Source organism: Lysinibacillus sp. RS11 (assembly GCF_042019215.1).
GTDB classification, from domain to species: domain Bacteria; phylum Bacillota; class Bacilli; order Bacillales_A; family Planococcaceae; genus Lysinibacillus; species Lysinibacillus xylanilyticus_A.
Map to the genome: position 1 here is coordinate 807401 of NZ_CP168124.1, position 57671 is coordinate 865071.

Genomic DNA, 57671 nt, shown 5'->3' on the forward strand with positions numbered 1-57671 from the left:
CTTCACAAGTTGACTATATTAATGCACATGGAACAAGTACGCCATATAATGATCTTTTTGAAACACAAGCTGTAAAAACTGCCTTTGGTGAACATGCTTATAAACTTGCAATGAGTTCTACAAAATCAATGACAGGTCATTTATTAGGTGCAGCTGGTGGGGTTGAAGCTATTTTCACAGCGCTAGCACTGAAAGAAGGCATTTTACCACCAACAATGAATTTAACAGATCCAGATCCAGAATGTGATTTAGATTATGTACCAAATGAAGCTCGTGAGGCAGATATTAAATATGCTATGAGTAACTCACTTGGTTTTGGTGGACACAACGCTAGTCTTCTATTCAAAAAAATCGAGGAATAAATAAAGTAACACTTTAAACAGTGGGGGATCTTCATCTTCCACTGTTTATTTGTCTACACCAATTGGGACAGAAGTGACTTATAGCAGTCAAGCGATTGTACATCTTTTGTTACCGCCGCTATGTTTTCGCATATATAAAGGCATTTTGCTACTGGGCGGTTGATTGGAGTGGAGACTGGGCGACTCCTTGGGGATTAGCGATAGAGGAACAAAGGCTAAAAACATCACATCCTGTGATAACGCCTTCGTGACCAACATCGTGACAAAGCGCCCAGTCGGAACGGAAATCAACCCCTCTTTTTGCAGAAGAGACTTCCTTTATTTAATAGGATGACACTTTAATTAACTGGTAAAATTTATTTCGCATTAACGGACAGTAATTTTATTGACTTAGTTTTTCAACATCAAAAAAACGTCAGCCAATTTACATGGCTGACGTCTTTTTTTATAGTTTTGTGAATAGATGATAAGTAAGAAGAAATAGAAAGGATGCCCTTATCATGTTCCGACTCTTTTTATTTTTAATATGCTATGGCCTATTGATTCTCTCATTAGGGAATCTCATATTGTATTTGAATTATCGGACACTCGGATATTCCTGGATAGTTGTTTTTAAATTCATGGTGCATACAACAGAGTTTTATATGGCTATTGGATCAGCCATCGTGTTATGCGCTGTTGTGCTTGATCTTGGTTTTGATAAAACGTTAAACGTAAAAGATAAAACGTGACTCTAAGCATACACTCTTTTTGGTCAAGCTCTTGCGATAAATCCCACCAATACTACTGTATTTGGGAGAGAATCAATTCCGTTATCTTTTAGCGACGTGCACGCCCAAGGCCCATTGCTTCTTCCATGCGTTTTAATGTAGCACTAGCAATAGCGTTTGCCTTTTCAGCACCTTCATCTAAAATGGTATCTAATTCTGAGGATTCTACTAAATTGTAGAACTTCTCTTGAATTGGTGTAAGGTGATCAATAACTACTGCTGCAACACCTTGCTTGAAACCACCGTAGCCAACGCCTTCATATTTTTTTACAAGATCATCAATAGATACGCCTGAAATGGCAGACTCGATTGTTAGTAAATTAGAAACACCAGGTTTATTTTCCACATCAAATGCCACAATACCATCAGAGTCAGTAACCGCTGATTTAATTTTTTTCTCAATATCTTTCGCTGAATCTAAAAACTTAATTGTAGCTTTTGTATTTGGATCTGATTTACTCATTTTCTTTGTTGGTTCTTGAAGTGATTTAATACGAGCTCCTGCTTTCGGCAATTGAATTTCAGGAATCGTTAAAACATCACCAAAACGTTTGTTAAAGCGCTCTGCAAGATCACGAGTAAGCTCAATATGCTGTTTCTGGTCATCACCAACCGGAACGATGTTTGTGTTATACAAAAGGATATCTGCTGCCATTAGTGGTGGATATGTTAAAAGAGCTGCAGAAACACTTTCCTTACCATGAGATTTATCCTTGAATTGTGTCATACGTTCAAGTTCACCAATCGATGAGACACATTGTAGTATCCAGCCTGCCTGTGCGTGAGCTGGCACTTCAGATTGAATAAATAGTGTAGATTTTTTAGGATCGATACCAGTAGCGATATACGTAGCTGCTAAGTTGCGAATATTTTGGCGTAATTCTTTTGGATCCTGTGCCACTGTTATAGCATGCTGATCAACGATACAATAAATAGCGTTCCCCTCGTCTTGTAATGCAGGGAATTGCTTAAATGCACCTAAATAGTTCCCTAAAGTTACAATCCCTGTTGGCTGTACGCCTGAAAAAATAGTTGTCATGTCATTTCCTCCTTGTAATTTGTCGCCTCAGTGGCAGTCATTTGTCTGTTACATAAGTACCCATCCGAGGCATATTTGATATCCAAAATAAAAAACATCATGCGTCCTCATTAGTTTTTCTAATGAAGGGACGAATGATGTTAGAATCCGCGGTACCACCCAGCTTGCCTAAAACGGCCACTTTGCTTCGTAACGTGAAGGGACGAGCTTTGCTAATAGACGCAAGTAAGGATACTTAGTCGTTCACAAAGCTAACTCAGAAGTCCATTCCATATGCTTACACGATCTGTTTGCAGCAACCACAGACTCTCTAAACGTGCAAATTGCATATGTACTACTCTTCGTCAGCGTTTTTATTTAATACAATAACTGTCTAGATAGCAAAGTGAATTCGCCAAAGACATTATTGATTTGTTGCAAAAAATTATATTATAAAGGCTCGGTGGATTGCAAGTGTGTAAAGTCAGACTTTTGGCGGTGTTTTTTTTCGAAAAAAGCTTATATGCTATTTTTACTGTTCTTTTGTGTTAGAAAAGCAACCAATTTTAGTAAATATACGTCTAGATTTGTACACACTGAATTGACATTATTCTCGTTTAATATTTTTAAATGAGAACAAGAGCCATTCATTAAAGGGTGTTTAAAATGCTCTGAGAATGGGAATATTAGTAGTAACACATTAGCCATGCAATGAAGGAACTACTTTGTATGATGTGTAAATATAGACAGAATATTTAGTGATAAAGTTATTCTTTTTTTTATTGGAACTATATTCAAATACAATAGAGTACTGTATAATGGGTATGTAGATTTACATTACATTAATTCTAATTTAACACACTGGTCTATAGATAATGATTAAATGGAAAGGATGTGTCAGTATGATAGTAACTTTATTTACATCACCAAGTTGTACGTCTTGCCGAAAAGCGAAAGCATGGTTAGAGGAACATGAAATCCCATATACAGAACGTAATATATTTTCCGAACCGTTAAGCATTCGTGAAATAAAAGAAATTTTACGTATGACAGAGGATGGTACGGATGAAATTATTTCAACTCGCTCGAAGATTTTCCAAAAATTAAATGTTGATGTTGAAAGTTTACCATTACAACGCTTATATGAATTAATTCAAGAGTATCCAGGTTTATTACGTCGTCCAATTATTTTAGATGAGAAACGACTACAGGTTGGTTACAACGAGGATGAAATTCGTCGTTTCCTACCTCGTAAGGTTCGGGCTTATCAATTACAAGAAGCACAGCGCATGGTGAACTAATAACTCCGTATTCTGCATAATATAAGTAATAGGTGTTACAAATGCAACAAGCATATTGTGACATCTATTTTTTTATGTTTTACTTATGTAAAACCATCTATATAAAGTATAATAATTAGTAGGGAAAAGTCATATATTTCCGTAAAAGTATGTTAAACTTGATTTAAACTTAATAGTTTACTACAATTTCAATAATTCAAATATCTTCTGTGAAACGGTGTATATCCTTTTCATTTTATGACAGAACAGCATACAATAGAATTAGAGGCAACTGTGGACAATTATTTTTGATTTCGGTTGCTCTATGGTTTTACTGTAGTGTGGTCAAAGGTTGAAAAACAAAATGGAGTATGAGGTTAAAAACAATGAATAATAGCATACTAATGGAACAAAACTGTTTTTCGACAAATGACAGTGAAGGGAGATGAGGTCTGGTGGACATCGAACGTGTAAACGAAAATACACTCAAGCTCTTTATTACGTACAATGATATAGAGGATCGCGGCTATAGTCGTGAAGAAATTTGGTACAATCGAGCAAAGGGTGAACAACTTTTTTGGGATATGATTGATGAAGTAAACACGGAGGATTATTTTGATGTAGAGGGTCCGATATGGATTCATATCAATGCGTCTGAAGTAGGCTTGGAAATCATTGTCACACGTGCACATATTTTAAAAGACGGTGAAACCTTAGATGGTCAGTCGCATTTTGATGAACACAAAGATATGTTTGGCCCATTCGACGACGTTGGAGAGGATCTTCTCAGTCAACTAACTCAATTTGGTGACATAGATGAGTCAGAATTATTTATGGATACAGACATTTATGTTTATAAATTTAAAGATATTGATGAGTTAATCCCTGTAGCGAAACGCATGACAGATGAATTAGTGGATTCCTCATTATTTAAATATGAAGGTTGGTACTACCTAGTAGTAGACTTTGCGAACGCAGATGAAGACCTAAATCGCCACGATAGAAATGCAGTTATTAAAGAATTTTTAATACCATCGAATTTCACAATCCATCGCTTAGAGGAATATGGCGAAAAAATTATGGAGTTTAATTGCTTTGAAACAGTACGAAAATATTTTATTTAAAGCAATTTTCCTCTGATTCAGAGGCATAGACTGTAAACAAACTTGATGAGATTCAAGATTGTTTGCAGTCTTTTTATTTTAATATTTGTTTAGATAACAATACAATTTATGATAAAGATCCGATATTCCTGCTGAAATAAAGAACTCAGGCTAAGAGCTTCACATCCTGTGAAAACGCCTGAGTGACCAACGTCGTGTTGTTGCAGCTGCCACTACGTTGGCACTACGCTTTCGCGCAAAAAACATCTGCCGCTGCCGCTATGCTTTCGCGCAAAAAACATCTGTTGGCACCTAAAGCTCTGGCCGATTCCGGACGCAATTATGCCGAGTCATAATTGATAAGGTGGCATTTTTAAAATTTCAAGAAAAAGCCGTTATTTATTTGTTGCTATAAAAACACTCCTTTACAATTAGTCAAAAAGGAGATGATTTTATGCTTAGTGCTTATAACGAGCAACAGCAGCTTTTTCTCCCATATCAATATTCAAGGGAAGCTTTACAACAGTCTAGGCAACAGATGAAATTTTATTGTCCCCAATGCCTACAGCCTGTCCAATTAAAGATAGGTAAATATAATATTCCTCATTTTGCTCATATTGCTAATAATAGCTGTGTACAGTTATTTTCAGAGGGTGAATCAAAACTTCATTATCAAGGAAAAATTCAATTATTTGAATGGCTGAGAAAACTTGGGCATACAGTACAGTTGGAGCCTTATTTACCGAAACTTTCACAGCGACCAGATTTGCTTTTGATAAAAGAGCAACAGCAAATTGCTATTGAATTTCAATGTAGCGCAATATCTCATGAAAAGTGGCTATTGCGTACATCCGGATATGAGAAAAATTCTATACAGCCATTGTGGCTTTTTCAAACACCTCAAAGACAATCCACACAAGGTATACAAAAGATTTTTATTTCTCCCATTATGCAAAAAATGATTACTACTACAGCGCAAGGCTTGTCTTATTTAGTGAGTTATGATGCGAAGATATCGAGATTTATCTATTGGACGAATCTTCTTCATGTTCATGGGCATACTTTTATAGGCAAAGTACAGGAATTAGCTATTCACAAGCAACATTTTCCATTTTATCAGCCTACATCAATAACGAAAGAGGAATTTCGTCTTTATTGGCAGTTTTATAAAAAGCATTGTAAGCAATTCGTGTATCAGCGATTAATACATAGTAAAAAAGGGGCGCAAGATTCATTTTTACGATGTAGTTATGAGTTACGCTGGTCTTTAACGGCTATGCCTGATTACGTAGGTGTTCCTGTGAAAGATGTGGAAGCGATTCCGTTATTTTCTATTGAGTGGCAAACGATTTTACATTATTTTTGTCGAGGTTTGCAATTACTACCCCATGAGATGAATGAGAGAGATATTCACTTGTTTTTACGCCAACAAAATGTAGAGATTACAGATCGTGCTGTACAGGCCATAAAAAACTATGGAATGGTGACAGCGAAAAGTTATCAAAAAAATAATTGTTTTCCGGATATTTGTGAGCAAGTGTACGCACATTTATTTGCAATTGCCACAATATACTGAGAAAATATGAGAGTATAGGAAAAACTCACATATAAAGGGGGCTGGCATATGGCTAGTAACAGCAATAAAGTTTTATTAAGAAATGAAGTTCCAGAAGAATTAACTTGGCGCTTGGAGGATATATTTGCAACGGACGCTTTATGGGAAGAGGAGTACAAGGAAGTAGCGGAAATTTCCAAAAAGGCATCTAGCTATGCAGGTACATTAAAAAATGGTGCAAATGCTTTATTAGCGGTTCTTACTTATCACGATGATATTTATGAACGCACAATGAAGCTTTACACGTATGCCCATATGCGTAATGACCAAGATACGACAAATAGCTCTTACCAGGATATGAATAGTCGTATTCAAACATTGGCGACTAGTATCTCAGCTGCCCTATCATTTTTAACACCAGAGATTTTATCATTGAATGAAGAAACAATAGAAAGTTACTTAGCTGAAAATAAAGATTTACAACTGTATAAACAATCTTTAAAAGAAATAACAATGGCACGTCCGCATGTATTACCTGCAGAACAGGAAGCATTACTTGCCCAAATGACTGAGGTTACAGGTACCGCTTCAAATACATTTAGTATGTTAAATAACGCTGATATAGTATTCCCTAAGGTGAAAAATGAAGAGGGGGAAGAAGTGCAGCTAACACACGGTAACTATATTAAGTTCTTAGAAAGCAAAGATCGCACTGTTCGTGAAAATGCCTTTAAAGCTATGTACGAAACTTATGGCAACTTTAAAAATACATTTGCTGCAACTTTAACGGGCAATGTAAAAAAGCATAATGTCAGCGCACGTATTCGTAATTATGATTCTGCTCGCCATGCTGCCATGTCTAATAATTTTATTCCAGAAAATGTTTATGATCAATTAGTGGAAACAATCCATAAGCATTTACCAGCTATGCAGCGCTATATTTCATTACGGAAAAAACTATTAGGCGTGAACGAACTGCATATGTGGGATTTATTTGCACCACTCGTTAAGGAAGTTGATATGAAAATCACTTACGACGAAGCGAAGGATATTTTAGTAAAGTCTTTAGCACCACTTGGTGAGGAATACCAAGGTATTGTGCAAAGTGGTCTTGATAACCGTTGGGTAGATGTCTTAGAAAACAAAGGGAAACGCAGTGGTGCGTACTCTTCAGGCGCCTATGGAACAAATCCGTACATCTTAATGAATTGGCAAGACAATGTTAATAACCTGTTTACACTAGCTCATGAATTTGGTCATAGTGTACACAGTTATTATTCACGTAAAAACCAGCCGTTTGTTTATGGCGACTATTCTATTTTTGTGGCTGAAGTAGCTTCAACATGTAATGAAGAACTATTAAATGATTATTTACTGAAAACAATTGAGGATCCTCAACAGAAGATTTATTTATTAAATCATTGGTTAGACGGTTTCAGAAGTACAGTTTTCAGACAAACAATGTTTGCTGAATTTGAACACCTTATCCATCAAATGGATAAGAATGGTGAATCTTTAACAGCAGAACGTTTAACTGAGGTTTACTATGATTTAAATAAAAAGTACTTTGGTGAGGATATCGTCGTTGATCAGGAAATCGGCTTAGAATGGGCTCGTATTCCACACTTCTACTATAATTATTATGTGTATCAATATGCTACAGGTAAATCAGCGGCAACTGCATTAAGCCAACAGATTTTAGAAGAGGGTACACCAGCTGTAGAACGTTATATTAATAACTTCTTAAAAGCAGGTTGCTCTAATTTCCCAATTGATGTATTAAAGGCAGCGGGTGTTGATATGAACGTGGCAAAACCGATTGATGATGCATGTAAAGTATTTGAAGAACGCCTAAATGAGTTAGAGAAATTATTGTTGAATAATTAATTAGCAAGGCTGTAGGAATTTTACTACAGCCTTTTTTCTATGAAAAGTGGAGCGTTAAAAAAATATTGGATAATGATTTTTTTTGATTTCTATAAGTTTAAAAGCGCTCATCTTGGAAAAATACTGTCTGTAATCGCTTTCTATTTGACAAATTTGTGAATCTAGCATCAGTATCATTGCTATATTAATTATTCCGTGATAAAGTGATTCTTGTGAAATAAATCACAAAACAAACATACACCCCTTTGTTTGAACGTGAACATTTCTCCCATCCCCTTTGTGAAAGAGAGGCGTCACTATCTGTCGAGGATAGTGGCGCTTCTTTTATTTTTTTGTTTTTTTATGTCGATTTAAGATATCGTATTAAATAAAGTATGGTTCTTCGGCAAAACGAGGGATTCATTTCCGTTCCGACTAGACGCTTTTATAACAAATCATCCTATATCAATCATCCTAATTCCTACCATTAGCAATACAGTAGCCATTAATCTACCTAATCCGGTAACAGGCGCAATATCTCCATAGCCAACTGTAGGTTATTGTAATCAAACCCCACCACAACGCTTCAGCTTAAGTTTCAATCGCCGGTTCAACTATAGCAATCGGTATTGCCATACATTCAAATTAGGAAATGCCCAAATCAAAAAGCCATTATGATAAACGTAAGGGAATTGCATGTATATATTAATGTAATTAAACTGCACATTAAAAATCATAATTTGAATAAACGGATAATCGTAAATATACTAAAAATTACAAATTCGCAGCGGTTAACAAGCTTCCTAGTGTAAATGTTATCAATGTGCGAATTTTATAACTTACATTGGACGAGGGGGATTTTAAATGAGTAATGTAAAAGCTGTAGAAGTATATGATGCAGGAAATATCTGTCCAGATGATTTACCGTGGGTTTCTTATTTTGGGGTGGCTCATTTTAAGTTACTTAAAGTTAATCCAGTAACAGGACAAACTATTACCCTGTTAAAAGTTCCTGCGGGGATACAGCTTCCTACACATTTCCATCCTGGAACGGTTATTGTGTATACGATTAGTGGCTCTTGGAGATATATGGAGAATGATTGGGTTTCTAACGCTGGGGATGTAGTTTATGAGCCTGCTGGATCCCAACACACACCTGAATCTCTAGGAGATGAAGAGGTTATTACGTTAAATATTGTTGAGGCAACATTAGATTATGTGAATGAAAATGGAGAAATTATTGCTAGAGATAATTGGAAGTCATTATTGCAAAAATACCATGATCATTGTGAAGCTGAGGGAATTACACCTATAGATGTGACTCAATTTTAACTTCTTTCAACGGGTATCCTAACACCCGCTGAAATAAAGGAACTCTGTCTAAGAACGCCACGTCCTGTGGCAACGACTGAGTGACCAACATCACGGATGTCAAGGAATCGGATAGGAGTTCTTAGGGGATGTTAGCCTAAAATCATCGCATCCATGCGATAACAGCTAACTGACCTGCATCGGTGTCGCTGCGTTAGCACTACGCTTTCACACAAAAAACATTTGCCGCTGCCGCTACGCTTTCGCGCAAAAAACATCTGTTGCTGCCGCTGCGTTAGCACTACGCTTTCGCACAAAAAAACATTTGTTGCTGCCGCTGCGTTAGCACTACGCTTTCGCACAAAAAAACATTTGTTGCTGCCGCTGCGTTAGCACTACGCTTTCGCACAAAAAAACATTTGTTGCTGCCGCTGCGTTAGCACTACGCTTTCACACAAAAAAACATTTGTTGCTGCCGCTGCGTTAGCACTACGCTTTCGCACAAAAAACATCTGTTGCTGCCGCTACGTTAGCACTACGCTTTCGCACAAAAAAACATTTGCTAGCCTAAGCGCAAAGCCGATTCCGGACGCAATTATGCCGAGGCATAATTGATTAGTTAGATTGACAAAAAAAGAGAAGCCCTTCCATAAGGCGAAGTGGCAACTCTTTTTCTCTTATATTTTCGTAATTTCAGATTTTAGATAATGGATATACTTGTTTAGTAAAATGGATAAATGTTTATCTTCTGATAAAACTAATCCAAAAGAAATATTGAGACCTCCATGATTTTCTAAATCAATAGGAATTATCTCTCCATTTATGACGGGTGGATAATTTTTCATGATGAAATCAGGAGCGAATGTAATAGCCGAACTTTCAATGATAGCTTGGAGAATGCCGTCCGAATTGTTTGATGTAAATAGGATTTTCATGGGCTGGTATTTGTTAAAGAAATCATGAACAAAGTATTGCATAAATTCACCGTAATATGTAACGAGCGTTTGATCGAGTATCTCATGTGAAGATATGGCACCTGTAAACGCTAAAGGAGAATGTTTAGAAACATAGATTTTCTGCTTTCCTTCAAATAGTGATTCAAAAGCTATTCCTTCCATGTTTATGTTCCAGTCTGGTGAATAAGCAATCAGTCCGATGTCGATCTGATGCTGGCGAACATCTTCAATCACAGAAGAGCCGCTTTTTTCATTTATTTCTACATTTACTTGAGGATAATCTTGTTTAAAAGCAGCCAAAGCCTTTACTAGAATCGTTGTTAATCCTGGTATGGAAGATACTTTTAGTTCTCCTTCTACCATGGAATTAAATGAGTGGGCGGTCTCTTTAATTTCCTCCAATTTTCTTAACACTTCGTAGGCTTGCTTCAGAATGATTCTACCTTCATCGGTTGGCACAGCACCTTGTCCCCTTGAACGATGTAAAATTTTTAGTCCCAATTCCTTTTCTAAACTAGTAATGGATTGGCTAATAGCCGATTGAGTCACATAAAGATTCTGAGCTGCTATAGAGAGTGAATTGTGCTTTGTCACTTCAACAATATATAGTAATTGTTCAAAGTTCATAGTTTTTCTCCTTGTCTATTAAAAAATCTTATCAACATATTTTGGGTTAGATTGGGAATGAAAACCAGTAACATATACAAGATTTAGTAGGTATACCGTCTTTGGCTAAATAATTTTCTTATTAAATATATAAGTTCTCCTAAGGATTGATAAATCCTTCTTGAACTAATCTGCCCTGTTAGCCATCTAGAGGCAGTAGCATACGCTGTAAGTGCCGCGATGATTATTGCGTATATTAAGGCTGATTCCGGACGCAATATGCCGAGGCATAAATTGATCTTATTTATGAAACTTTCTAACTAATTTGAAATTACAATCAAACCGTTTGCAGCCTCCCTTCGTTTCCTTTGATAGTACCGTAAAAAAACATTTATAAAATGGAGGAATAATCATGAAGAAGACCTTGTTTCTATCAGCTTTACTGCTCTTTGTTATTGCGGCTACCGGCTTGTCAGTCAATGCAAAAATGGACAGTAAGCAGGCGTCCCAGGCGACACCAAATTCCGTTCAAAGTGATCATGTCATCCGGGTGTACGGACCAGGCGGACCACTTGGACCAATCAAGGAAGCCGCTGAACATTTTTCAATTGAAACGGGAATAAAGGTGGAAGTAACAGCCGGACCAGAGGGCAATTGGATCAGCCAGGCAAAGCAAGATGCAGATATTATTTTCGGTGGCTCCGAATATATGCTGCAGGACTTCATCTTTAACCATCCCGAAATGATTGACACTAAATCACGAACGGAGCTTTACCCGCGTGCTGCAGGAATACTGGTGAGGAAAGGAAATCCAAAGAAGATTGAAAGCCTGGAAGATTTAACGAAAGATGGAGTCAAAATACTCGATGTGAATGGAGCTGGCCAGCTCGGCTTGTGGGAAGACATGGCAGGCAGAAAAGGGATAATCGAAGGTATTTCTCAAAATATTAACCTTTCTGTAAAGTCGAGTGCTGAAGCCATTGAACGATGGAAATCGAATTCTAGCCTAGACGCCTGGATTACTTATGAATCATGGCATTACCGACTCAAGGATGTGACCGACTTAGTCGAACTTCCCGAAGAAGAGAAGCTCTATCGTGGAACGCCGATCGCCCTGACGAAAATTACCGATCAGAAAAAAGAGGCACAGCAATTTATTGAGTATTTAAAAACGGAAGAAGGTCATCAAATCTTTCAAAAATGGGGATGGAAATAAGGAAGATCATTAAATCTGAAAAACTGGGAGGAACGTACATGAAAAAAGGAATTTTTACCCTCGCAATACTATCGATTATTTTTGTTTTGGCTGCCTGTGGAAAAAGCACTGAGGGAAAAACAGAGACGGATCAAGCTGATCAAGCCCAAACGGAACAAACTAAAACAGAACAAGCCCCGGCTAACAGCCTTCAGCTTTTGAAGAATGACAAAGTTGGAGAATACCTAGCAGATTCACAGGGAAAGACGCTGTATTACTTTAAGAAGGATGAAGCAGAAAAAAGCAATTGTAGTGGAGACTGCCTGGCAACCTGGCCGGCATTTACTCAGGAAGATTTCGCTGTCCCAGAAGGTTTTGACAAAAAGGATTTCGGTACAATTACAAGAGCAGACAACGGTCAGAAGCAAGTCACGTACAAAGGCTTTCCTCTTTATTATTTTGCTAAAGACCAGCAAAAAGGGGATGTGAATGGACAAGGAGTAAAAGATGTATGGTTTATCGTAAATAGCAAAACAGAATTTAAGTAAGCCTATCTTGGGAACGATCAATCGCGGTCGTTCCCATCCTTACTTTTAACTTCTTTCAGTAAGTGTCTTTTGTACCGAAAGAATATATTTTTATCCAATAGCAGGGAGTGCCACATGAAAGAAAATTACGATGCGGAATTAATGATATTGGTAAACGAAAAACACGGTCACGCATTAGAGGAGCTGTATGATCGATATATAAAGCTTGTTTACGGCTTCGTTATGAAGTTTTGTAATGGGAATGAGGAGAAGACGAAAGAAATTATTCAGTTGGTCTTTTTGAGGCTATGGACAACAAACAGCCAATACGATCCCGCTCAAGGCAGCTTTGTCAATTGGCTCCTCACGATTACTCGCAATATTTGCATTGACTACCACCGCAAAGAGAAGAGGCATACGCAACACTATCAAGAGGAACATGAAGAAATCGCCGACTTTGCCAATGTAATCGAGCAACGAGTAAATACGAATGATATTGAGATGGCGAAAAATAAATTGCCGACGGCGCAAAGAAAATTAATCGATTTGCTTTATTGGAAAGGCTATTCTCTTTCAGAGATCGCCAAGCTGGAACAAGAGCCGCTCGGCACGATTAAAAGCAGGTTGCACCAAGCACTTAAAGGTTTGAGGAAACATCTGGAATTGGAGGATATAAAATGAGAAGGGATTGTGATCATTTAATTCCATATATAGCAAATGAGCTCAAGGAGAGCGAACGCATAGCCTATGTTGAACATTTAAAGGATTGTACGAAATGTAAGGAAGAATATCAGGAATTGTCCCAGGCCTGGCATGCTTTGCCGTTTGATTATACTGAAATCGCGGTGCCTGAATCGTTAAAAGGCGAGGTGCTGGGATTCGTTTTTGATCATCAAACGAAAAGCGATACGGAAACATTCATGGCTAAGATGAGTAAGCTTATGATGAAGTTCAAAAGCCATTTCACTCCAGTTTCAACCAGTATATTGGTCGTCTTGTTGCTCGCTATTATTGGCCTTGGAATAGCGAATGTACAGGAAAAAAATCGCCATGCTGCAAATATACCCATTGAGATTTTAACGACCATTCCCTTAAAAGCAGCTAATCAAAGCCACACGGGAACAAACGGCATCGCATATATTGTCCAGCAGGGATCTGAGAAAAATTTGGTGGTGCAGGTTCACGAATTACCCGGCGTCGAAGGCTCACAGGTTTACCAGGTTTGGCTGCTGAAAAATGGCATAAGGGAAAATAGCGGCATATTCAAGCCAGATGAAAACGGATCCGGAATACTGACCTACCAGCTAGCCGAAGGGCAGACTTTTGATCAAATTGGCATCACTGTCGAACCGGACGCCAACAGCAGCCAGCCAAAGGGAGAAAAAATAGCCGGGTCATAGATGGGAACAGAAAAGGACAGATACATTTTTAAAAATGCTATTAATAAAAAGTATTCGTTAGGTTTATTAGAATTTGCTAATGTTAGTGACAAGGAATTAAAATACCAGTGGACTGTAATAGCAGCTTATAAATGATGGTGGAAAAGACAATACAGGTATAAAAAGGGAACTTTAAATATACAGTTTATTTTTTCTATTCATTGCTTTCGTCAATTTTAGTTTTCCAATTGACATTACCATATCTAAATGAACACACAATCCGGATATTGATGAGATGATCGATGAGGTTGATTATTTATTTTCGTTGAGTTTGAATAATCCAAGAGAAAGTTAATTATTAGGACAACAAACAAAAGCAAGTGAAGGAAGCGCGGAGCTTCCTTCACTTGCTTTATTTTTAGGGACTTATCGGATAAGCCCTCTATTTTTTAGAATAAGAGTATAATTGCATTATTTAATACGCCATAATGTAGCGTCATCTGTCTGAATTCGTTCAATCTTTTGTTGTAGCATACGTTTTTTTAATTCGCGTTCTGCTGTTTGTTCTGTTAATGAATAGATAAAAGCTACTTCATGTGTTGAAAGTGTATGGAATTTTATAAATAGCTCTTCCATTGTTGGTAATGGTTGACGCACAAGCTGTTCATCCATCATCTCTTGTAAAATATGTTCATATACGTCATAGGAATAGCTACCACTAACTTTAAGTCCCTCATCTTCAATACATTCATTGAAAAATACAATGCTAGGCACTTCATCAACTTCCATTTCACGTTTCATATATAAATCACATTGGAAGGCACGTGCTGTTTCCTTCGACCCAAAGTCTACAGAAAATTCATTCATGTCTAATTGAACATCCTCCGCAATTTTTAACAGCGTTGCATAGGAATTAACATCTTGATGGTTTAGTAATACATATTCTTGTAGTTTCGACAAATAGCGCGCTCCGGCACGTTTGCCCTGTAACTCTGCTGCTTTAATAGCAATAGATGGTAAAACAGGGTGATTTATGTCGAGTTCAATGCCTGATACACACCCCTTTACGCGCTTACTTAAACAATTTAAAGAGGTAAGCTCTGTGCTTAGCACAAGGCGCCATGTAAAGTAATGATTATACTCTAGCTGTAATTTACGAAGAATGGCTTGTATATTAAAAGCTTCAGGACAAAGTGGATCTACGAAAATATACAATTCAATTGGCTTATTCGCAGTAGAAATCTCAGGAGTTGGTGCTTGCAACATTTGAATATTATTCACGTAACAATTCCCCCTCATCGTCATTTGGTGTATTAATCATGTGATGAGCTGTTAATACTAAACGTTGATAATAAGTTTCACGGAACTTCCCTTCTAAACCAACTTCATCCATTGCTTCGGACATACATTCGAGCCAAGCTTGAGCACGATCGGGTGTAATTGGAAAATTCATATGACGTGCACGCATCATTGGATGTCCATGTTCCTCAGTAAAAAGATTTGGTCCACCTAAATACTGTGTTTGAAATTGAATTTGCTTGCGGGCTGTCTCTGTCAAATCTTCCGGAAAGATTGGAATAAGATCAGGATGCTGAGCAACTCTTTTATAGAATGCATGAATTAGCTCTGAAAGTTTTTCAGCTCCCAGCTCCTCATAAGGAACAGTGTATTTTCTACTCATAAGTTAAATGCTCCTTCAAGTCTTTATATCGTAAAGTACAATTTTATACTCGGTCATCTTCAAAAATGTGAATTTCTTGTGACTACCTTCATTCTATCAACGTCTTTTCGTTAACACAAACAAACCGCTCTTTGGAATTGTTTTTCGCTAGAAAAGAGCAAATTTCACCACAAAGGGTGAAATTTGCTGAAAAAGATTGTAATAACAGTGATTATGCGATTAAGCAGTGTAGTAATTCATCACTTTTTTGACATAATTCTGTGTTTCTTTGAAAGGAGGAACGCCACCATACTTTGTAACGCGAGAAGCTCCTGCGTTATAGGCAGCTAACGCTAACGTTGGATCATTATCGAATTTATCTAGCATTTGGCGTAAATATTTTGCCCCAGCCATAATATTTTGCTCAGGATCAAAAGCGTTAGTAACCCCTAAATGTTGTGCTGTTTTTGGCATTAATTGCATTAAACCTTGTGCCCCAGCATGACTAACCACTGTTGGATTAAAATTAGACTCTTGCTTGATTACGGCAGCGATAAGTTTCTCGGGTACATTATATGTAGCTGCTGCCTTTTCAATAATCGAAGCATATTGATTCGCCCCTGTTAATGCATTGGCATACGCTGTTGAACCAATGACATTATCTGAAACATAGGTGTCTAGTTTTGTACTAGATTGTGTGTTTGCTAATGCTGCCTGTACAGAATCAGGGATATAGACGGAATTAGAACCATTATAGAGCAATGATTGGTACCCACTATTTTGCATGTTTTCAAACAACCCATTTGAACTACTAAATTGGTTGATCGATGAAGAGACGCTTGATGCACTTCCGAGTAAACTGGACAATTTTGCACTATTAGCAGTTGTTGCACCGCCAAGCAATTCGCTAATCATGTCTGAAAACATAGAATTACTGTCTGTAAGATTGTTAGACGATGAATTTGCTGTAGAGCCTAGTGTTTGCAATGCTTGAATTTCAAGTAAAGTTCTGATTGATTGGATATCCAAGAAGTTGGTCACCCTTTCTTAAGCTATTAGTATTATTCTTTATTCATTTGTAATGCTTGCATAAAACGTGCGATTTTTTTATCTGCAGACCGTTTTTCAATACCATATTGCTGTAGAAATTCGTCGAAGATTGCATTTCCTTTTATTGCATCTTTTGATTCATATTCTACCTCATAATCGTCGCACTGCAAATAGAAAGAATGGTCAAATACTAGAAGACCATCTCTATAAGGTATTTCGACACGATCCGTTGTCAGTGAACCGAAAACTTCCAAATTTTCTAAAGGAATTTGAAATAGTGCTAGTCTTTTAGCTACCTCTTTGGCATAAAAACCTTCTCCTACAAGCATTTTGCTTGCCTGCTCAGCGGTTATTTCATCTGTTGTTTCTAAATGTGCATGCTCTGCACTTTTTTCTTTTAATGTACATTCAAAATATTTGTCGATTTGTCTAATACGGAGCCCGCTTTGTAATTTCCGAATAGCTTGGGAAGGAGTGTCGAAATAATGATTTGTTTGACGATGAATAGCATTTTCGGAAATGTTGAACTCTTGCAATAAATGCTCGTATTGTTGTTTTGTTAAGAGGTTTTTAAATTCTATTTCAAGTTGTTGTGCCATATATGATCACCTGTTTAGTTTAAATTTTTTCAAATGTGTTGATTACGAAGAAAGAAAAGTTTAATTCGTTAATATTTACACACTGCAACTATTTACCCTGTATGCTAAAATAAGAGGAAGAGTACGAAAAAAAAGGGGAACGGCATGTGCGTAAAATTTATACGATAGAAACATTGAATTTTGAAAACGAGCAACTTCATTTTAGTTTAAACGACATTGATGAAAATTTACAGTTAAAACCTGCTGCACAACTAATTGCAGATTCTGATGACTTTGCGTTTATTTATTTACTTGATGCAGGAGAAAATTATCATTATTTGCGTTTTCCACCAAGTAGTTGGGATCAACTTGTACATATTTTACAAAAAAAGAAAAATCCAAAGCTGCAATTAGGTGAAGAAGTTATTGAACTTACCAATTTTTACGATGAATTGGAAATGCTCGTGTATAATATTGAAGGAAATTACAATTACGGAGCGGAATTTGTCCAAGCAGTGGAACAACACTTCAAGACAATTCTCGCTGAATAAAAAGACAAAACGAACAGACGGTGTTGGTTTTGTTCGATACCGAATGTCGGGAGGTTTTTGTGATGGGACAATGGGAAATATTTTTAGGTCCTTATAAACAAGCAGTAGATGAGTTAAAAGTAAAATTAAAGGGTATGCGTTCGCAGTTTGGTATTGTTAATGCAAATTCACCAATCGAGTTTGTTACAGGGCGTGTAAAACCTTTAGCAAGTATATACGATAAAACATTAGAAAAAGGGCTTTCCTTTGAGCCTTCTAAACAACTGGGTGATGAGCTAGGTGATATTGCAGGCCTTCGTATTATGTGTCAATTTGTAGATGATATTTCAACAGTTACGGAGCTAATCCGTCAACGAAAAGATATGCGCGTAGTAGAAGAACGTGACTATATTACACATAATAAACCAAGTGGATATCGCTCATATCACATGATTGTTGAATATCCTGTTGAGACGATTCAAGGGAAAAAATTGGTATTAGCTGAAATTCAAATAAGAACACTAGCTATGAATTTCTGGGCATCTATTGAGCATTCATTAAATTATAAATATAAAGGCATGTTCCCAGAGGAAATAAAAAATCGCCTTCAAAGTGCTGCAGAGGCGGCCTTCCGATTGGATGAGGAAATGTCGTCCATTCGCAGTGAGATTCAAGAAGCACAAGCTTATTTTAGCGAATACAAAGAAGCATCGAATCCTAATTTACTATCAGAGAAGGAGCGTGACATAAAATGAAATTTTCCATTCAATCACGTAGAGATGCACAATCGAACGAATTAATGGAGCTAGCAAGAACGTATTTGCAGGATTTTGGGCTAACTTATGATGAGGAATCGCCTGAAATCGTAGTCTCTATTGGAGGAGATGGAACATTATTACATGCCTTTCATCGATATTCTCATTTGCTAGATCAGGTTGCCTTCGTAGGTATCCATACAGGACATTTAGGATTTTACGCGGACTGGAAGCCATCTGAATTAGAAAAGCTTGTTTTGTCGATTGCTAAGAAAGACTTTAACGTTGTGGAGTATCCTTTACTAGAGGTGAAGGTGGAGCATCATAATGCGGAGTCCAATACGTATTTAGCGTTAAATGAAGCGACTGTGAAATCACCTGATGTCACGCTTGTTATGGATGTGGAGTTAAATGGCAATCAGTTTGAACGTTTCCGTGGAGATGGGCTTTGTGTGTCGACTCCTTCGGGTAGCACAGCGTATAATAAAGCCCTCGGTGGAGCGATTATTCACCCGACTTTAGCTGCATTCCAAATTACTGAAATAGCATCTATCAATAACCGTGTCTTCCGTACAGTTGGTTCACCACTCATTTTACCAGCCCACCATCACTGTATTTTACGTCCAGTTAATGATCAAAACTTTAATATGACGGTTGATCATTTACAAGTTACGCAAGGCGATGTGAAGTCGATTGCTTTTAATGTAGCAAATGAACGAGTACGTTTTGCTCGTTTCCGCCCATTCCCATTCTGGGAACGAGTCCATGAATCGTTCGTGGCAAATGAGTAAGATGGATACAAGGTTTACACTGCATTTTATAGCAGAAAAGGAAGGTCAACTACTAAGGGAAGCCTTAACTGAATGGCGAATCTCTAAGCGAGCTTTAACAGCAATTAAATTTGATGGAGGTTTATTGACAGTGAATGATGTCGAACGAAATGTTAGACATCCTCTTCACGTTGGTGATCGAGTTGAAGTGAAATTCCCTCCAGAAGAAAAAAGTGAAGGACTTGCTGTTGAACATGGTGAACTCGCTATTACTTTTGAAGATGAAGCTATTTTAGTGCTTAATAAGCCAGCGCATCAGAGTACGATCCCTTCGAGAGAGCATCCAACGCTTAGCGTAGCTAATCTAGTGTGTGGTCATTTTCAGAAGCAAGGTCTAGCATCTACTGCCCATATCGTCACGAGACTTGATCGTGATACTTCTGGCTTATTATGCATTGCTAAACATGCTCATATCCATCATTTAACGGGACTTGCACAGCGTAGTGGAGAAATTTCTCGACAATATGAAGCAATAGTGCATGGACATGTAGCCCAAGATATACAATCAATCATTGCTCCTATTGGACGCAAAGAGACGAGTATTATTGAGCGAGAGGTACGTGAAGACGGTCAATTTGCGCATACCGATGTGACAGTTTTAAGACGCTTTTATTTACATGATGAACCGATGACACATATACAACTAAAGTTACACACAGGGCGTACACATCAAATTCGTGTGCATATGGCTTATGTGGGACATCCACTTGTTGGAGATGCACTTTATGGTGGAAGTCGCAACCATATCAATAGACAAGCCCTACATTGTGTGTCTTTAAAGATGCTCCACCCCTTAACAGGTGAGAGTTTACACTTCACAAGTGACTTAAACAAAGATATGCAGCAATTACTGAATGACTCCTTAGCCTAAAGTTTAGATTTTTTTTAAAACCTATACTATGACGAAGACGATCTAAACAGTCTTTAGTTCACTAATTGTGAAAACTATTTTATATATTTAAGGAGATGTTCGCACAAACGGGCATCTCCTTATCATTTTTTATCTCTTATAAGAAAGTTTTCTTAACAGCACGTTAACAGAAAAGAAAGTGTTTGTAGGATATAGTAAAACAGAGGGCTTTTTAGGCACATTACTATAAGGTAGGGATGACATTTTTTAAAATGTAGTATAAGTTGATTGGAGTGAGACTCGGCGACTCCTTGGGGATCAGTAATAGAGGAACAAAGGCTAAAACCATCACGTCCTGTGATAACGCCTTCGTGACCAACATCCGTGCTGTTGCTGTCGCTGCGCTTTCGCACAAACAAAACCCTCTGCTGCTGCTTCGTTAGCACTACGCTTTCGCGCAAAGCGCCCAGTCGGAACGGAAATCAACTCCACGTTATAGTTATAGGTAAAAAACGGAAAATTTTATACGCAGATTTATCCAATTAAATCCTGGTAATGTCGCGGGTCATTAGGAGTTAAAAAAAGGGTTTGCAGAAAAGGTACAATACACTCTATTATATAAAAGGTAGATTTACGGCATTGTCCGTAATGATTTAACTTATTTCAGCAAATGTTTTCTGTACCGAAAGCATAGCAACAGGTTCAAATGAATTTACTTTTCGGCGGTTGGTCAAACACCCGCTGAAATTTCGGCAGATGTCACTGAATCGGAAAGGAGTTCTTAGAGGATGTTAGCCTAAAATCATCGCATCCATGCGATAACGGCTAACTGACCTGCATCGGTAAAAACGCCACGTCCTGTGGCATTACCGAAATGACCGACATCGTGTCGGCCCTCGTGCAGGCCTAAGCACAAAGCCGATTCTGGACGCAATTATGCCGAGGCATAATTGATTCTCGGAAGGAGGGGACAAGCATGATAGAGGAAAGAAATGAAAAGGATGATGTGCAATTCGACGAGGCACGTTTGCGAGAAATGCTCGAAGCACATGATATTGACGCATTCCGCGATGAGTTTTTAGAGCTTCATCCGTATGATCAGGCAACGTTTTATGAGAAGGTGGAACCTGATATAAGGAAGATCATCTATTCGTTCTTGTCTCCGACGGAAATGGCTGATATTTTTGAGGCAATCGAAATAGATGATGATGAGTACACAGCATATCTAGCTGAGATGGCTCCGTCATATGGTGCAGAAATGCTTTCTCATATGTATGCAGATGATGCAGCAGACGTTTTAAATGAGTTGGATACAGAGCAACGTGAAAGCTATTTAGGCATGATGGATGAGGAAACAGCTGAAGAAATTAATGAACTATTAAGCTACGATGAATATACTGCCGGTTCGATCATGACGACAGAATATGTAGCAATCCCAGAAAATTCTACTGTGCGTTCAGCAATGGCGATTTTACGAAAAGAGGCTCCGGATGCCGAAACAATTTATTATATTTTTGTCGTTGACGAAGCACATCGATTAACAGGCGTTATTTCACTTCGTGATTTAATTATTGCTGATGAAGATACCCTTATACGTTCAATTATGAATGAACGTGTTGTGATGGTGCATGCAGGGGATGACCAAGAAGAGGTTGCTCAAATTATGAAGGACTATAATTTCCTAGCAACTCCAGTTATCGACGATAAAGGAGAATTACTAGGGATTATCACAGTCGACGATATTATTGACGTTATTGATGAGGAAGCATCGGAGGATTACTCTAAATTAGCGGGTATTTCCGATATGGATAAATTTGATACGACTTCATTACAAGCAGCTAAAAAACGCTTACCATGGCTTGTCATATTACTATTTTTAGGAATGTTAACAGCAAATTTGATGGGACAGTTTGAGGCAACGTTAGAACAAGTAGCCTTACTTGCGGTGTTTATCCCTCTTATTTCAGGTACTTCTGGGAATAGTGGAACTCAGGCACTAGCGGTAGCTATTCGAGGAATTGCGACAGGAGACGTCGAAGATCATAGTAAGTTCAAATTACTACTACGTGAAGCAGGAACAGGCTTAATGTCTGGAATTGTTTGTGGGCTGATTGTTATCGGCATCGTCTATATTTGGAAACAAGAGCTTATTCTTGGAATGCTGGTAGGTGCAGCGTTATGTGGTTCTATTTTAGTGGCTACAGTTGCAGGTTCTTTTATCCCACTGCTTATGCATCGTTTGAAAATTGATCCAGCCGTTGCATCAGGTCCATTTATTACAACATTAAATGATATTACAAGTATTTTAATTTACTTAGGTTTAGCGACAGTTTTTTTAAGTCAGATAGGCTAAGAACCAAATCCCTTTCTTTTGCATATTGTAAGAAAAAAGGGAAGTGAGTAATGTGGATCGAGAGCCACGCTTGTTTATAAAGTCACCACAATATTTTCTAAATATCTCTAAGGTGCTACATGAACTTGATTTGACTGAAAGTACATCAGTGTATGTAAAGGATGGCTATTTCAATGAACAAACAATGGAAGAAAAAGAAGAAGTGGTAGAGGAAGTACTCATAGATCCGTATTTACTAAAGCAACTTCAATTTTTAGAAAAGCCGTTTCGACAAAAAGCCTATCAACCGTTAGTAATATCTTTGAAAGATGGTAGGAAATTACACGGTAATGCATCTGATGTACAGACTGATTCATTGATGTTTACTTCTTTAGAATTAAAGACACAAGAGATTATCTATTTTGAGGATATTGCGCAAATATTATGGCGAGGCAAAAAATTACCTACCTTATGAAAAAAGTGTACAGCAGAGGATGCTGTACACTTTTTTTATGTGTAGTGTGTCAAAGGAGAAAAGATTAGTTACAAATACCTAAGTCAACATCAGCAATACATTGTACAGCGCAGAAACAAGATAAATCTACAGTGATACAGCTCTCAGTTGGATTCCAGTCATCTACTTTACATATTTTTTTCATGTTGACACAGCAACCATCACGACTTAATAGGTCTACTGTACTTTCACTAGAGTCAAATGAACATAAAGGCTCTAAAACACGCAAAGTAGCGCAGCACTCATCAAACATATCTTCTACACGGAAAAATACTGATGTACATATACATGGATCTGCTGTTGGAGAACTAAAGAATGCTTTGAAAGGAGTACCATCTTTGGTAATTAACATGAATACACGTGTATCTGCATGAGAGCGTGAAGGACTTACAATGCCTCCAAGTGGTTCTAAGAAACAGTTAGCTGTACATGGTTGACATTCTTCTCTCACCGCTTGATTTTGAATGTCTAAAATAGCGCGTACTACGTCACAAACGCAGCCTGCTGAATGGATTGGTCCAATAGGATTTGTTGGCTTGCCACAACCCATATTGTCACCTCCTTTCCTCGTTACTACTTATACAATATGTACCCTTGAAAAATGGACACGGGCTTTCGCCTTTCGTATATCTTGTTAGGTGAATAGTTTTTTTATCTAAGGAGAAACTGTAAAGAAAAGGAGGGTAAAATCTTGAGGCTATTAGGAATAATGTTACCTCTATTAGTTAGTGTGTCGCTTTTAAGTAGTTGCAATGAGAAAGAAAAATTTATTGTCTACGGTTCACCGGATAATGAAAAGGAAGTTGAAGCCATTTTAAAAGAACATGACTTTGTTGATAAAACAACGGTTATCCAATATGACGATAGTATGCTTGTAGCAGTTCAAATTAAACCATGGGATAAGTGGAAAAAGGCTAAATTAGAGAAAAAGTTGCAAAAGGAATTTGATGAAAAATATCCGAATAAAGACGTTTTGGTTTCAGCTGATTTTAAAATATTTTATGAAGCCAATAAAATAAAAAAGGATAAAATTGAAGATAATAAACTGAACGATAAAATTAAGGAATTGAAAGAGCTTTCAAAGGAGGAGTCATAATGGAGAAAGAGCAATATAAAAAGCTAGAACAAAATGTCACACCGAAGCCACCCTACTTAAAGAATGTTGCAAAGGCTTTTTTTGTAGGAGGTCTTATTTGTACAATCGGACAAGCTGTTTCACTTTTTTATATGATTTTCTTTAACTTTACGGAAGCGACAGCAGGAAATCCGACAGTTGCAACAATGGTGTTTTTCGCCATGATTTTAACGGGCTTTGGTTTATATAAGAGAATCGGTCAATTTGCTGGAGCTGGATCGGCTGTGCCTGTTACAGGGTTCGGGAATGCTGTGATTTCAGCTGCTATTGAGCATAGATCTGAAGGATTAGTGCTTGGTGTTGGTGGAAATTTATTTAAATTAGCGGGGTCAGTTGTATTATTTGGTGTTGTATCTGCTTTTTTTGTTGGCCTTATTAAATATATTCTTGTGACGATAGGAGTGGTTTCATGGTAATTGTCTTTCAATCGAAACCGTCCTTACTAGCGGGTGGTGTGGTAGCAGGCCCGCTAGAGAAACGTAGTATATTTAGTCAATATTTTGATGCGATTTATGATGACGAGCGTTGGGAAATGAAAACAAATGAACAGGGTCATCGAAAAATGGTTGAAGAGGCTTGTGAATTTGCCATGAAAAAAGCTGGCGTGAAAAATCCGGACATTGATTACTTTATGGGTGGCGATTTAGTTAATCAAATGACACCGACCAATTTTGCAGCTAGAGATTTAGCTATTCCTTTTATTGGATTGTTCTCTGCGTGTGCTACCTCTGTTTCTTCAGTAATTGTTGCGAGCCTTTTAACAGAAGTAGGTGCCGCAAATTTCTCGCTAGCTGGTGCATCTAGTCAACATAATGCAGTTGAACGACAATTCCGCTATCCAGTCGATTATGGCTCGCAAAAACCTCAAACTGCTCAATGGACGGTAACAGCTGCTGGTTTTGCGCTAATTGGTAAGCATCATGAGGAATATCCTTCTATTGAAGCAGCAACAGTTGGAAAATCAATTGATTATGGTATGGATGACCCGTTTCATATGGGTGCTGCAATGGCACCAGCTGCTTTTCAAACGATTCAATCACATTTAGAGCAGCGTAATCAAAAAATATACAATTATGATTTAATTTTAACAGGTGATTTAGGTCAACTTGGCTTGAAACTTTTAAAAGGAATGCTTGTTGAAAGTGGCGTAAAGAATGAGGAGTTAACACTTTTACGTGATGCAGGTGCTGAATTTTATGGACAGGATGAATCATTCCAATCTGGTGCAAGTGGTGCAGGCTGTTCAGCAGCAATATTTTTTAGTTATGTGATCCAACAAATGCGAGCAGGTACCTATAAGCGAGTACTTCTTGTAGCAACAGGAGCATTACTGTCCCCGCTTTCGTTTCAACAGGGTGAAACAATTCCATGTACGGCACATGCAATTGAAATTACAATGAAATGAGGTAAAAGCTATGGTTATGTCATTTGTATTTGCATTTATTGTAGGAGGCATTATTTGTGTTATAGGTCAATTATTAATGGATGTTGGTAAATTAACACCCGGACATACATTGAGTACGCTAGTCGTAGTGGGAGCAATTTTAGACGGGATGGGCTTGTATGAACCTCTAATTGATTTTGCAGGTGCAGGTGCAACAGTGCCTATTACATCTTTTGGAAATTCATTAACGCATGGTGCAATGGCTGAGGCAGAGAAGCACGGTCTTGTAGGCGTGTTGAGTGGGATGTTTGAAGTAACAAGTGCAGGAATCAGTGCTGCCATAGTGTTTGGCTTTATCGGCGCTTTAATTTTTAAACCAAAAGGAAATATTGACTAGACGAATACCCCACCCATTTCTACAACGAAAACATATTATAGGTTGTAGAAGGGAGGGGTATTTTTATGGGATATCAAGGCTGGTGCGCACAACCGTATGGAGGAAATGTTGGTAGCTATAACGCTAGTTATTGTGGAGGCGAATACTACGGCGGCTATTGTGGTCATGGCAATAGCTCAACATTTGTCCTAATTGTTGTCCTATTTATTCTTCTAATTATTGTCGGCGCTACTTTCATGTAATGTAACATCGCAGACGCAATAATTGATTAAATGTGACAGTAGATAAAAGGCTTTAGCTTTTCTTCAGAGTACTCATTATCTGAATAAAGTTTAAAGCCTTCACTCATTGTTAAATGTTTTGTATGAAAACAACGGTGGAAAAAATTAAAATTTTAACTGATAGGAGGGGGAACATGCATCGCGGGTTTTTTAATTCAATTGAACAAAAAACTGGGGTTTCAATGGAGGAAATCTTCGCATTAGCAAATGCAATTCAACATGCAGATTTTACAAATGAAAAACAAGTAAGAAAAATCGTACGACGTGTAAGTAAGATATCCAAAAGACAAGTTTCGCAAGAGCTTGAGGATAAAATAGTACAATCTATTATTCAAGATGGTGATTCACTAGATTTCGATAAAATTACTAAAATGATGAAATAGTATGATATATTCACATGCAAAGAAATATCAAAAAGGTTGGTTAAATGGATGTTCATTTATCATTCAACTTTTACAAAAAGGGTGTTACGATATGCATCAGCATTTTCGTAACACCCTTTTGTTAAATGTTTTTTTCCATAGCACGATGTGGAATACCTGCGTCCATAAACTCAGGAGATGTTACCGAATAGCCAAGCTTTTCATAAAAAGGAATAGCATAGCTTTGTGCATGGAGTTTTAGTTTTTTCATTTGAATGGAAATGGCATGCTTCTCCATTTCCTTCATTATTAAAGCACCTAGGTTTTTGCCACGCTGGTCTTGTAAAATACAGACACGTTCAATTTTTGCAGCATCGTTTTCAATACTACGCAAACGTGCGGCACCTACTGGCTCATTACCTTCATACATAATGAAATGCGTTGCGGATGCATCCTCAGCATCGCATTCTAGATGAAGCGGCACACCTTGCTCTTCTACAAAAACTTTTTTGCGGACTGTAATCGCATCATCATGTTCTTTTGTCGTTTCAACAATCTTAACGTTATACAAGTTTTACTCATCCCCAGTCAATCGGAATGTTTCATAAGTTGTCCAAGAGCCATCTTCTAATTGATATAAAAGATGGATGCGATCAATCGTATCTTTTTCGTCAACGCCTGTCATACGTAATTGCCCAAAGATGTCATCGTGCTCTGAGGCTGTCATTTTTTGAGCAATTGTAATATGTGGGACAAAAACATGTTTAGTTTCTCCAAACGGAATTTTTTCATTTAGTGCATACTGAAATGCTTCTAATTGTTCTGTCGGATCAATGCGGAAATAAATTGCATTTGTTGTAGGGAAAAACGAACTGATGCGTGATGCATGAATGTTTAAAGGTGCATATTTGGCAGCAAGTTCATCTAATTGCTTTACAACGGAATTAATATCTTCATCTGTTGCTTCAAAGCTGTCTTTTAACGTCATATGCGGTGTAATTTTCGCATAATGCGGATCATAACGTTTGCGATAAGTGTTAGCTAAATCTTGCAATTTTTTTGATGGAAACGCCACAATACCGTACTTCATAGTCCATTACCTCCCGAAAATAAACAAATTTACTATTAAAGTATAACAGAAATTTCTCTTTTCGTAATTTGAATAGCCCAAATTAATTGAAATTTTCAATTAATGCGCGCCGTAAATCAGGTTTCCAATATTTCCATGTATGATTGCCGTCAAACTCATCATAAAATGTAGAGAATCCTTTGCTTAACATAAGGTTATGCAATTGACGATTTGGTGTTAAAAAATCCTTTATTGTTTTGTCCATTGTTACCACTTGGTCTTCTTTTTTTCCGACAATATGATAAATAGAAATTGTTCCTGGATCTTTAAAATTTTCAACAGCTTTAAGCACATCTTCGTCGACATATGGTGACTGTAAAATGGCTTTACCAAAAATACTTGGATATTTTAAAGCAGCCATTAAGGAAGCAGTTGCAGCCATGGAGTCACCTATCAATCCACGGCTCATGCCCATTTGGTAAGTTGCAAATTCAGCATCTAAATATGGCACAAGCTCATGTGCTAAAAAACGCAGATAAGCTTCATGTTGCTCTCCACTAGGGATATATTTGTGACGTCGATCCTTTATATCTTTATATGGAACGAACGCGATAATTAAATTTTCGATTTCATAGTCATCGATAAGTTCATCAGCAAGTTTTGTGATTCCCCCAAGTTGGAAATAATCCTTACCATCTGATGCAATTAAAATATTATATTTATATAGTGGGGAATAATTTGCAGGGACATAAATATATAACTGTAATTCCTCCTGCAACGCTTCACTATAGAACTTTAAATCCTGTACAGTTCCCTTATCCAATGATGACACTCCTTCATGTGTTTGTAACAAAATTGTACCATATACGAAAGTAAAGGTATAATAGGTGAGGCTAGCACTTTATTAGCAAAAAAACGAAATGAGGGTTGGTTATGCATAATAAAAGTACTCGCATACATTCTGATGAAGTAGCGAAGGCAGCCCAAGCTGCACTCATTCGTCGCGGTGTATCGCTCGAGGATATTGCTAAAATCGTTTATGAAATGCAAAAAACCTATAATGAAGGCTTAACATTAGAACACTGTGTTCATTCTGTCGAGCGTGTATTACGTAAACGTGAAGTTCAACATGCTTTATTAGTAGGTATTGAATTAGATGAACTTGCAGAGAAAAAGTTATTATCTGCACCATTACAGCAAATAATAGAATCTGACGAAGGTTTATTTGGTGTGGATGAAACAATCGCACTTGGATCTGTTTTTACATATGGTAGCATAGCGGTTACAACTTTCGGACACTTAGACAAGCAAAAAATCGGTATTATTAAAAAGTTAGATACAGAACCTGGACATCATGTAAATACGTTTTTAGATGATTTAGTTGGCAGTATCGCAGCTTCTGCCGCATCACGTATAGCACATCGTATGCGTGACTTGGAAGAAGAGGGCGAGACATTTGCTGATATTGAGCCAGAAGAGCTAGGACCAAAACCAAAATCACATAACGAGATTTAACAAAGTCTTTACTAAAAACAGAGCCTCCTCATTACTGTAGGAGGCTCTGTTTTTAGTATGCTTAGACAATTGTTTTGTATACTCACACACGGAATCTTTATACGTAATCGTTAACATTAGATGCGATGATAGAAAAGCAAAAATATATGGAAGTAGCAAATAGACAGACACGTTATGAGATAGTAAATAGTCAGCTAGTTGAAGTATCCCAAAATCATTGAGTTGTTTGCACCTACATAGCTTGAATGTAATAGCTTGATATTTTACAATAGAAACAAACATCGTGAAACTCTTTCGGACTTTTGATTCGTTAGTTGTAAGGGAACTATTTTTGCTATATCTGGATTCATTATATATGTATGAAAGTGTACATATTTACTGATGTAGAATAATGATGTACTAAGTTGTGATGTGTAAATATTGCTTAATTATATAATTATTATGATCTTCGGTTTTTGAAACTGAAGTTTTTTTAATGAGTAGGGTAATACTCTAATCACGATTGAAAAACTCTTCAGCAAAAACAAATCAAATTCATTGTGATATTAGTGGGCTTTATTGATAATAGACTTAAATAAAGTAGTAAGAGGAGAGGTACTGAAAATGAGTGACAAAGATATTAAGACGTTAATCACTAGCGGAACGATTATTTTTGCTGTTGTGTTGTATTTAATATTCAGATAAATTTTTAGGTCTTCAATTATCATTTAACTGGGGATTTTTGATTTTATGAAAAGATAGGATCAGAAATTATATTATTAATAGGAAAATGTGAGTAATACTATTGAAGATAAGATTATAAGATATTTAATTTCGATAAAAACTATTAAGGAATGTGTCGTAAGGAATTAAAAAGGTGACAAATTATTGATCACCTTTTTAATTTTGATGTGCATAGAGTTGGAAGTGGCAAACTAAAATGTTTGAAGCACTAAAGGTATCAGATTGGTTACGGAGGCATTGTCTAACTTGGAATCGTAGTATTTGAATTCTAGAAAATGATACATAAGGAAAATAAATGGCTCATCACCAAAAGTTGTGGATGACATTTGTTAAAACATATACTATATAAATAAGTTGATTGGAGTGGAGGCTGGGTGACTCCTTGGGGATCAGCGTCACAGATGAGACCCTGGAGCGAGCAACGCGAGTGAAGCGGCTCATCGGACGCCCCCAGGAAAGCGCCCAGTCGGAACGGAAATCAACCACACGTTTTGGTGATGAACCAAATAAATGATATATTTTATCTTTAAGAAAGTAGGATACTGATTTGAAAAAATTCTATTTGGCTTTGTTCTTTTCTACATTGCTTATAAGTGGATGTACGGAAGAAACTAGCACAGATATTATTGAAACTGAAGATATACAAGGAATTGTAGCTTCAACAATGGAAACGGCTGAAAAGCACGATGTGAGTAAATTTGAAGAATACGAACTACAAGATATAATTGACGGCGACACAATAAGAATAAAATATAATGGTAGCCCAGAAAAAGTACGTTTTCTTCTTGTAGATACCCCTGAAACTAATCACGAAACGTTAGGAGAGCAACCTTATGGGCCAGAAGCTAAAGAATTTACAAAGCAGCTACTAGCTGGTCAAGATACGGTTTATTTAGAATTCGACGTTTCATATCGTGATAAATATAAAAGGTTACTAGCATATGTTTATACTAAAGATGGTATTAGTGTTCAAGAGCAACTATTGAAAAATGGATTAGCTCGCGTGGCCTATATTTATGATCCAAATACGAAGCATGTAGATTGGTTTAAATCGATTCAAAAAACTGCGCAAAAATCTGCTATTGGTATTTGGTCAGTTGAAGACTATGTAACAAATCGTGGTTATGATAAAGATGCATATTATGCTGCAACAAAAGATAATTCTAAGACAGAAAATGACGAATCTAATACGGCTAATAAAAACAGTTGTGTAATTAAAGGTAATATTAATTCAAAAGGTAATAAAATTTACCATATGCCTGGACAACGTGATTATGACAATACAGTAGCAGAAGAAATGTTCTGTACTGAAGAAGAAGCCGAAGCTGCTGGGTTTCTTCCAGCTACAAGATAAGATTGATAGACCTTTTAATAGTAAGTGATTTTTTTCTTAGATGATATAAGAATTATTAAAATAAAGCTGCATTATTTGTCAGTAAGGTTTATTAGACTAGTGTATAGCTGACTTTGAATAGAAAAATGGAGAAATTGAGTCCGTTCAATTCCTCCATTTTTTTATTTAAGCAAATTATTGTAATTTGTAGTTTTGTAAAAAATTCCTGTTCAGATGAAGCTGGAAGACTATTATCAGTTCTCGTTGGACAAATAACACAAGGTGAAATTCTTGAGGTTGGAACTGGTATTGGTGTAGGGAGTTCTTGGATACTTTCTTCCATTCTCCAACAGTAAAATTTATTACGGTGGATAATTCAAAAGAAAAAATTGATGCTATTGCGGATCATATTAGACATAACCAAGCGGAATTTATTTGTGGGGATTGGAAAGAGATTATTGCAAAAGGTCCTTCTCAATCTATTTTTGCAGATCCAGCACTTCATGGATGGTTAACGGAGTGCTTTACTTCATAATGGGTAGAGCCTTTTTCTTCATAAATGAAGGAAAAGGTTAGTTGAAGAAGGGTTTTTGGACTTTTTGTGGAATATATTACCTAAAAAAGTCTGGTATTGGTGTAATATTCACATCGTGATTAACCAGACAGTGGGAGGAGTTTAAAATGTCATTAAAAGCAGGAGATATAATTACGTTTGAACGAACTTTTACAGTAAGGGATGTTGAATTATTTACTGAGATTTCAGGGGATGCAGGGATACATCACATAACTCCAGATGAACAAGGAAGACTTGTCATTCAAGGATTATTAACGGCAACTCTGCCAACAAAAATAGCTGGAGATAATAACGTACTGGCTCGTAGTACGAGCTTTGAGTTTTTAAGACCTGTTTTTACAGGTGATACAATCGTTTGTATAGTTAAAATTGAGCAATACGAAAGGCAAGAAAATAATAGAACAGCGTTTGTTGCATCCTTTTTATGTAAAAATCAGAATGAAAAAGAAGTATTGAAAGGAGATGTATCAGGCGTAATTCTTTAAACTTTATTATAGTAACGGAAGCACTATCGAAATCTACGGGATAGCATTCCTGGCATAACTAAAAAGAGTTAATAGATGTAAAAGCAGATAGTTTGTGAATAAATGAACGTAAACTATCGGGGGCGATTGTTCAATTAGAGCAATCGCTTTTTCACTAACAGTGCTGGTTAGTTGAAGAGTGTTGTTCAACAATATTTTATAAATATTCCAATTGTATTTTATTAACATATATTGTATTATTAATTCAATTTAAAAGGAGGTAAAAATTATGGTCGTATATTTCTCAATAATTAAAAAAACTACACATCATCATATTGATTAGTCTTGCTATCTTTATTAATTTTTTAATATTGAATAGGAAGACTTTTTCCCGTTGAATCGTATAATTAAAGCCGTTTTAGAGCTTTAGTGTTATACGGTTTTTTTATTTGCTAAAACGAGGAGGAAGATATGATGAAAAAGATGGATTACCAAAATGTAAGAGGAACGCAAGATTATTTACCTAAACAAGAAGCTATTCGCCGTACAATTCGTAGAACATTAGAAGATACGTTTATTTTATATGGCTGTGAAACATTGGAAACACCAATTCTTAATTATAAAAATTTAATGGCATCTAAATATGCAGGTGGGGCAGAAATTTTACAGGAAATGTATACTCTAACGGATCGTGGGGAACGTGATTTAGCGTTACGTTATGATTTAACAATACCATTTGCAAAGGTTATTGCTATGAATCCAGAATTATCGATGCCATTTAAACGCTATGAAATTGGTAAAGTATTTCGTGATGGGCCAATTAAGACAGGTCGTTTACGTGAGTTTACTCAATGCGATGTGGATATTGTTGGCGTAAAATCACAAGTTGCTGAAGCAGAGCTTATGATGATGGCAGTTGATGCATTTTACAAGCTGGACGTAGACATTCTCATTCAGTACAACAATCGAAAGTTACTTTACGGTTTGTTGCAATGTTTTGCTGTACCTGAAGCAGTGATGAATAGAGTTATATTAGTACTTGATAAAATGGAGAAAATTGATCGAATGACATTAGTGAAGGAGCTAGAAGAGTTAGCGTTAACGAGCGATTCATTAGCTGCAATCGAACAATTTTTAGATACTGAACCAGCATTTGATTATTTCGAGCAATATGCAACGTTGAATAACTTTGTGCAAGAAGGTATTGCAGAGCTGCGTGAGTTAGATTCGTATTTGCAAACTCTAAATGTAATGGACAATTGCATTTTTAATCCATTTTTAGCACGTGGCCTTGAAATTTACACAGGGACTATCTATGAAATTTTTTTAAAGGAAGGTTCCATCAAATCAAGTATTGGCAGTGGTGGTCGTTATGACAATGCAATTGGTGGGTTGATTGGCAGCGATCAAAGCTTCCCGACAGTCGGTATTTCATTTGGTTTAGATGTGATATTTACAGCATTTGAATTGAATGGAAAAGTTGCTGTTGAAAGTGAAATTGATGTTTATATTATTCCTATGGGTGTTGAAAAGGAAGCATTACAGCTGGCCACAACACTTCGTCAACAACGAAAACGTGTGGTCGTTGAACTGAGCCACAAAAAACTACGCAAGGCGATGGACAAGGCAAATCGAGAAAATATACCGAACGTTATTGTTTTAGGTGAGCAAGAAGTTAAGAATAACACATATCAACTGAAGAATATGATGACAGGAACGACTGAAGAAAAAAGTTATAATTTTAGTAAACCATTACTGAAAAGGTAAACGGAGGCATAGGTGCAATAATCTCCTGATGTTGCAACAAATAGCTTTAATTTCAGCTGATTTGGAAACAGATAGAATTTATTCACCTTCTTATTAAATTCCCATGAAAGAACTTAATCATCTTTCATTTTCTGTGGTGAAGTGCTGATTTTTGCATTTCATGGATGGCTAACGGGTAGCGTTAGTGAAACAAGGATTTATAACGTATACAAAGCAAACCTAATAATCGTTCCCAAATGATACTTTGATGACTCTACGAGGAAAGCTTTCTAAACGACGTTTTGGAAACTTGTTTAGAAATTATTTGACTGATATAGAAACAAAAAAGGAATAATGTTACAATCTGTAGGATTATATTAAAATATGAGGTATTTCTTATGAAATTATTACTTTACTTTTTTTACACTATCGCGGTTCTTGCTATTATCACTTTTACTTATGCTTTAGTTAAGTTAGGCACTTTCGATTGGTCTTCTCTTGCAATAACATTTTGTATGATTGGGGTTGCAACGGGATTAAAAAAGAACACTAAAAACATTCAATCTAAAGTCGGATAAAATAAACAATCAATGCTTTAAAAGCGAAGCACAACACGAGTAAAACCTACATCGAGTTCGATTGATGCGTTTATTTAAGCTATACAATCACATACAAAATAACGTTCCCAAATCAAGCTTGATAACATTTCAAACAGCTACAAACACTGTTAAATCGGTGTTTGTAGCTGTTTTTTTATAGAAAATAACACTCTGAGACGCTGCGAAAAATAATTTTAAAGAAGACTGTTCGAACCACTTGTTCTGAATGGCCGTAACATATAAATAGAATCTCAATGAAAAGTATCCAAAGCTTCCTTTAGGTACTTGTCACTTTATGGTACAATTACCGCTGTTAGTAATTTTAGAGGGAGAAGTCATGAGAATTTATAAATTAGCTTGTATAGGTGCATTTATTATACTCTTGTCAGGGTGTAATGCATTTTCAGCTCCATCAGAAGAACCATCTGCAAAAGTAGAGTCTAAAGAAGTGTCAGAAGTTGTAAAAAAGGAACCTGTTATCTTAGATGTCAACACGTATATGGAAAAGTATCAAGACCAAATGGGAGGTTCTAGGCCCCTTGTGATTGATGAAGAGGTCGCGTCTCGAATGGGTGAAAGCAAATCTTATTTTTCTAATTCTCGTGATATGCCATTTAAAATATCTTTATTAAATACCGGTACTGAAAGCTTTTTATTCAAAATTCAAAATGTAGATGATAAAGAAATACTTATAACAAATGGTGTTTTAAAAAGTAATGAAAGTTATGAGAAGGTATTTGACGGATTCCCTGAAGGCGATTATGTCATCTCTTACCTAATAGAAGAGGAAAAGTCTCCTGATGATATAAAACTGAAGGTAAAGGTAGAGTTCCTTCCTTGGATCAATTGAGTTTCTTTAATATTCTTTTGAGTGTTTTAGTGAAACAAGGATTTATATCGTATACATAAATAAACCGAATAACGTTCCCAAATGGAAGTTTGGAAACACACCAAAAAGCCACAAATGTTGTTACATCAACGTTTCGTGGCTTTTCTTATGAACATTCTTTATACAGCTTTTTATACAGGAAGCACAAACACTTGATACATCAATATTTCCACGTTTATGGCTTACCGTTTAGTGTACATAAAATCGTGTATATTTCTTAACGTTGTAAATCCGCATTTTCCTGGTGCTACCCCAACAAGGGTTTATCCTTAATCGATCGTTACTGCCTAATTCCGTTGTTATGTAAATCCAAACTGTATGGGAATGTATACGGTTTTTACTTAACACGGATTTAACATGCATCGGTATATACTGATAGCATCTAATCGATAGGAGGATTTTAATTATGAAAAAAATATTAGCAATTACTACATTTACACTAGGGTTATCTGTTGTTACAGGTTCTGCGCTGGCTGCGAACAATGATCTTGGAACTACTAATTCCAGTGACAATGAACTTGTTAACTTAGAAGAAATGGCTACAGAAAAAGGAATCACTGTAGATAAACTACTTGATCAACTTGAACAAGAAGGCAAGGTGACAAAAGGTGTTGAATTAACAGAGGCCATGCAAGTAGAAACAAACACTGAGGCTGCGAACAATGACATTTCTAGTGACAATGAACTTGCTAACTTAGAAGAAATGGCTACAGAAAAAGGAATCACTGTAGATGAACTACTTGATCAACTTGAACAAGAAGGCAAGGTGACAAAAGCTGTTGAATTAACAGAGGCTAAGCAAATAGAAACAAGCACTAAATAATATATAGTAACTGGAGCTGTCACAAGAGGATACTTCTGCTAAGAGGAGCTTTTGCAACGGCTTTTTACTTGTAAGGTGTCGAATTTAAAAGGCCGTAATGAATAAGGGTTTATTCTTTATCGTTACTGCCTAATCCGTGTAGCGTTAGCTTAATAACAGGACTGTCTATAGATAGTCTTTTTTTCCTTATCGATGTAAATCCGCATTTACCTGACGTTATCCCTTTAGGTATTACTTATAAAAAAGATTTCTTTTTCCTCCAATCCAAAAACAAACTTTTTGGGGGACCGCATACGTCTTACTTATGTAGAGACAAAAATGAATAAATGGAGGTTTAGAAAAAGAAGAAGCATTACGTAAAGAAAATTCCTCATTTAGCATTGGCAGGTTTAATTTGTGCAGTTGGAATCGGGGCACCACAAGGTTCGTTGGCAAAACAGGCAACTTCAGATCAAAAAGTGGTGGCTCAGCAATCCGAAAAAACGTTGCCAAAAGTTTATGATTTTTAAACTTATTGGAATGAAATTTTAATAAATTTTCTACTTTTTTCTTTAATGAAAGTTCATCATATAAGTCTTTAGAAAAATTAAAATGGCGATTTTTTTATATTATCTCTCCCGAATTCTGTACAATGGTCGTTTTTGTTTCAATTAATGCTTTTTGCTTATTATATCTCATGTATTTGGTTTGAACTTTAGATGTAATAGTATTAAAGGTTAGAAAGCGTTGCGTTATTAATACAAAAACAATAAAAAATCATATTTTTACCATATTAATTTTATTGACTCAGAATTGAGATTATTATATTCTAAGTAGCTGAAAGTGGATTTCATAGATAGAGGGAATTATCAGCATGGTTAAAATTTATTATTCTTTCAGATGTGTTGATTAGGAGAAAATAGTTTTATTATTGAGCGATAAATGGATCTTGTTGCTATTTTGCTAATATATTTCTATTTTAACTGATTGTAGCGTAGGGCCATTAGACTCCCGCAGGAAAGTGAGTAGCCCGTAGCAGACATCAGCCTTTTCGAATTAATTCGAATGTATAAAAATGGTTAATCAACACGCCTGTTATTCTTTTTTGTTTTGTTGTTCAATTTTTATTTATACCCTAAAAATAGAAAGAGAGGGTTATTGAATTCAGTAATTAATAGATAAAATAAAACTTTTATAATATTACATTTGTTTGTTTTGAAGAGTATTAGTATTTGGAGATGTTTAAAATGACACAATTTAAGAGAACTTTCTTGAACAAAAAATTTGTAGCTATCGGTTTTGCCTTCACTATTTTATTTGCATGTCCCATAGATTTTAATCTATCAAATATTGAGAGATTTGGACCGAATATAGCTAGTGCAGCAACTACAACAACCTATACGACAACTGATAATTTAAATATCCGTACGGGGCCTTCTACCACTAATAAAATTATAACAACTGCTAAAAAGGGAACGCAGTTAACGGTTACAGGGAAAGCTTCTAATGGGTGGTTAAAAGTTAGCGTGAAAGGTCAAACAGGTTATGTCAGCAGTCAATATGTGAAAGTAACCAATTCTACAGGTAATGCTGTTAAAAAGCCTGAAAATAAATCTAATGTAGCAGTTACAACCTATACAGCAACTGATAATTTAAATATCCGTACCGGCCCTTCTACCGCTAATAAAATAATAACAACGGTTAAAAAGGGAACGCAGTTAACGGTTACTGGGAAAGCTTCCAATGGGTGGTTAAAGGTTAGCATAAAAGGTCAAACAGGTTATGTCAGCAGTCAATATGTAAAAATAAGCAATTCTTCATCTGATACTATTCATGTTGTTACACAGCCTGAAAGTATTTCAGTATTAGTTAATAAAAAAAATAAGCTCCCAGAAAATTATGTACCAAAAGACTTAGTATATACTTCAATACCCTTTATTTTTAAAGAAAAGACAGAAAAAAGAAAAATGCGAAATGAAGCATCTATAGCCATTGGCAAACTATTTGCCGATGCTAAGAAACAAGGAGTGAGTCTTCTTGGTGTATCTGCATACAGATCACATGCGACACAAGTTACCCTATTTAATAATTATGTAAAAAGGGATGGTTATGACAAAGCCATCACGTATAGTGCATTACCTGGAACAAGTGAGCATGAAACAGGTCTTGCCATTGATGTTACAGGAGGGAATGGTAAATGTGCGGCACAGGATTGTTTTGGCGGTACTAAAGAAGCAAAATGGCTGAAATCACATGCAGCTGATTATGGATTTATCATTCGTTATCCTCAAGGAAAAGAGTCTATTACTGGTTATCAATACGAGCCATGGCATCTTCGATATGTAGGAAAATCAATAGCCCAAACTATTATGGGTAAAGGAATTACTCTTGAAGAGTATTATTCCAAATCTAGTACTAAATAAGTTAGTTTATGATGTTTTAAAATAAGAGTTTACAAAGATAAGATTAAGTTGCAACTTTACACGGAGAGGTGGGCAAGCTCCGTGTAAAGTTGCATTTTTTTGCAAAATACATGTAATTATTTATCAGAATATTCAGTTTAATACACCGACCTTTGTTTTTAAAACCACAAGTGGTTCGGAATTCGTGGGCTGCATTTGCGGAAAAACGGCTTTGCATCATAAAAGCATTGTTTAACTTATCCGTCATTTCATTAAAAGATTGCGTTAGCTCCGCTATTTCATCATTGGTAGGTGGAATGTCCATCGTTTCCAAGAAAAACGCACATTCTACAGAAGAATTGATGCACTCATTAACGTTTTTGAAAAGCAAACACAGCGATTATCCGAGCTTGTATTCACCCTTTTAGATATGACAAATATGAATGATGGATTTGAGAATGGAACCATCTGCTTGAAGGATGTTTTTGGAGATATTGTTTCTGAACTATCTCATATCGCTGATGAAAAAGAGGTTAAACTATATTGGGATTGCGATAATAGTGTTGTTTGCGGAAATACAGATTTACTTTATCGAGCGTTTTATAACATTGTTGAAAATGGTATTAAATACAATATTGACGGCGGGAAGGTAATGATTAATGTCAAATCTGATAATAAGAAGATAATGGTTAAAATTAAAGACACGGGAATTGGTATCCCTGATGAGGAAAAAAAGAATATATTTGAGCGTTTTTACCGAGTGGATAAATCACGCTCTCGTAAATTGGGTGGATCAGGCTTGGGACTTTCCATTGTGCAAAGTATCATAGCCAAGCACAACGGAACTATCGTTGTTACTGACAACGAAAACTGCGGTACTTGTTTAGAAATTACACTTGGTATATAAAAAATGAAAAAGACTTTGAATGGCAGTTTACCCTGTTTATTTAAAGCTTTTTTTTTACAAATTTTCAAGAAGTATTTCTCTTAACAAGGATTTAACATGGATTGTTATACACTCGTAACATCTAATAGAAAGGATGCAGGCAACCAACCTGATTCAATTTAATTACAGTATTCATTTATGGTAGAGGCTAAAAATATTTTAGGAGGAATTTAATATGAAGAAAACATTAACAATTGCTACACTTATGCTGGGGTTATCTGTTGTTGCAGGATCTGCCTATGCTGCGAGCAACGACATGTGGGAAACTACTAAATCTAGTGAACCTGTCAATTTAGAAAAAATGGCTAAAGAAAAAGGAATGACGTTAGATGAGCTAATTGCTCAGCTTGAAAAAGAGGGCAAGCTGACAAAAGCTGCTGAAACAATTGAGGCTACTAAATCAGCGGAAAACTCAAAATCTAATGAACCTGTCAATTTAGAAAAAATGGCTAAAGAAAAAGGAATGACGTTAGATGAGCTAATTGCTCAGCTTGAAAAAGAGGGCAAGCTGACAAAAGCTGCCGAAACAACTGAGGCTACTAAATCAGCGGAAAACTCAAAATCTAATGAACCTGTCAATTTAGAAAAAATGGCTAAAGAAAAAGGAATGACGTTAGATGAGCTAATTGCTCAGCTTGAAAAAGAGGGCAAGCTGACAAAAGCTGTCGAAACAACTGAGGCTACTAAATCAGCGGAAAACTCAAAATCTAATGAACCTGTCAATTTAGAAAAAATGGCTAAAGAAAAAGGAATGACGTTAGATGAGCTAATTGCTCAGCTTGAAAAAGAAGGAAAGCTGACAAAAGCTGCAAAAGTAACAGACGCCAAGCAAGTAGAAACAAGCAATAAGTAATATATAGAGTGTCATAAAAAAACTTTTTAGGGGACCTCATACGTCTTACTTATGTAGAAACAAAAATGAATAAATGGAGGTTTAGAAAATGAAGAAGCAATACGTAAAGAAAATTTCTTATTTAGCATTGGCAGGTTTAATTTGTGCAGTTGGAATTGGGGCGCCACAAGTTTCGATGGCAAAACAGGCAGCTTCAGATCCAAAAGTGGTGGCTCAGCAATCCGAAAAAACGTTGCCAAAAGTAGAAATTGGTCAAAAATTTAGAGTACCCGAACTTAAACTTAAGGAAAATACGTATGTACTCGACTGCAAAGTGTCCGATATTGACGGTAATTCAGTTAAAGACAATGTGATATTGGTGGGTACAAAAGAAAAGATTGATGGAAAACTAGATGCGTATGCGAATGATTTATCCATCATCGTGCAGGAGGGAAAAACTAAAAGATACATAAAATATGATTGGATGTTCAAAGGGACGGATGGAAAATTGTATGGGGAATCTGCCCGAGAACCAAAGTTGATTATTAGTGACTATACAGGCAACAAAGTCAACGATATTATCGTAACGGCCCCTCAAGGAGGAAATGGTGGTTACGTGGATCATCTGATCTTAACTTGGGAAGGAAAGAAACTCAAAAATGTTTTGGCGGATAACCAAGAACTATATACGAATTCTCAGGCAAACTTCATTTTTAAATTGCCTGTTTCATGGAACGGACATTACAAAACAAGCCAATATTCAGGTAAAAATGCAAATCAAATCATGCCATCGGCTAAGCATGTCGTGCAGTTCGATTATACTACCGAAAATGGAAAAGATACTGAGATGCTGCTGATGATCTCCGTATTTTCCAAAAATGATTGGAGTCGCCTCTCCAGCGAAGAAGGCCCGCCTGTAGGGAGCGTCATTACGAAAGCCAACGGCATGGTGTATGTGTATACAGTACCGCAGTCCAATCCGTTTGCTCCCCAGTCGAAAGACGGCAAGCTGTTTGACCAACTGTACGGTGATTTGAATATTAATAAATCTTTCAAACTGCTAAATTAGGTCTTTGTAGATTTAAGATCCCGATAGAATTCCTATGAAACGAAAAATTTGATCTTTGCAAAAAAAAAGCGCCTCGGTACGATAGAGTTGCATACGAGGTCGATACCTCAAAAGCCAACCATCCAGGAGGATGTTCTACGATGAAGTTTAAATCGTAGGACAAGAAAAACAACTCATTGAAAACATTTCCTCAATGCATCTAGTTGTCGGTGTAGACATTGCCGAGGAGGCTCATGGGCGCTATTGTAGAATAAAACTTAGATTTTAAAACGACGTTATTATTATATTTTTTAGTAGAGTGGGGTATCTTACATCAAAAATTAAACAACAAAATCACTACAACAATTAAATCAATCTAATGTTGCAGTATTTAAAAGGAGCTTATATCAATTATTTGTACATTAAAGTCTATTTCTTAAACTTCTAAGCAATAAAAGATATAGGTTGTTTTCTAAAAGATTGTTGCTATTCAACGGAGCAATTTAGTTTAATAAGGTGTTTGTTTTATCATTAAACGTTAGAACACACATTTTATAAGGTATTGCATTTCCAACTTTATTTGTCCTATACATGTATTTTTAATTATAAAATACATACCCATACCGTGGAATACTAAAGAAATAATTATAATTAATATTGTCACTTCTGTTTTCGAATAAAAAAGATGGAGGCTGGGACAAAAAGAAAAAATGTTAGATCGATTGCAATTGGTCTAACATTTTTTGATTTAGGAAGGAATATTCTACTCATTGAAGCGAAAAAGTTATTATCTGTTTTCGCTATTTTTCAAAGTTCTGTCCCAGCCTCGGTTTTTTTATTGGAAAATTCACTTTGGAGATTGTGAAGAAATGTACTTAAACTAACGGTGCAGGTTAATTTAACAAGCGTAATGTCTTCGAACTGTGCAATATTAAAATGTATACCCACTTACATTATTTGGTTTATAATGATAAAAAGGGAGTGTTTTTTAATTGAATGTTAAAAATGTAAGTACATCCATTTTTGAAGATATTATTATTACTAATTTGACAGGTTACATAACTCTTGCTGATGTAAACACATGGTTTAATTCATTTGAAAAAACGTGCTATTCATTTATTAAACAAGACAAAAAGTTTAAGTTGTTAGTTAATCGTAAAGGTTATACTCCAGAGCATTATTCTGTACAAAAATTGTGGAAAGATAAATTATTCTCTAATAATATATTAGAGAACTCTATTGCAGTCGCTTTTTTATTAGAAGAAGGGGATATTCTAATTCATCTTGAAAAGTCTAATACTAAAGGCAATGTAATGTTCTCCAGTAACTATAATCAATTAATTGACTGGCTTACTAATTATAAATAATGGATTTCTAATCCTGTTTTTCTAGTAGAAAACTTTTCAATTCACAGTTTGTTTTAGCACAACAAAATGTTATAGAACTCTCATGAAAGAACGTAATCATCTTTCATTTTCTGTGGAGTAGCGCTGGTTTTTGCGCTACATGGATGGCTAACGGGGTGCTTTACTTGAAGACCATAGAGCTGCTTAGACAGCTCTTTTTTCTTATTGAACTAACGGACAGTTTAGTTGAATAAGAAGGAGTAGAAGGTTACTTTAAACAGATATCCTAAAGTGAAACTATAAATTTCATAACGAGTTAATTTCATAATTCTAATCCCTTTAGCATCAGGGGTTCTGAAACAATAAAAAACGGGCACCTCCCCAAATTCGGTATAATGATAGCGACGAAACTAACATACTGAATGAGGTGAATGCCCTATGACTATTGTAAAGCAAATGAGCCTATTTGACATCCAAGAATTATTGGAAATGGAAAGTTCCCGTCGTTTTGATGCGATTTTTGCCACTTTCGACGTACAACCTATTTTTCAGTTATTTTTAAAAAGGACATTGCGTGGTGCCCCACGTGAACTAAACTATGGTGCGATGATCCAATCACTGATTATTCGCATTGTCGAGCGTATTCCAACGATTAAGGATTTAATCAAACGTTTGGTCAATGACCCTTTATTCCGCTTAGATTGTGGTTTTCTTGTTTCAGATGTTGTGCCTTCTGAAGCGTCTTATTCGCGTATGATCGACGTCATTAGTCAATCAGATGTCCTCGATTGCATGCAAGATACATTGATTGAAACAGCCTTTATAGAAGGGTTTCTTTGTGATGAGCACCTCGCGATTGATGCCACGCATTTCGAATCACGCGATGCAGCGAAACCTTCTGAGAAAAAAGAACCTACACCACTTAAAAAACGAGGACGGAAATCAAAAAAAGAACGCGATGCTTGGCTGACGAAACAAGTAGAAATCAAAGCCAATCAGTCAACTTATGAAAAAGAAATCAAGGACCAACTCGACACACCGCTGGAGACACTGTGGCAAGATGCGCCCATCGAACCGAATTGGGGCATCAAAAAGAACAGTGACGGCAAAAATACGTTTTGGTTTGGCTTTAAAGGTCATCTCGCCGTGACAACAAAAGGGCAATATATCGTTGGACGCCTTATGACATCTGCCAATTTGTCAGATAGTAAAGCCGCGATTCCTCTTTTAAAGAAAGTAGAAAACCAATTTCCTGAACATTTCACGACCGCTATATTCGATGCAGGGTATGATTATGAACCAATTTACCGTCAACTACATAAGTATCAAATGCGTGCAGTCATTCCCTATAATGTCCGCAATGAAGGCGAATATCTTGGATTTGATGAGAATTTCAGACCGACTTGTGTACGTGAACATAGCTACCGTTACGACAGCTTCGATGAAAAGTACCGTACACTAAAATTCACAAGACCAAAGCAATGTGCAACCTGTCCGTTACGTGATGATTCCCTCTGTCAGAAAGGTTTCAAAATCAAATGTGACACGGATTTACGAAAATTCACTTATCCAGCACGAGGCTCCGAACTATGGAAGCAACTTTATAAGGAACGTACAGCCGTTGAACGTGTAAATGCATACCTAAAGCAATATTTTCAGTTAAACAATGTCCGTCACAGAACAGGAAGAAAAGCTAAACTACATTTCAACCTGGTGACGTTTATTTATAATGCCTGCAAGTTAGCGGTGGATCGTCTGAATGCTTTTTCACAAGTACAAATTCAAGCAGCATAATTTTTAAAAACGCAAGTTTTCTTAATAGGAGTAGTCTAGGCTTTTGAAAAATATGATTTATGAAATTGATTCAACTATATTGAATTAATTACTTATTTTTTTCAAGTTCTTCGATACGTTTTTCTAATTTTTTAATTTTTTTTCATTAATACCCGTGATGACGAAAGCTGCCATTGCTATAGAAATGGTGAATATAGATGAAGAATCCATTGTAATACCTCCAAATTTTTCTAATTAAAATTATATGATAAAGTACTTAATGGAACAATGTGTATCATTAAAATTCAATATGACCTAACTGAACAATATGAGGAATTTAATAAATATGATGTGATCCGCTTTTCATTGCGAATTTCTAAGATTTTGTGAAGAATCACACTTAAACTATCGGGGGTGAACTTTGAACTGTTAAGACAACTCTTTTTTTAATAAACTAACGGGGCATTTAGTGAAAGAAGGAATCACCAAAATAAAATCAAATTTTAAGTTAATGAGGGGTGCCGATGAGAAAAGCTGAAATACGTCCTTGGACAGAGGATTGGGTAACACAATTTTATAAAGAAGAAATTATACTTAAAGATATTTTTAAAGATGAATTGCTTGAAATTCATCATATAGGGAGTACAGCTATACCGACAATTGGTTTTGCTAAACCAATTGTAGACATCTTAGTTATTGTGAATGATATTGAGAAAGTTGATTTATACAACGAAAAAATGTCTTCAATAGGGTATGACCCTAGAGGTGAAAATGGCATACCAGGTAGAAGGTATTTTCCGAAGAATAAGGAAAGAAGAACCCACCACGTACATATCTATCAAGAGGGAAATGAAAATATTAGGATACATTTAGATTTCAAGGAATACTTAATTAATAATCCAGAGGACGCAAGAAGTTACGGGGATTTAAAAATAAAATTAGCAAAACAGTTTCCAAATGATATTTATAAGTATCAAGAAGGTAAAGAATTTTTTGTTAACGAATTAGTAAAAAAAGCTATAAACTGGAGTTTAAAAAGAACCTCTTGTTGAACTAACGGGTGCGATTTAGTCAAAAGGAGCAATGTCTTTTAAGACACTGCTCCTTTTACATTTAAAAACACTTCTGATAATACTCTTTCCTTAGCCTCCCGCTTAATTGAGCGTAGATCCTAGTTGTTTCGCTTTTCTCATGCCCCATAAGACTTTGTATGACTTCTATTGGAGCTCCATTGTTCAACAAATGAGTTGCATAGCTGTGTCTAAGTTGGTGTGGATGAATTTCTTTATTGATTTCAGCACGATTTGATATCCGCTTGATGATGTATCGCATTTGGGCAACACTCATTTTATGTGGCTGCCTTACTGTCACAAAGATGGCAGGATTATTGTCAGTACGGTTTTCAATATATCGTTTAAGCCATATGTCACAACGCGTATTAAAATAAACCTCCCTTTCTTTATCACCTTTTCCTCTAACGATTGCGGATTGATTGGACCAATTAATATGGTTCTTTTCTAACGCAACTATTTCTCCAATTCGGCAACCAGTAGAAAACATGAATTCGAAAATTGCTTTTTCCATTGCGGAATGACAGGATTCACGAAGGTGTTCAATCTCCCGTTCGGTTAAATACTTGGGTATACGCTTTCCTACTTTCGGTTCTTTAATTTTGGAAGTTGGATTCTTACTCAGGTATCCTTCTTCATGAGACCAACGAAAAAATGATTTCATAAAGCGGATACGGTGTGCAAGACTGGCTGGTTTTAAGTGCTTGCCGGATATAGCAAGATACTCCTTCAGTTGATTAGTGTCAAGCAATTCCATCTCTATATCCTTAAAATAACCAATTAATAGAAAAGACTGTAACTGGTAGGCCTTCAGCGTTTGTGGCGAAAAGCCCTCTATTCGTTTATCAGCTTCAAACAAAGTCCATGCTTTTGACAGTAACAATTCCATTCCCCCTAAAGTAGTAATATAAAAGGGATTATTGCCAACTTAATAGAATTCTAAACATAAGGAGTGATTTTACTAACGGAGCAGGTTAGTTGAATAAGAAGGGGTATATTAACCTCGTAATTGAAACAAAAGTACGAAACACAATGATAGTTATGTAAAAAAGCTCGGACGATTATCCGAGCTTTGAGGTCAATACTTTCGATTGAATAGTTTTGGGTAATTAATTACTAAACCATCACTATCGACTTTGATCATAGACTCGAATGAACCGCTTTTATAATGGAACATTCGATAATCATTTCCCACATCAATAAGTGTGTAGATTTGCTCTACTTTCTTAATGTTCAGTTCAGGGATTGTAATAAAAACCATTTTGAAAATCTGAGGTTCATTTATTATCCATTTTGTCCGATTAATTGGCAATGAGTTTGTAAAAGGGGTACAGGAAATATCGATATCTATTGCTCCGTAAAGTTCTTTAATTTCGTTCCCTTTTTGGTCAAACCATTGTAGATCAGAATTAGTTTCAATATAAAGAGATTTTTTTTTGTTAGGTATTTCAATATTAAGATTTTTAATGAACCAATCATTTATTTCTATATTGTAGTCGATTTTATAAGGAATACCATTTTCCGTAGAAATAACTGTACTGTTTACTTTCGACAAAGTATCTGAGGTAATAATTTCTAAAAATTCCGTACCAAAGGACTTTAGGTTTTCCCATATTGCAACCTTGTTCATAATCTATCAACGCCTTTACTAATATAATAAAAAATTTTATCAAAAAAACATAGAATTGGATATATTTAAAAAAAGCACAAAAAGCAATATAATACTCTTGTTACATAATCGGGCGAAATTCCGTATCAGGAATGGTGCTCTTTTTTATGCTAAGGTTCAGATTGTGGAAAAACACACTTGAAATATAATAGAAAGAATGGTACTTAAAGTAACGGACAGTTTAGTTAAAGAAGGAAATTTTTAAGTGAATGGCGAATTGTTTCGATAGAATATATTACCAAATAAGGAAGTTGTGATAAAGAAGTTGGAGGTGATTTTTTTGAAGAAGGTTATTATTGGGCTATGTATAGTTGTAACTGGATTTATCCTCTTTATCGCACAAGATGAATTTGAAGGGAACGATACTGCAAATGGTATTGAAAAAATGTTTTCTGGTCAAATTTTTGATGTTGCACAAGAGAAATTTACTGTACACTCTATGGGATTAAGCCCAGAAGAAAACGTCCTTACAGTTAGAATTGGAAAAACACAATACAAAGAACAAACAGAGGAATACTTTAGAGACATTTTAGATTCTCTTGATATGGAAAGTTATAAACTTGAGGTAGTCAATGTTGATTTAATAACAGGAGCTTTACTTGAAGAACAATGAGTTGCATATGCAGCTCTTTTTTCTTGTTGTGCTAATGGGGCAGAAGAGTTGCAATGTATAATCTATAATAAATAAAAAAAGATGGGGGTGTGTATTTGAACGTAAAGAAAATTTTTTACACCATTTTAATCGTCATAGTTTGCCTTGTTGGTTTAATAAAAGGGAAAGACTTGTATGATGAATATAGGGATTATTCTTCAAATGAAATATTAGGTTTTGAAAATGGGAATTTAAGCTCAGAAAATGCATCCGTAGCAATTAGAACAACGGACCAGACACCCAAAAGGGAAAATCCATTACCAACAGCTTCAGACATTTTAATTTCAAAAGAAATAGAGCAAGAGCTTATAAATAGTTTTAAAAATGCAACATTTAAAAAGTACAATGGAGCTACCTTTAAATATCAATATTATGTAAGCTTCACTGTTGATTCATTGAGTTCATTTTGGCTAAATATAGACGATGGCGTAGTTTATGTAAACCACAATACGAAAAACTATGTTTTCGAGGACGATAACAACTTTTTAAACATTTTTAAAGAAGCTGTAAAATAAAGAAAACAGCCTTTTATAAACAATCCAATGAATGGAAAAGTTTGTGAATAAATGTACTAAAACGGGAGCCATTATTGCAATAAGGATTTCAAAAATAATCAAATTTTTTTATAAAGAAGTTAATTGCCACATGAAACTTAAGCCAAGAAAAAGGCATAACATTAAAGCCTTTCTTTGGCATGCTTGCTATAAGATATACCTAGTGTTAATCCACTCGCTACATAACCTTCTCTCGCATTCCTCGCTATACCCTCACACATATCTAACAGTAGCTATTAACATGAAAATCCTTCATAAACATTTGACCTTTACTTAATCGATTAGATAGATATGGCTAATCGAAATTGGAAAGGTCAGTATCACATTTATAACCACTTAACAAAAGATCAAACTCCCTCAATCTATATAAACTATAACTTGAAGAAAAAGAAATGTACTTAGAAAACGATTTCCATGACTAAGCACATCCAACCTTAAGAAACGATGAATGAAACTATTTTACCGATTCGTCAATTGGTTATTTAGGTATTTATAATCATTAAATGTGATTGAAGATAAATATATTAACATAATTTTAGTAGTTTTATATTGACAATGATAATCATTCTCTCTATAGTAAACTACGTTATAATTTCATATTATTTTTGGAAAGAAGGCAATTTTTATTAAAACACGTAGAATCATCTCAAAAATTCATTTATGGCTTAGTATGCTAGCGGGAATTTTTATAGTACTGATTGGCTTAACAGGAAGTTTGCTAGTCTTTGAACCTGAACTAAACAACTTGCTGCATCCTAATTTGTATAAAGTAACAGAAGGAGAAAAAGTTACATACCAGCAAGCCATAGAAGTTGTATCAGAAGCATATCCAAATGGTCAAATTGACCGTGTATACACGCCAAGTGAACCTAAAGCTAGAGGAGTTTACCTATTCCGTCTTAAAGAAGGCGAAGAACAAAAAAAGATATTCGTCGATCCAGGAACAGGAAACATAAATGGAACATTAGGGGATCAAGCATTATTTAGTCTAATAGCGGAGTTTCACGAAAAGCTGCTATTAAAAGATTTCAATGGTGAGCAAATCATCGGTATAATCGGATTTATTTTCTTCTTCATTACATTATCAGGATTATATTTATGGTGGCCGGGGATAAAAAAATTGGCACGTGGGTTTACTTTAAGACGAAATGCCAACCCTTTTATACGACAATATGATTTACATAAAGTCATTGGTGGAGTGTCCATTCCGTTTTTATTGGTTGTTTCGTTAACAGGAGCCCTTTTTGTATATGATGAAGTGATTTTTGGTTGGTTTGGTGCAAAAGCAAAGGTGATGCCTCCAGAAGAGCAGCTTATTTCAACAGCCCTTCCTAGTGGTAAGCTTCCACTTGATGAATTGATAAGTATGGCTGAAAAAGAAGTACCTCAGGGAACAGTTATGCAAATTCGAATGCCTGGAGAGGCGGAAAAAGGAACTCCAGAAGGCGCAGTAGAATTTCGTCTCAGCGATTCATTCGATCCAGGGAATGGAAATGTAAAAGTCTGGTTAGATCAGTATAGTGGAAAAGTAGTGGGCAAGTTAGATCCACATGTTGATAGTGGACTTGTGTATCAAACATGGCACCTTCCATTACATACAGGTAGTTTTGGTGGTTTATTTACTAAAATTTTGTATGCTATCGGCGGTCTTACGCCATCTGTATTGATGTTCACAGGTGTCTATATGTGGTGGTATAAGAAAAAGAACAAGAATAAACGGAAACAGAAAATCGACTCGAAAGTCGTAGCATAAACACACGGCGATGAGAAATCTCTTAACTTGGAGAGTTTCGAAGATGTTGTTTATTCAATAAATATTGATAGTTGATACGTTTGTAAACAGGAAAAAGCCCTTAATGAAAAAAGGGCTTTTTCCTATTTTTTGTAGCTTTGAAGAAAGTTCCGATGATAAATATTACAATCCTATTGAAGTAATGGGGACACTAATCCAAGAAGGATTCGAACTACCTGAAGCATACATTGCTTTTTGCGAGAGGGTATTGCTATCATAAGCTATATTATTCGTTTGAGGCTGGGCTATAAGTATATTTTCAAAGCAAAATTTAAAAATTTTACATAAGAAAAGCGCAAGAAATCAACGTTTCAAAATTGATTTCTTGCGCTTTTTAAGGTTTTGACCAGTTATGTCCCGGCCTCTATGAAATCATCATGCAATTTTGTGCAACTGCTTACATCGATGTTGCTTAAATCCTTCCAACAAAATGATAGAATGCATGAATGATTTCCCTTCTTTCTGTAGGTACCGTTCATTGTTACAGATAAATATAATTAACTATTAATATTCAGAAAGGAGGTAGGAGTCAGGTTTGTATTTTGAAGAAATTGCAATCGTTTTATTTGCAGGGAGGTGCTTGATGACAATTGACTAGTAGTAATCATTTAAGTCCATGACATTGTTACCCGAAAGGCTTTCATGTATTTTTCCATGTGATGATGGTATCCACATAGGAATGCTCATTCGTTAATTATCGGATATGAAACTTTATACTAAGCAAATAAGGAGTGATCGTTTTTGAAAAAAAAGTTTAGTTATTTTCTTATATTTTTGCTGTTGTGTTCAAGTTTTGTGGGGAGCCAATCAGTTTTCGCTTCTGAAAGCGCTCTCAAAGCCGATTTAATTTTTAAAAACGGTTTTGTGTATACAGTAGATGAAAATCGAAGTATGGCAAAAGCAGTTGCTATAAAGGATGGAGAAATTGTTTATGTTGGTGACAATGAAGGCGTGAAAGCTTTCAAAGGAACCGACACGAAAGTGATTGACATAAAGGATAAAATGCTGATACCTGGAATTATCGACTCCCACAGTCATATGTACGCTAAATCGGAAGAACTTTTTTGGTTAGATCTTAATCCGTACAAAACAATGAAAAAGTATTCAAAATCAATTAAGGAGTTCCGTAAAAAAAATCCTAACTTAGAACAATTACGCGGTGTTGGCTGGAATAAGAGCTTAGTCAAAAAAGAGAGTGAAAGTAGAAAATTAGCTCCTAAAAAATTGCTTGATGAAGTCGCTTCCGATATACCTGTTGTCATGATTGATAACGACCATCATACGATTTGGGTTAACTCAAAAGCCCTTGAATTAGCAGGAATTGATAAAGATACTCCTAACCCACAAGGAGGAGTTATTGAACGCGACCCTGTAACTGGAGAACCGACTGGAATTATACGCGAATTTACTGGTATTGCCCTTTTGGTTGAAGGTCTTCCAGAACCTTACTTTACAGTAGAACAAAATAAAATGGGAATTCTTGCTTTTCAGGAAATGGCTGCTGAAAGAGGGACAACCTCTGTTTTCGTCCCCCTTGCTGGAGAATCGCCACACGAAACTTTGCTGGATGCATTAAAAGAATTAGAAAAAGAGGGTAAATTGACTCTGCGATACGAAATCGCGTTATGGGTAAATGAATCGAAAGGTCCAGAGCAAGTTGAGAGATTTAAAAAATTACGTGATGGACATCAAGGAAGGTTGTATAATGCAAATTCCGTGAAAATATTTGCAGATGGCGAAGACTTTAAATCGACTTGGGAGCAAGATCATTTAGAGAAGGTTGTAGCTGCTGCGGATAAAGAGGGTTTTAGATTTTTTGTTCACGCTTTTGGTCCTGGGGTGAACGCGTCTCTAGATGCGTTTGAAAAGGCAGCTGCACAAAATGGAAAAAGGGATTCTCGACATGTGATTACTCATCTGCCTAATCCTAGTGATGAAGAATTGCAACGGATGAAGGAATTAGGTGTAATACCATCTCCACAGCCTGGTTCTTACTGGGGAGTTACACGAATGAAAAGTTATTTTGATATGGGAATTCCAGTTTCCGCATCGAGTGACTTTCCTGTAAATGATTTCTGGCCTATGGATGGCATTCAAGGAGGTATGATAGCAAAGGATGAGGAAGGGAAACTTATACCCGAAGAAAGTGCCTCTCTTGAACAAATGATTACTAGCTATACATTAAATGGCGCCCATTTATTGTTCAAAGAAGATGAAATTGGATCTATTGAGGTAGGTAAGAAAGCAGATCTAGTTGTTTTAGAGAAAAATCTCTTCGAAATTCCAGTTGAGGAGATTAACGATACGAAGATCTTAATGACTTTCTTTGAGGGGCAAGAGGTGTTCCGTCATCCTTCATTTGATTCTGGTACAAAACCACCAGGCAAAATAAATTCTGTTAAAGGACCTCTTCAAAGGTTAGCAGAGTAAAAGAATCTAAGGATACCCTTTAATCAAATAAGGATATTACTAAATTGACCAGAATGATGTCATTATAGGTAAGTAACTGGCAGTTATAGCTGTGCGTGCTTTGGTCCTTATTAATGGACAGTTTAATACAAGATAGATCTGTAGCTTATGCTACAAGCAGGGTGACTTCGGTATTTTTCAGGGATAATAAAAAATTTTTAAATTTGTAATGATTATAGACCACTTTTTGTTCGATTTTGAACAGGAAGTGGCCTATTGCTTTGTTCTATTTATTTTTTTCCTTTTAACTGTGTATTGATTCATTAAAGAATGCAATTATCGCTTCTGAAATAATTACGTCACTGATTGATGGTAATCAGCTAACAGATTTAATTTTTAAATAATGGGGAGAAGGAATGAAGAATTCTTTGTTACAAAAAAAAATATTTGGATTTCTTTGAAGAATAAAAACCTGAGTAAGCCACTATTCGGTGAACCTTAACGTAAGTAAGTGTGGTTCATAATTTCACAGAAATAAAAATCGTCGTAATAATTATAGTAGATTTTCATTTATTAAAGACGCGATAGGTTGTGTTCTTTTTTGTTAAGTGAATGAAAGTAGTTGTATCTGACGGTAGATTTTATACTGAAGAAAAGGGAGTTGAAAATATGTATTCAATTGGTCAATTTGCGAAAAAAACCGGGCTAACTTTACGAGCGTTACCGCGCGAAACCTTGAGTTTTCACGCAAGTTCGCTCTTATTTTTGTAATTCCAACTTTTAAGTAGTCTTGAAGTTCTACACGTTGAAACTGTGTAAGGCGAGGTTTCTTATTTCGTTCAAGCATCGTACTCGAAATCCCTTTTTATTGGTTGGTCTAGGAACCTCCTAATAAACGATTTCGCGTACGATGTTTTTATTATTCTAAAGTGTTCAACTCGATTCTACTATTCGCCAATAAATAAATTAGTGAAATTAGTGAAAATACTATTCAGATTATTGAAGGTTACATTCGTACCGACGAAGTAGAGGAAACGACGTTTATTATCCTTAATTTATCAACTAAAGAAACCAACCCAACCTATCAACCAGTGCCAAGCTTTAATCGGCAATTACCGATTATGAGTCCGTTTTAAGCGACGATAAAAAGAGCCAAATCTGACCAATCAAAAGTTAAAGTCGGCTCTTTTTATTCATGTCCTCATATTTAAATAATATCTTTTATCGTAAATCTTCGAACGCCAACAAAAGTAAAGATCATAACAAATAAGAAACTTAACAAATAAAATCCACTGAACTGAAGGAAAGTTTGCAAGCCTTCTAAATGAATTGGATCCATTGCAAATCCTGGTTGCGCGAATGGCCATATATACGGAATATTTAAGTAATGAAATATCATTCCGATACACGTTAAACCAAAACTTATTCCAACTGGAATTGCAAAACTTTTTATTGATGACGAAAGAGATAATTGTAGAGCAGCAATTGAAAATGTGCCAATCCATCCATTAAATGACCAATTTAATAATGAAAGCCAAGGGATAGGACTTGTAATACCTAGTAGCTTACCAATTACGATATATGCAATTAAAAAAAATATTTGAGTCAAGAAAGTTAACAAAAAGATGACTAATAGCTTTGCAAGGTAGACGTTTCGAAATGGAACGGGTAAAGAGATAATTTTTTTCCAATTTCCTTCACTATGTTCAAAGCGGCATACAAATGCACAATAAATGCTTACTATGACAGGAAATAAAAATAATCCATAGATTAAACCAACTTGTGTCCAAGCTTGCTCCCACTCATTTGTTGAGCTGTCCATTAAGACATCATAGTTTACTCGAAAGTTTATGAGTCCAAGCGTAATACAAAAAAGCGGAAGGAGTGTCATTACAATCCATATTTTAGAACGTTTTAATTTTATTAGTTCACATCGAAATGAGTTTAATAACATATTTGCATCCTCCTAATGAATATCTTTGTGTGAAAAATGAACAGTGCTAAGAATGATAAGTAATAAACTAACTCCTAAACTTAACGAAAGACTCATCATGACTTCTTGGTTTGGGAAAAATACTATTTTTCCATTGGAAAACGCCCAAGAGATAGGATTTGTCATTGAGGAATAAGTCCAAATTATCCATGCTTTCCAAGGAAACATCTGCCCGAAATATCCGAGAAATGAGCCTATTACGCCTGCTGTTAAAGCAAATACTTGATTTTTCACGATCAAAGATATCCAGAGTTGCAAAATAACCATAGGAATACATCCTATAATGGTAAAAAGACCGTATTTCAGCAATAAAATTACTGGGACTCCACTTTCAAAATTGAAGATTTTTCCTATTACTATAAGTGCAGAAATAGAAATTACACCTGCATAGATAAGAAAAACGATACTAAAAATAATTTTAGACATATATACTTGCTGTCTTGATGTGGGAATTGCACACAATAGCTTCCATGTATTCCCTTTGTTTTCAAAATCAATTATTCGGGAAGTAATGATTGCAATCATTATAGGTAAAAATAAAGCATTTATCATACTTACTCTTGAAAGAAGCGATTCCCAATTTAGAAATTCCTTTTTTTCTTGTGACACAATGGCAAATAACCAAAGTAATGCCAATGACTGTATTAAAAATACTACTAAAAGTAATTTCTTCCTTTTATATTTCAATAATTCACTTTTTAAGGTAGCGATCATTTATAGAACACCACCTTTTTCCGTTAAATTTAGAAATATTTCTTCCAACGTATGTTTTTCTTCTTCAATCCGATACACTGATAAATTTTGCTGGACTAATAAATGATTTATGTGGGAAATAAAGTGATCTTCTTGTTGATGCGTAATAAGATAATCACCATCTATTCTAAGATGAATTTGATGCTGTTCTAAAAGCTGATGTGCTCTTACTACGTCATTTACACGTATCTTCATTAATGCCTGACTTTTTTGACGTAATACTTCAATTTTATCTTGAAAAATAAGCTGTCCACTGTTAATAATGCCTACTTGTGTTGCAATTTGATCCATCTCATTTAACAAGTGGCTAGAAATAATAATGCTCATACCATATTGCTTTGGTAGTTGTTTGATGAGCTCACGGATTTCTTGAATTCCGGCAGGGTCTAACCCGTTTGTAGGTTCATCTAAAATTAATAATTTGGGATTTCCAAGTAGCGCCATTGCTATGCCAAGACGTTGCTTCATGCCAAGTGAGTACTGTTTAACTAGTTTATCTTTTTGTTTCTCTAATCGGACGATACGCAATACCTCGTCAATATTCTTTTTCGGTACTTGTAACATTTGCCGAATTACTTCTAGGTTTTCATAACCTGTTAAGTGTCCATAATAAGATGGTGATTCAACAAGAGAACCAACATCTCTTAAAATATCTAATCGATTTGTTTTCAAATCTTTATTGAATATTTTAATATTACCGGTAGTCGGCTTTATTAATCCTAGTAACATTCTAATTGTCGTCGTTTTTCCAGCTCCATTTGGTCCTAGAAATCCATAAATTTCACCTTCACGGACTCTCATATGTAGCTGACTCACACTATTTCCAGCCCCATATGACTTTGTCAGATTTTCTGTTTCAACAATATAAGTTCCCATTATCGGCACCTCTTTTTTGATTAAGCTATCAATTATTATGAAAGCTCTTGCTTAATCCTCAATTGAGATGACCTTAAGTTTCGCTTAATTTTCTTCTAATGGAAGCTGAAATGTAATTTTAGTACCGTCTCCTTTGCTGCTTTCAACTACAATTTCTCCACTATGAGCTACAATGATTTCCTTTACTATCGCCATTCCTAAACCTGAACTATTTTTTGGATCAGTATTTGTACCACGGTAATAGCGATCAAAAATATGTGGTAATTCATTTTTATTTATTCCGTCACCATTGTCCTCAATTGTAACTATGGCGTGTGTGGACGTTTGTTTTATATGAACTTGTATGAATGTGTCAATATCAGTATGAATGAGTGCATTATTCAATAAGTTTACTAGTACACGATGAATTAATCCCTGATCTGCTTTTATAAGTAGTTGTTTCAGAGAGCATTCAAACTCAATCAGCTGATTTTTATAATAAGGCATATTCATAAATTCAATAATCGTTTCTCGAGTAAGATCTACAATATCTACTGTAGTTTTTTCGATAGGCAACAACGCATTCTTTAATTGATACGTTAGTTTTAAATCATTAACTAGTTTTTCAATATAAATGGCTTTATTTTGAATTACATCAGCATATTTATACATTTCTTGTGCCGTTATTTTATAGTCTTGATTCGCTATAACTTCACTATAACCTTTAATAGAAGAAAGTGGCGTCTTTAAATCATGAGAGATGTTGACAATCCATTCTTCTCGCATTGTATCTATCTTTTTTCTTTGAACATTAATATCCTCTAATTGATGTGATAACTGATTCAGATTTGCATATACCTCTGCATAAATCCCTTTTTTTGCGGATACTTGTTGATAGTGACCTTGTTTTAGTCTATTAATATGGTCAATTATCGTAACAACAGGATTTGACATATACCTTGCCACAATATAAGCAAATAATAAAATGCAAAGGACTGTTACGCCTAGTAACATTAAAATCCCAAATGGATAGAGGCTAGATAAATTACTGAAGTTCAAATAGACAGATTTTCGTAATGCTTGTTTCGACGGAAAAGCGACAATATAACTTTCAGCGTGTGTACTGTTATCTAATTTAGCCACAAACGTTGTATAATCTCCAACAGCGTATTTATAGCGGAAAATCAGCTCACTAGGGGAATAGTGGGTAGGTGTATTTTCTGGTTTATACATTTGAAATACTTCATCGCTATGATGATTTAATACTTGTAACCATG

General features: G+C 35.8%; 60 protein-coding genes, 2 pseudogenes and 1 other annotated feature (2 of these 63 running past the window's edge). Of the genes and pseudogenes, 44 read left to right on the forward strand and 18 right to left on the reverse strand.

Going from position 1 to position 57671, the window contains the following annotated elements; genetic code table 11:
- A protein-coding gene (gene fabF, locus AB9L17_RS03935) for a beta-ketoacyl-ACP synthase II (RefSeq protein WP_068983458.1) crosses the window boundary here: on the forward strand, positions 1–362 show its end. 880 nt of this gene lie to the left of the window's left edge; only the last 362 of its 1242 coding nucleotides appear in the window; its start codon lies beyond the left edge, outside the window; its stop codon occupies positions 360–362.
- An 819-nt stretch (positions 363–1181) separates the two neighbouring features.
- Here the strand turns inward: fabF and trpS are convergent.
- On the reverse strand, positions 1182–2171 hold the full coding sequence (gene trpS / locus AB9L17_RS03940; RefSeq protein WP_068983456.1) for a tryptophan--tRNA ligase: 990 nt from the start codon (positions 2169–2171) through the stop codon (positions 1182–1184).
- Between the two features lie 123 nt (positions 2172–2294).
- Positions 2295–2528, reverse strand: a binding site (T-box leader).
- Between the two features lie 527 nt (positions 2529–3055).
- Here trpS and spxA point away from each other — a divergent pair.
- From spxA to pepF, 4 genes are all read left to right on the forward strand, one after another.
- On the forward strand, positions 3056–3451 hold the full coding sequence (spxA, locus tag AB9L17_RS03945) for a transcriptional regulator SpxA (RefSeq protein WP_068983509.1): 396 nt from the start codon (positions 3056–3058) through the stop codon (positions 3449–3451).
- A 434-nt stretch (positions 3452–3885) separates the two neighbouring features.
- A complete protein-coding gene (gene mecA, locus AB9L17_RS03950) occupies positions 3886–4554 on the forward strand; it encodes an adaptor protein MecA (RefSeq protein WP_068983455.1) in 669 nt (222 codons plus the stop codon).
- 433 nt (positions 4555–4987) lie between these two features.
- Complete coding sequence (locus AB9L17_RS03955) at positions 4988–6109, forward strand: competence protein CoiA (RefSeq protein ID WP_375200124.1); 1122 nt, start codon at positions 4988–4990, stop codon at positions 6107–6109.
- A 48-nt stretch (positions 6110–6157) separates the two neighbouring features.
- Positions 6158–7975 carry an oligoendopeptidase F gene (gene pepF / locus AB9L17_RS03960; protein WP_375200125.1) on the forward strand — a complete coding sequence of 606 codons (1818 nt, stop codon included), beginning with the start codon at positions 6158–6160 and terminating at the stop codon, positions 7973–7975.
- Positions 7976–8409: 434 nt separating this feature from the next.
- Here pepF and AB9L17_RS03965 read toward each other — a convergent pair.
- A pseudogene (locus AB9L17_RS03965) lies at positions 8410–8496 on the reverse strand (hypothetical protein); the annotation flags it as partial.
- Positions 8497–8818: 322 nt separating this feature from the next.
- Between AB9L17_RS03965 and AB9L17_RS03970 the strand changes: the two are divergent.
- Positions 8819–9286 carry a 2,4'-dihydroxyacetophenone dioxygenase family protein gene (locus tag AB9L17_RS03970; RefSeq protein ID WP_068983452.1) on the forward strand — a complete coding sequence of 156 codons (468 nt, stop codon included), beginning with the start codon at positions 8819–8821 and terminating at the stop codon, positions 9284–9286.
- A 131-nt stretch (positions 9287–9417) separates the two neighbouring features.
- Here AB9L17_RS03970 and AB9L17_RS03975 read toward each other — a convergent pair whose 3' ends face one another.
- Together AB9L17_RS03975 and AB9L17_RS03980 are read right to left on the reverse strand one after the other, a co-directional pair.
- On the reverse strand, positions 9418–9627 hold the full coding sequence (locus AB9L17_RS03975) for a hypothetical protein (RefSeq protein ID WP_375200126.1): 210 nt from the start codon (positions 9625–9627) through the stop codon (positions 9418–9420).
- Positions 9628–9942: 315 nt separating this feature from the next.
- Entirely contained in the window at positions 9943–10848 is a 906-nt protein-coding gene (locus AB9L17_RS03980) for a LysR family transcriptional regulator (protein WP_068983451.1), read from the reverse strand.
- A gap of 391 nt (positions 10849–11239) precedes the next feature.
- On the opposite strand from AB9L17_RS03980, the gene AB9L17_RS03985 reads away from it, so the two are divergent.
- From AB9L17_RS03985 to AB9L17_RS04000, 4 genes are all read left to right on the forward strand, one after another.
- Positions 11240–12043: an extracellular solute-binding protein gene (locus AB9L17_RS03985; protein WP_223552880.1), complete on the forward strand. Its 804-nt coding sequence runs from the start codon at positions 11240–11242 to the stop codon at positions 12041–12043.
- A gap of 38 nt (positions 12044–12081) precedes the next feature.
- Positions 12082–12570 (forward strand): hypothetical protein, encoded by a 489-nt coding sequence (locus AB9L17_RS03990; protein ID WP_375200127.1) that lies wholly within the window; start codon positions 12082–12084, stop codon positions 12568–12570.
- Between the two features lie 114 nt (positions 12571–12684).
- A complete protein-coding gene (locus AB9L17_RS03995; RefSeq protein WP_068983448.1) occupies positions 12685–13230 on the forward strand; it encodes an RNA polymerase sigma factor in 546 nt (181 codons plus the stop codon).
- Positions 13227–13949 carry an anti-sigma factor gene (locus AB9L17_RS04000; RefSeq protein WP_375200128.1) on the forward strand — a complete coding sequence of 241 codons (723 nt, stop codon included), beginning with the start codon at positions 13227–13229 and terminating at the stop codon, positions 13947–13949. The genes AB9L17_RS03995 and AB9L17_RS04000 overlap by 4 nt, the downstream gene beginning before the upstream one ends.
- A gap of 450 nt (positions 13950–14399) precedes the next feature.
- On the opposite strand, the gene AB9L17_RS04005 is transcribed toward AB9L17_RS04000, so the two are convergent.
- The 4 genes from AB9L17_RS04005 to AB9L17_RS04020 all read right to left on the reverse strand — a co-directional run bounded on the left by AB9L17_RS04005 (position 14400) and on the right by AB9L17_RS04020 (position 17237).
- Positions 14400–15209, reverse strand: a complete 810-nt coding sequence (locus AB9L17_RS04005; protein WP_068983446.1) for a DsbA family protein — start codon at positions 15207–15209, stop codon at positions 14400–14402.
- The gene (locus AB9L17_RS04010) at positions 15202–15609 is read right to left on the reverse strand and encodes a globin (RefSeq protein WP_068983445.1); all 408 of its coding nucleotides are present in this window, start codon (positions 15607–15609) and stop codon (positions 15202–15204) included. Before AB9L17_RS04010 ends, AB9L17_RS04005 begins: the two co-directional genes overlap by 8 nt.
- A 219-nt stretch (positions 15610–15828) precedes the next feature.
- Positions 15829–16617, reverse strand: coding sequence for a lytic transglycosylase domain-containing protein (locus tag AB9L17_RS04015; RefSeq protein WP_068983444.1), 789 nt, complete (start codon positions 16615–16617; stop codon positions 15829–15831).
- A 32-nt stretch (positions 16618–16649) separates the two neighbouring features.
- Positions 16650–17237 (reverse strand): CYTH domain-containing protein, encoded by a 588-nt coding sequence (locus AB9L17_RS04020; RefSeq protein ID WP_375200129.1) that lies wholly within the window; start codon positions 17235–17237, stop codon positions 16650–16652.
- A gap of 146 nt (positions 17238–17383) precedes the next feature.
- Between AB9L17_RS04020 and AB9L17_RS04025 the strand changes: the two genes are divergently transcribed.
- The 6 genes from AB9L17_RS04025 (at position 17384) to AB9L17_RS04050 (ending at position 22988) form a co-directional block, all read left to right on the forward strand.
- Complete coding sequence (locus AB9L17_RS04025; protein ID WP_068983442.1) at positions 17384–17767, forward strand: hypothetical protein; 384 nt, start codon at positions 17384–17386, stop codon at positions 17765–17767.
- A gap of 62 nt (positions 17768–17829) precedes the next feature.
- Complete coding sequence (locus AB9L17_RS04030) at positions 17830–18501, forward strand: GTP pyrophosphokinase (RefSeq protein WP_068983441.1); 672 nt, start codon at positions 17830–17832, stop codon at positions 18499–18501.
- Positions 18498–19292, forward strand: a complete 795-nt coding sequence (locus AB9L17_RS04035; protein ID WP_068983440.1) for an NAD kinase — start codon at positions 18498–18500, stop codon at positions 19290–19292. The genes AB9L17_RS04030 and AB9L17_RS04035 overlap by 4 nt, the downstream gene beginning before the upstream one ends.
- A gap of 1 nt (position 19293) precedes the next feature.
- The gene (locus tag AB9L17_RS04040; protein ID WP_317853378.1) at positions 19294–20202 is read left to right on the forward strand and encodes an RluA family pseudouridine synthase; all 909 of its coding nucleotides are present in this window, start codon (positions 19294–19296) and stop codon (positions 20200–20202) included.
- A gap of 955 nt (positions 20203–21157) precedes the next feature.
- Positions 21158–22534 (forward strand): magnesium transporter, encoded by a 1377-nt coding sequence (mgtE, locus tag AB9L17_RS04045; protein WP_068983439.1) that lies wholly within the window; start codon positions 21158–21160, stop codon positions 22532–22534.
- Positions 22535–22586: 52 nt separating this feature from the next.
- Positions 22587–22988 (forward strand): hypothetical protein, encoded by a 402-nt coding sequence (locus AB9L17_RS04050; protein ID WP_068983438.1) that lies wholly within the window; start codon positions 22587–22589, stop codon positions 22986–22988.
- A 64-nt stretch (positions 22989–23052) separates the two neighbouring features.
- Here AB9L17_RS04050 and AB9L17_RS04055 read toward each other — a convergent pair whose 3' ends face one another.
- Positions 23053–23577, reverse strand: coding sequence for a CotY/CotZ family spore coat protein (locus tag AB9L17_RS04055; protein ID WP_068983437.1), 525 nt, complete (start codon positions 23575–23577; stop codon positions 23053–23055).
- A 141-nt stretch (positions 23578–23718) separates the two neighbouring features.
- On the opposite strand from AB9L17_RS04055, the gene AB9L17_RS04060 reads away from it, so the two are divergent.
- The 6 genes from AB9L17_RS04060 (at position 23719) to AB9L17_RS04085 (ending at position 26607) form a co-directional block, all read left to right on the forward strand.
- Positions 23719–24123, forward strand: a complete 405-nt coding sequence (locus tag AB9L17_RS04060) for a hypothetical protein (RefSeq protein ID WP_254660113.1) — start codon at positions 23719–23721, stop codon at positions 24121–24123.
- Positions 24123–24578, forward strand: coding sequence for a stage V sporulation protein AC (gene spoVAC / locus AB9L17_RS04065; protein WP_223552872.1), 456 nt, complete (start codon positions 24123–24125; stop codon positions 24576–24578). The genes AB9L17_RS04060 and spoVAC overlap by 1 nt, the downstream gene beginning before the upstream one ends.
- Positions 24572–25567: a stage V sporulation protein AD gene (locus AB9L17_RS04070; RefSeq protein ID WP_068983435.1), complete on the forward strand. Its 996-nt coding sequence runs from the start codon at positions 24572–24574 to the stop codon at positions 25565–25567. Before spoVAC ends, AB9L17_RS04070 begins: the two co-directional genes overlap by 7 nt.
- 16 nt (positions 25568–25583) lie before the next feature.
- Positions 25584–25943: a stage V sporulation protein AE gene (gene spoVAE / locus AB9L17_RS04075; RefSeq protein ID WP_374967608.1), complete on the forward strand. Its 360-nt coding sequence runs from the start codon at positions 25584–25586 to the stop codon at positions 25941–25943.
- Between the two features lie 65 nt (positions 25944–26008).
- Positions 26009–26185, forward strand: a complete 177-nt coding sequence (locus AB9L17_RS04080; RefSeq protein ID WP_083226900.1) for a YjcZ family sporulation protein — start codon at positions 26009–26011, stop codon at positions 26183–26185.
- A gap of 173 nt (positions 26186–26358) precedes the next feature.
- Complete coding sequence (locus tag AB9L17_RS04085; protein ID WP_068983433.1) at positions 26359–26607, forward strand: stage VI sporulation protein F; 249 nt, start codon at positions 26359–26361, stop codon at positions 26605–26607.
- Between the two features lie 121 nt (positions 26608–26728).
- Here the strand turns inward: AB9L17_RS04085 and AB9L17_RS04090 are convergent, their stop codons facing one another.
- From AB9L17_RS04090 to AB9L17_RS04100, 3 genes are all read right to left on the reverse strand, one after another.
- Entirely contained in the window at positions 26729–27157 is a 429-nt protein-coding gene (locus AB9L17_RS04090; RefSeq protein WP_068983432.1) for a GNAT family N-acetyltransferase, read from the reverse strand.
- A gap of 3 nt (positions 27158–27160) precedes the next feature.
- A complete protein-coding gene (locus AB9L17_RS04095; RefSeq protein ID WP_068983431.1) occupies positions 27161–27676 on the reverse strand; it encodes a YjcG family protein in 516 nt (171 codons plus the stop codon).
- 82 nt (positions 27677–27758) lie between these two features.
- Positions 27759–28478: an alpha/beta hydrolase gene (locus AB9L17_RS04100; RefSeq protein ID WP_068983430.1), complete on the reverse strand. Its 720-nt coding sequence runs from the start codon at positions 28476–28478 to the stop codon at positions 27759–27761.
- A gap of 110 nt (positions 28479–28588) precedes the next feature.
- Between AB9L17_RS04100 and AB9L17_RS04105 the strand changes: the two genes are divergently transcribed.
- The 17 genes and pseudogenes from AB9L17_RS04105 to AB9L17_RS04180 all read left to right on the forward strand — a co-directional run bounded on the left by AB9L17_RS04105 (position 28589) and on the right by AB9L17_RS04180 (position 45699).
- Entirely contained in the window at positions 28589–29170 is a 582-nt protein-coding gene (locus tag AB9L17_RS04105) for a phosphatidylglycerophosphatase A family protein (protein WP_068983429.1), read from the forward strand.
- Positions 29171–30275: 1105 nt separating this feature from the next.
- On the forward strand, positions 30276–30407 hold the full coding sequence (locus AB9L17_RS04110; RefSeq protein ID WP_263297349.1) for a hypothetical protein: 132 nt from the start codon (positions 30276–30278) through the stop codon (positions 30405–30407).
- A gap of 33 nt (positions 30408–30440) precedes the next feature.
- The gene (locus tag AB9L17_RS04115; protein WP_068983427.1) at positions 30441–31247 is read left to right on the forward strand and encodes a thermonuclease family protein; all 807 of its coding nucleotides are present in this window, start codon (positions 30441–30443) and stop codon (positions 31245–31247) included.
- A 304-nt stretch (positions 31248–31551) separates the two neighbouring features.
- A complete protein-coding gene (locus AB9L17_RS04120) occupies positions 31552–31761 on the forward strand; it encodes a hypothetical protein (protein ID WP_068983426.1) in 210 nt (69 codons plus the stop codon).
- A gap of 146 nt (positions 31762–31907) precedes the next feature.
- A complete protein-coding gene (locus AB9L17_RS04125) occupies positions 31908–32285 on the forward strand; it encodes an enoyl-CoA hydratase (RefSeq protein WP_068983425.1) in 378 nt (125 codons plus the stop codon).
- Positions 32286–32738: 453 nt separating this feature from the next.
- A complete protein-coding gene (locus AB9L17_RS04130) occupies positions 32739–34031 on the forward strand; it encodes a histidine--tRNA ligase (protein WP_375200753.1) in 1293 nt (430 codons plus the stop codon).
- Between the two features lie 377 nt (positions 34032–34408).
- Positions 34409–34588: a hypothetical protein gene (locus AB9L17_RS04135; protein ID WP_068983423.1), complete on the forward strand. Its 180-nt coding sequence runs from the start codon at positions 34409–34411 to the stop codon at positions 34586–34588.
- A 358-nt stretch (positions 34589–34946) separates the two neighbouring features.
- Positions 34947–35459, forward strand: coding sequence for a hypothetical protein (locus tag AB9L17_RS04140; protein WP_068983422.1), 513 nt, complete (start codon positions 34947–34949; stop codon positions 35457–35459).
- Between the two features lie 445 nt (positions 35460–35904).
- A complete protein-coding gene (locus AB9L17_RS04145) occupies positions 35905–36321 on the forward strand; it encodes a hypothetical protein (protein ID WP_068983421.1) in 417 nt (138 codons plus the stop codon).
- 1226 nt (positions 36322–37547) lie between these two features.
- A pseudogene (locus AB9L17_RS25365) lies at positions 37548–37859 on the forward strand (SH3 domain-containing protein); the annotation flags it as partial.
- 3 nt (positions 37860–37862) lie between these two features.
- On the forward strand, positions 37863–38723 hold the full coding sequence (locus tag AB9L17_RS04150; protein ID WP_422655646.1) for a D-alanyl-D-alanine carboxypeptidase family protein: 861 nt from the start codon (positions 37863–37865) through the stop codon (positions 38721–38723).
- A 418-nt stretch (positions 38724–39141) separates the two neighbouring features.
- Positions 39142–39609 (forward strand): sensor histidine kinase, encoded by a 468-nt coding sequence (locus AB9L17_RS04155; RefSeq protein ID WP_175401666.1) that lies wholly within the window; start codon positions 39142–39144, stop codon positions 39607–39609.
- Positions 39610–39823: 214 nt separating this feature from the next.
- Positions 39824–40501, forward strand: coding sequence for a hypothetical protein (locus AB9L17_RS04160; protein ID WP_223552868.1), 678 nt, complete (start codon positions 39824–39826; stop codon positions 40499–40501).
- Positions 40502–40589: 88 nt separating this feature from the next.
- Positions 40590–41549 carry a hypothetical protein gene (locus AB9L17_RS04165; RefSeq protein ID WP_223552867.1) on the forward strand — a complete coding sequence of 320 codons (960 nt, stop codon included), beginning with the start codon at positions 40590–40592 and terminating at the stop codon, positions 41547–41549.
- A 971-nt stretch (positions 41550–42520) separates the two neighbouring features.
- Complete coding sequence (locus tag AB9L17_RS04170) at positions 42521–42895, forward strand: STAS/SEC14 domain-containing protein (protein ID WP_223552866.1); 375 nt, start codon at positions 42521–42523, stop codon at positions 42893–42895.
- Between the two features lie 417 nt (positions 42896–43312).
- Complete coding sequence (locus AB9L17_RS04175) at positions 43313–44668, forward strand: transposase (RefSeq protein WP_375199215.1); 1356 nt, start codon at positions 43313–43315, stop codon at positions 44666–44668.
- A gap of 503 nt (positions 44669–45171) precedes the next feature.
- Positions 45172–45699 carry a GrpB family protein gene (locus AB9L17_RS04180; RefSeq protein WP_068983416.1) on the forward strand — a complete coding sequence of 176 codons (528 nt, stop codon included), beginning with the start codon at positions 45172–45174 and terminating at the stop codon, positions 45697–45699.
- Between the two features lie 61 nt (positions 45700–45760).
- Here the strand turns inward: AB9L17_RS04180 and xerA are convergent, their stop codons facing one another.
- Both xerA and AB9L17_RS04190 read right to left on the reverse strand, forming a co-directional pair.
- Complete coding sequence (gene xerA, locus AB9L17_RS04185) at positions 45761–46600, reverse strand: site-specific tyrosine recombinase/integron integrase (protein ID WP_068983415.1); 840 nt, start codon at positions 46598–46600, stop codon at positions 45761–45763.
- A 195-nt stretch (positions 46601–46795) separates the two neighbouring features.
- On the reverse strand, positions 46796–47347 hold the full coding sequence (locus tag AB9L17_RS04190; RefSeq protein ID WP_068983414.1) for a putative glycolipid-binding domain-containing protein: 552 nt from the start codon (positions 47345–47347) through the stop codon (positions 46796–46798).
- Between the two features lie 319 nt (positions 47348–47666).
- On the opposite strand from AB9L17_RS04190, the gene AB9L17_RS04195 reads away from it, so the two are divergent.
- The 5 genes from AB9L17_RS04195 to AB9L17_RS04215 all read left to right on the forward strand — a co-directional run bounded on the left by AB9L17_RS04195 (position 47667) and on the right by AB9L17_RS04215 (position 52814).
- Complete coding sequence (locus AB9L17_RS04195; protein ID WP_068983413.1) at positions 47667–47999, forward strand: hypothetical protein; 333 nt, start codon at positions 47667–47669, stop codon at positions 47997–47999.
- A gap of 95 nt (positions 48000–48094) precedes the next feature.
- Positions 48095–48553, forward strand: coding sequence for a hypothetical protein (locus tag AB9L17_RS04200; protein WP_068983412.1), 459 nt, complete (start codon positions 48095–48097; stop codon positions 48551–48553).
- 691 nt (positions 48554–49244) lie between these two features.
- On the forward strand, positions 49245–50345 hold the full coding sequence (locus tag AB9L17_RS04205) for a PepSY-associated TM helix domain-containing protein (RefSeq protein WP_375200754.1): 1101 nt from the start codon (positions 49245–49247) through the stop codon (positions 50343–50345).
- A gap of 103 nt (positions 50346–50448) precedes the next feature.
- Positions 50449–50604: a hypothetical protein gene (locus tag AB9L17_RS04210; protein ID WP_175401665.1), complete on the forward strand. Its 156-nt coding sequence runs from the start codon at positions 50449–50451 to the stop codon at positions 50602–50604.
- A gap of 521 nt (positions 50605–51125) precedes the next feature.
- On the forward strand, positions 51126–52814 hold the full coding sequence (locus tag AB9L17_RS04215; RefSeq protein WP_223552865.1) for an amidohydrolase: 1689 nt from the start codon (positions 51126–51128) through the stop codon (positions 52812–52814).
- A 1186-nt stretch (positions 52815–54000) separates the two neighbouring features.
- Here AB9L17_RS04215 and AB9L17_RS04220 read toward each other — a convergent pair.
- The 4 genes from AB9L17_RS04220 to AB9L17_RS04235 all read right to left on the reverse strand — a co-directional run.
- Entirely contained in the window at positions 54001–54747 is a 747-nt protein-coding gene (locus AB9L17_RS04220) for an ABC transporter permease (protein ID WP_068983408.1), read from the reverse strand.
- Positions 54748–54759: 12 nt separating this feature from the next.
- Positions 54760–55500, reverse strand: coding sequence for an ABC transporter permease (locus AB9L17_RS04225; protein ID WP_068983407.1), 741 nt, complete (start codon positions 55498–55500; stop codon positions 54760–54762).
- A complete protein-coding gene (locus AB9L17_RS04230) occupies positions 55501–56415 on the reverse strand; it encodes an ABC transporter ATP-binding protein (protein ID WP_068983406.1) in 915 nt (304 codons plus the stop codon). It abuts the gene before it with no gap.
- Positions 56416–56499: 84 nt separating this feature from the next.
- Positions 56500–57671, reverse strand: partial view of a sensor histidine kinase gene (locus AB9L17_RS04235; protein WP_375200131.1) — the 3' portion only. 226 nt of this gene lie beyond the right edge of the window; 1172 of the gene's 1398 nt are visible here — the last part of the coding sequence; its start codon lies off the right edge, out of view; its stop codon occupies positions 56500–56502.

Coding starts and splice junctions, on each gene's coding strand:
- trpS (WP_068983456.1), bottom strand. CDS start 2,171: ATGACAACTATTTTTTCAGGCGTACAGCCAACAGGGATTGTAACTTTA.
- AB9L17_RS03955 (WP_375200124.1), top strand. CDS start 4,988: ATGCTTAGTGCTTATAACGAGCAACAGCAGCTTTTTCTCCCATATCAA.
- pepF (WP_375200125.1), top strand. CDS start 6,158: ATGGCTAGTAACAGCAATAAAGTTTTATTAAGAAATGAAGTTCCAGAA.
- AB9L17_RS03970 (WP_068983452.1), top strand. CDS start 8,819: ATGAGTAATGTAAAAGCTGTAGAAGTATATGATGCAGGAAATATCTGT.
- AB9L17_RS03980 (WP_068983451.1), bottom strand. CDS start 10,848: ATGAACTTTGAACAATTACTATATATTGTTGAAGTGACAAAGCACAAT.
- AB9L17_RS03985 (WP_223552880.1), top strand. CDS start 11,240: ATGAAGAAGACCTTGTTTCTATCAGCTTTACTGCTCTTTGTTATTGCG.
- AB9L17_RS03990 (WP_375200127.1), top strand. CDS start 12,082: ATGAAAAAAGGAATTTTTACCCTCGCAATACTATCGATTATTTTTGTT.
- AB9L17_RS03995 (WP_068983448.1), top strand. CDS start 12,685: ATGAAAGAAAATTACGATGCGGAATTAATGATATTGGTAAACGAAAAA.
- AB9L17_RS04000 (WP_375200128.1), top strand. CDS start 13,227: ATGAGAAGGGATTGTGATCATTTAATTCCATATATAGCAAATGAGCTC.
- AB9L17_RS04010 (WP_068983445.1), bottom strand. CDS start 15,609: ATGAGTAGAAAATACACTGTTCCTTATGAGGAGCTGGGAGCTGAAAAA.
- AB9L17_RS04020 (WP_375200129.1), bottom strand. CDS start 17,237: ATGGCACAACAACTTGAAATAGAATTTAAAAACCTCTTAACAAAACAA.
- AB9L17_RS04030 (WP_068983441.1), top strand. CDS start 17,830: ATGGGACAATGGGAAATATTTTTAGGTCCTTATAAACAAGCAGTAGAT.
- AB9L17_RS04035 (WP_068983440.1), top strand. CDS start 18,498: ATGAAATTTTCCATTCAATCACGTAGAGATGCACAATCGAACGAATTA.
- AB9L17_RS04040 (WP_317853378.1), top strand. CDS start 19,294: ATGGATACAAGGTTTACACTGCATTTTATAGCAGAAAAGGAAGGTCAA.
- mgtE (WP_068983439.1), top strand. CDS start 21,158: ATGATAGAGGAAAGAAATGAAAAGGATGATGTGCAATTCGACGAGGCA.
- AB9L17_RS04055 (WP_068983437.1), bottom strand. CDS start 23,577: ATGGGTTGTGGCAAGCCAACAAATCCTATTGGACCAATCCATTCAGCA.
- spoVAC (WP_223552872.1), top strand. CDS start 24,123: ATGGAGAAAGAGCAATATAAAAAGCTAGAACAAAATGTCACACCGAAG.
- AB9L17_RS04070 (WP_068983435.1), top strand. CDS start 24,572: ATGGTAATTGTCTTTCAATCGAAACCGTCCTTACTAGCGGGTGGTGTG.
- spoVAE (WP_374967608.1), top strand. CDS start 25,584: ATGTCATTTGTATTTGCATTTATTGTAGGAGGCATTATTTGTGTTATA.
- AB9L17_RS04080 (WP_083226900.1), top strand. CDS start 26,009: ATGGGATATCAAGGCTGGTGCGCACAACCGTATGGAGGAAATGTTGGT.
- AB9L17_RS04085 (WP_068983433.1), top strand. CDS start 26,359: ATGCATCGCGGGTTTTTTAATTCAATTGAACAAAAAACTGGGGTTTCA.
- AB9L17_RS04095 (WP_068983431.1), bottom strand. CDS start 27,676: ATGAAGTACGGTATTGTGGCGTTTCCATCAAAAAAATTGCAAGATTTA.
- AB9L17_RS04105 (WP_068983429.1), top strand. CDS start 28,589: ATGCATAATAAAAGTACTCGCATACATTCTGATGAAGTAGCGAAGGCA.
- AB9L17_RS04125 (WP_068983425.1), top strand. CDS start 31,908: ATGTCATTAAAAGCAGGAGATATAATTACGTTTGAACGAACTTTTACA.
- AB9L17_RS04130 (WP_375200753.1), top strand. CDS start 32,739: ATGAAAAAGATGGATTACCAAAATGTAAGAGGAACGCAAGATTATTTA.
- AB9L17_RS04135 (WP_068983423.1), top strand. CDS start 34,409: ATGAAATTATTACTTTACTTTTTTTACACTATCGCGGTTCTTGCTATT.
- AB9L17_RS04140 (WP_068983422.1), top strand. CDS start 34,947: ATGAGAATTTATAAATTAGCTTGTATAGGTGCATTTATTATACTCTTG.
- AB9L17_RS04145 (WP_068983421.1), top strand. CDS start 35,905: ATGAAAAAAATATTAGCAATTACTACATTTACACTAGGGTTATCTGTT.
- AB9L17_RS04155 (WP_175401666.1), top strand. CDS start 39,142: ATGAATGATGGATTTGAGAATGGAACCATCTGCTTGAAGGATGTTTTT.
- AB9L17_RS04160 (WP_223552868.1), top strand. CDS start 39,824: ATGAAGAAAACATTAACAATTGCTACACTTATGCTGGGGTTATCTGTT.
- AB9L17_RS04165 (WP_223552867.1), top strand. CDS start 40,590: ATGAAGAAGCAATACGTAAAGAAAATTTCTTATTTAGCATTGGCAGGT.
- AB9L17_RS04175 (WP_375199215.1), top strand. CDS start 43,313: ATGACTATTGTAAAGCAAATGAGCCTATTTGACATCCAAGAATTATTG.
- AB9L17_RS04180 (WP_068983416.1), top strand. CDS start 45,172: ATGAGAAAAGCTGAAATACGTCCTTGGACAGAGGATTGGGTAACACAA.
- AB9L17_RS04190 (WP_068983414.1), bottom strand. CDS start 47,347: ATGAACAAGGTTGCAATATGGGAAAACCTAAAGTCCTTTGGTACGGAA.
- AB9L17_RS04210 (WP_175401665.1), top strand. CDS start 50,449: ATGAAAAAAGGGCTTTTTCCTATTTTTTGTAGCTTTGAAGAAAGTTCC.
- AB9L17_RS04220 (WP_068983408.1), bottom strand. CDS start 54,747: ATGTTATTAAACTCATTTCGATGTGAACTAATAAAATTAAAACGTTCT.
- AB9L17_RS04225 (WP_068983407.1), bottom strand. CDS start 55,500: ATGATCGCTACCTTAAAAAGTGAATTATTGAAATATAAAAGGAAGAAA.
- AB9L17_RS04230 (WP_068983406.1), bottom strand. CDS start 56,415: ATGGGAACTTATATTGTTGAAACAGAAAATCTGACAAAGTCATATGGG.